This is a genomic window from Saccharothrix ecbatanensis (assembly GCF_014205015.1).
GTDB lineage: Bacteria > Actinomycetota > Actinomycetes > Mycobacteriales > Pseudonocardiaceae > Actinosynnema > Actinosynnema ecbatanense.
The window spans coordinates 3447777-3505447 of the sequence record NZ_JACHMO010000001.1; the positions used below are offsets into that span (position 1 = coordinate 3447777).

Annotated in this window: 26 protein-coding genes and 1 pseudogene (2 of these 27 cut by a window edge); 17 read left to right on the forward strand and 10 right to left on the reverse strand. The window is 71.8% G+C overall.

Going from position 1 to position 57671, the window contains the following annotated elements; genetic code table 11:
* Positions 1–6143, reverse strand: partial view of a type I polyketide synthase gene (locus F4560_RS44485; protein ID WP_184920433.1) — the beginning only. The gene continues 10060 nt to the left of window position 1, outside the view; only the first 6143 of its 16203 coding nucleotides appear in the window; its start codon is at positions 6141–6143; its stop codon lies off the left edge, out of view.
* A 211-nt stretch (positions 6144–6354) separates the two neighbouring features.
* Between F4560_RS44485 and F4560_RS14640 the strand changes: the two genes are divergently transcribed.
* Genes F4560_RS14640 through F4560_RS14675 form a run of 8 tightly spaced genes read left to right on the forward strand, consistent with a single transcriptional unit; the run spans position 6355 to position 13193 of the window.
* The gene (locus F4560_RS14640) at positions 6355–7542 is read left to right on the forward strand and encodes an FAD-dependent oxidoreductase (RefSeq protein WP_184920435.1); all 1188 of its coding nucleotides are present in this window, start codon (positions 6355–6357) and stop codon (positions 7540–7542) included.
* Positions 7539–8237, forward strand: coding sequence for an enoyl-CoA-hydratase DpgB (dpgB, locus tag F4560_RS14645; RefSeq protein ID WP_221483498.1), 699 nt, complete (start codon positions 7539–7541; stop codon positions 8235–8237). Before F4560_RS14640 ends, dpgB begins: the two co-directional genes overlap by 4 nt.
* A gap of 15 nt (positions 8238–8252) precedes the next feature.
* Positions 8253–9419 carry a class I SAM-dependent methyltransferase gene (locus F4560_RS14650; RefSeq protein ID WP_184920436.1) on the forward strand — a complete coding sequence of 389 codons (1167 nt, stop codon included), beginning with the start codon at positions 8253–8255 and terminating at the stop codon, positions 9417–9419.
* An 8-nt stretch (positions 9420–9427) separates the two neighbouring features.
* A complete protein-coding gene (locus F4560_RS14655) occupies positions 9428–10645 on the forward strand; it encodes a glycosyltransferase (RefSeq protein ID WP_184920438.1) in 1218 nt (405 codons plus the stop codon).
* Positions 10642–10830: a hypothetical protein gene (locus F4560_RS46155; protein WP_184920440.1), complete on the forward strand. Its 189-nt coding sequence runs from the start codon at positions 10642–10644 to the stop codon at positions 10828–10830. Before F4560_RS14655 ends, F4560_RS46155 begins: the two co-directional genes overlap by 4 nt.
* Positions 10827–11972, forward strand: coding sequence for a class I SAM-dependent methyltransferase (locus F4560_RS14665; protein ID WP_184920442.1), 1146 nt, complete (start codon positions 10827–10829; stop codon positions 11970–11972). The genes F4560_RS46155 and F4560_RS14665 overlap by 4 nt, the downstream gene beginning before the upstream one ends.
* Positions 11973–11985: 13 nt before the next feature.
* Positions 11986–12735, forward strand: coding sequence for a TylF/MycF family methyltransferase (locus tag F4560_RS14670; protein WP_184920444.1), 750 nt, complete (start codon positions 11986–11988; stop codon positions 12733–12735).
* Positions 12732–13193: a DoxX family protein gene (locus F4560_RS14675; protein ID WP_184920446.1), complete on the forward strand. Its 462-nt coding sequence runs from the start codon at positions 12732–12734 to the stop codon at positions 13191–13193. Before F4560_RS14670 ends, F4560_RS14675 begins: the two co-directional genes overlap by 4 nt.
* Before the next feature lie 39 nt (positions 13194–13232).
* On the opposite strand, the gene F4560_RS14680 is transcribed toward F4560_RS14675, so the two are convergent.
* From F4560_RS14680 to F4560_RS14690, 3 genes are all read right to left on the reverse strand, one after another.
* Positions 13233–16013, reverse strand: a complete 2781-nt coding sequence (locus tag F4560_RS14680) for a helix-turn-helix transcriptional regulator (RefSeq protein ID WP_184920448.1) — start codon at positions 16011–16013, stop codon at positions 13233–13235.
* Between the two features lie 436 nt (positions 16014–16449).
* Complete coding sequence (locus F4560_RS14685) at positions 16450–16824, reverse strand: nuclear transport factor 2 family protein (protein WP_184920449.1); 375 nt, start codon at positions 16822–16824, stop codon at positions 16450–16452.
* Between the two features lie 16 nt (positions 16825–16840).
* Positions 16841–17674, reverse strand: coding sequence for an SDR family NAD(P)-dependent oxidoreductase (locus tag F4560_RS14690; RefSeq protein WP_184920451.1), 834 nt, complete (start codon positions 17672–17674; stop codon positions 16841–16843).
* 116 nt (positions 17675–17790) lie between these two features.
* Between F4560_RS14690 and F4560_RS14695 the strand changes: the two genes are divergently transcribed.
* Positions 17791–18384 (forward strand): TetR/AcrR family transcriptional regulator, encoded by a 594-nt coding sequence (locus tag F4560_RS14695; protein WP_184920454.1) that lies wholly within the window; start codon positions 17791–17793, stop codon positions 18382–18384.
* A gap of 191 nt (positions 18385–18575) precedes the next feature.
* Here F4560_RS14695 and F4560_RS14700 read toward each other — a convergent pair whose 3' ends face one another.
* Positions 18576–19082: a hypothetical protein gene (locus tag F4560_RS14700; RefSeq protein WP_184920456.1), complete on the reverse strand. Its 507-nt coding sequence runs from the start codon at positions 19080–19082 to the stop codon at positions 18576–18578.
* Entirely contained in the window at positions 19079–20299 is a 1221-nt protein-coding gene (locus tag F4560_RS14705; RefSeq protein WP_184920458.1) for an FAD-dependent monooxygenase, read from the reverse strand. The genes F4560_RS14700 and F4560_RS14705 overlap by 4 nt, the downstream gene beginning before the upstream one ends.
* 229 nt (positions 20300–20528) lie before the next feature.
* On the opposite strand from F4560_RS14705, the gene F4560_RS14710 reads away from it, so the two are divergent.
* From F4560_RS14710 to F4560_RS14720, 3 genes and pseudogenes are all read left to right on the forward strand, one after another.
* A complete protein-coding gene (locus F4560_RS14710) occupies positions 20529–26615 on the forward strand; it encodes a type I polyketide synthase (protein ID WP_184920460.1) in 6087 nt (2028 codons plus the stop codon).
* Between the two features lie 18 nt (positions 26616–26633).
* On the forward strand, positions 26634–37673 hold the full coding sequence (locus tag F4560_RS14715; protein ID WP_184920462.1) for a type I polyketide synthase: 11040 nt from the start codon (positions 26634–26636) through the stop codon (positions 37671–37673).
* 37 nt (positions 37674–37710) lie between these two features.
* Positions 37711–46491, forward strand: a pseudogene (locus F4560_RS14720) (SDR family NAD(P)-dependent oxidoreductase); the annotation flags it as partial.
* Between the two features lie 51 nt (positions 46492–46542).
* On the opposite strand, the gene F4560_RS14725 reads toward F4560_RS14720, so the two are convergent.
* Genes F4560_RS14725 through F4560_RS14735 form a run of 3 tightly spaced genes read right to left on the reverse strand, consistent with a single transcriptional unit; the run spans position 46543 to position 50011 of the window.
* Positions 46543–48030, reverse strand: coding sequence for an FAD-dependent monooxygenase (locus F4560_RS14725; protein WP_184920468.1), 1488 nt, complete (start codon positions 48028–48030; stop codon positions 46543–46545).
* A gap of 11 nt (positions 48031–48041) precedes the next feature.
* A complete protein-coding gene (locus F4560_RS14730) occupies positions 48042–49469 on the reverse strand; it encodes an FAD-binding oxidoreductase (RefSeq protein WP_184920470.1) in 1428 nt (475 codons plus the stop codon).
* 5 nt (positions 49470–49474) lie between these two features.
* On the reverse strand, positions 49475–50011 hold the full coding sequence (locus F4560_RS14735; RefSeq protein WP_184920472.1) for a hypothetical protein: 537 nt from the start codon (positions 50009–50011) through the stop codon (positions 49475–49477).
* Between the two features lie 192 nt (positions 50012–50203).
* Here F4560_RS14735 and dpgA point away from each other — a divergent pair, with 192 nt between their 5' ends.
* The 4 genes from dpgA to F4560_RS14755 are packed head-to-tail and all read left to right on the forward strand — an operon-like array spanning position 50204 to position 55646.
* Complete coding sequence (gene dpgA, locus F4560_RS14740; RefSeq protein WP_246477800.1) at positions 50204–51325, forward strand: 3,5-dihydroxyphenylacetyl-CoA synthase DpgA; 1122 nt, start codon at positions 50204–50206, stop codon at positions 51323–51325.
* Between the two features lie 15 nt (positions 51326–51340).
* The gene (gene dpgC, locus F4560_RS14745) at positions 51341–52648 is read left to right on the forward strand and encodes a (3,5-dihydroxyphenyl)acetyl-CoA 1,2-dioxygenase DpgC (RefSeq protein WP_184920474.1); all 1308 of its coding nucleotides are present in this window, start codon (positions 51341–51343) and stop codon (positions 52646–52648) included.
* Positions 52645–54234, forward strand: a complete 1590-nt coding sequence (locus F4560_RS14750; RefSeq protein WP_184920476.1) for a thiamine pyrophosphate-binding protein — start codon at positions 52645–52647, stop codon at positions 54232–54234. Before dpgC ends, F4560_RS14750 begins: the two co-directional genes overlap by 4 nt.
* The gene (locus F4560_RS14755; RefSeq protein WP_184920478.1) at positions 54231–55646 is read left to right on the forward strand and encodes an aldehyde dehydrogenase family protein; all 1416 of its coding nucleotides are present in this window, start codon (positions 54231–54233) and stop codon (positions 55644–55646) included. Before F4560_RS14750 ends, F4560_RS14755 begins: the two co-directional genes overlap by 4 nt.
* 1 nt (position 55647) lies before the next feature.
* On the opposite strand, the gene dpgD is transcribed toward F4560_RS14755, so the two are convergent.
* Positions 55648–56439 (reverse strand): enoyl-CoA-hydratase DpgD, encoded by a 792-nt coding sequence (gene dpgD / locus F4560_RS14760; RefSeq protein WP_184920480.1) that lies wholly within the window; start codon positions 56437–56439, stop codon positions 55648–55650.
* Positions 56440–56678: 239 nt separating this feature from the next.
* On the opposite strand from dpgD, the gene ccrA reads away from it, so the two are divergent.
* On the forward strand, positions 56679–57671 hold the 5' portion of the coding sequence (ccrA, locus tag F4560_RS14765) for a crotonyl-CoA carboxylase/reductase (protein WP_184920482.1). Its footprint extends 366 nt past the window's final position; the window shows 993 of its 1359 coding nt (coding positions 1–993); the start codon lies at positions 56679–56681; its stop codon lies off the right edge, out of view.

Below are 57671 nucleotides of genomic sequence, written 5' to 3' on the forward strand. Positions count from 1 at the left end.
GCCAGTCGGGGCCGGTCGGCGGCAATGACCGCGTCCAGAGCCGTGGGGTGGTCCACGTCGATCAGGGTGAACCTGTTCGGGTGTTCCGCCTGGGCAGCGCGCACCAGTCCCCACAGGGCGCTGGTGGCCGGGTCGTCGGTGCTGTTCTCGGTGAGGAACACCAGGCGCGCGTTGCGGTCCTCGGCCACCCACCGCTGCACCAGCTCCAAGGCGCGGGTCAGGACCGGGCGGACGTCGTGGCCCGCGCGCGGGAAGTAGACGAGGTAGGCGTCGGGATCGGCGGCGGCGGGTGTGTCCGGCAGGAAGCGGTCCGGGACGTCCCCGAGAACGGCCCAGGCGACCGGCGGCGCCTCCGGCAGCTCGACCGGCTCCCAGGCGACGGTGAACAGGTTCTCCCGTTGGCGGTTCCGGTGCGCCGTGCGGACTTCGCCGAACCGGACGGTGGCGCTGAGGACCGGGGTGTCGGTGGCGTCGTGCGCGGTCAAGGCGACCACGTGCGGAGCGGTGGTCGTCCACCGGGTCCGCAGGGTGGACGCGCCTGCGGCGTGGACCACGAGACCGGTCCACTCGACCGGGTGCAGATCGCCGTCGACGCCCGCCGTCGCGGCGGCGAGGAGATCCGGGTGCAGGACGTGGCCCGTGGTGTCGTCGTCGATCGACGTCTCCGTGTGCGGGCCGGTGACCGGCAGTGGTTCGACCGTGGTGGTGCTCAAGGTGCCGTGGGCACAGGTGATCCAGGTTTCTTCCGCCCTGAGGTGGGCGGTGAACCGGCGCCTGCCTTCGGGGCCCGGGGCCTCCACCACCACCTGGATGCGCGCGTCGGTGTCGCTGATCGCGTCGACGACCAAGTGGTCGACGGTGGTCAGACCGACGGCGTCACCGGCGGCCAGGGCCGCGTCCACGAGGAACGCCGGGGTCACCTCGGAGGTGTGTCCGATGAGGACGGTCGTGCCCGGCCGTGCGAGGTCCAGTGCTGCCTTCAGCACGGCGTGCTCGGTGTGACGCAAGCCCAGGGCGGTGGGGACGTCGACGGGTGCCGGTTTCGGCCAGTGGTGTTGGTGTTGGAAGGGGTAGGGGGGTAGGGGGGTGGTGTGTGTGGTGGTGGGTGTGGGGAGGGTGATGGGGAGGCCGGTGGTGTGGGCGTGGGCGAGGTTGTGGTGGAGGCGGTTGGTGTTGCGGTGGAGGGTGGGGATGGTGGTGGCGTGGGGGAGGGTGTCGTGGGTGGGTGTGGTGAGGATGGGGTGTGGGCTGGTTTCGATGTAGTGGGTGTGGTGGGGGGTGAGGTTGGTGAGGGTTTGGTGGTAGTGGACGGGGTTGCGGAGGTTGTCGTACCAGTAGTGGGGGGTGAGGGTGGTGGTGTCGGTGGGGTGGGTGGTGAGGGTGGAGTGGAAGGGGGTGTGGGAGGGGTGGGGGGTGATGTGGATGTCGAGGAGGGTGTCGCGGAGGGTGTCGACGTGGGGGGTGTGGGAGGCGTAGTCGACGGGGATGAGGCGGTGGTGGATGTTGTGTTGTCGGCAGTGGTTGGTGAGTTGGTGGATGGCGTGGGTGTCGCCGGCGGCGACGGTGGTGGTGGGTGAGTTGTGGGCGGCGATGTGGGTGCCGGGTGGGAGTAGTGGGAGTAGTTGGTGGGCGGGTAGGGAGATGGAGGCCATGGCGCCGCGGCCGGTGATGGAGAGGAGGGCTTGGGCGCGGAGGGCGGAGAGTTTGGCGGCGTCGTCGAGGGTGAGTGCGCCGGCGATGTGGGCGGCGGCGATTTCGCCTTGGGAGTGTCCGATGACGGCGTCGGGGTGGATGTCGTGGGCCTGCCAGACGCGGGCGAGGGCGATCATCATGGTGAACAGGGCGGGTTGGATGCGGTCGACGCGGTCGAGGGGTCCGTTGCGGAGCAGGTCGATGACGGACCAGCCGGTGTGGGGGTGCAGGGCCGCGTCGCAGGCTTCGGCGGTGCGGGCGAAGACGGGGTTGGTGTCGTAGAGGTGGGCTCCCATGCCGTGCCATTGGGAGCCTTGTCCGGGGAACACGAACACGGTTCCGCCGCGGTGGGCGGGAACGGTGCCGGTGACGAGGTCGGGGTGCGGCCGGCCTTCGGCGAGGGCGGTGAGGGCGGTGTCGAATCCGGTGCGGTCGTCGTGGTGGCCGAGGATGACGGCGCGGTGGGTGAGCCGGGCGCGGGTGCGGGTCAGGGAGTGGGCGATGGCGGCGGGATCGCCGGGGGTGTCGCGCAGCAGTGCCGCGACCCGCGCCAGCGCGGGCTCCGAAGCGGCGTCCAACGGCCACGCCACCACACCCGACCCCCACCCCAACCCCGACCCAGACCCCAACCCCGACGCTGGCCCGGTCGCGGTGTCGACGGCGGTGCCGGTCGCGGTGCCGGTCGCGGTGGCGGTCGCGGTGCCGATGGCGGGGGCGGTGGCGGTCGCGGTGTCGATGCCGGTCGCGATGCCGGCCGCGGTGCCGGCCGCGGTCGCGGTGGCGGTGTCGGCCGTGCTGTCGGTCGCGGTCGCGGTGCCGATGGCGGGGGCGGGGGCGGTGTCGGGGGCCTGTTCGAGGATGAGGTGGGCGTTGGTGCCGCTGATGCCGAAGGAGGAGACGGCGGCGCGTCGGGGTCGGTCTGCTTGCGGCCAGGGTCGGGTCCGGGTGGCGAGTTGCACCGCGCCGCTGGTCCAGTCGACTTCCGGGGTGGGGTTCTCGGCGTGCAGGGTGGGGGGCACGGTGCCGTGTCGTAATGCCATCACCGTTTTGATCACGCCCGCGACGCCGGCGGCGGCTTGGGTGTGACCGATGTTGGATTTGAGCGATCCCAACAACAACGGAGTGGCGCGATCACGGCCGTAGGTCGCCAACAGCGCCTCGGCCTCGATCGGGTCCCCCAGCCGGGTGCCGGTGCCGTGCGCCTCCACCGCGTCCACATCGGACGGACCCAACCCCGCGTCCGCCAACGCGTCGCGGATCACCCGCTGCTGGGCCGAGCCGCTCGGTGCGGTGAGCCCGTTCGACGCGCCGTCCTGGTTGACCGCGCTCCCCCGCACCACCGCGAGCACCCGGTGACCGTTGCGTTGAGCGTCTGAAAGCCGTTCCAGCGCGACCAGGGCCACGCCCTCTCCCCACGCGGTGCCGTCCGCGCCGGCGCCGAACGACTTGCAGCGGCCGTCCGGCGCGAGGCCGCGCTGCCTGCTGAACTCCACGAACACCGATGGCGTCGCCAGCACCGCCACACCGCCCGCGAGCGCGAGCGAGCACTCGCCGCGTCGCAGGGATTCTGCCGCGAGGTGGAGCGCGACCAGCGACGACGAGCACGCCGTGTCCACCGTCAGCGCCGGGCCCTCCAAGCCCAGGGTGTAGGCGACGCGGCCGGACGCGACACTGCCCGCGGTGCCGACGCTCACGAGGGCTTCCAGGTCGTCTGCGGAACGTTCCAGCAGGCTCGCGTAGTCGTGGAACATCAGGCCCGTGAACACGCCGGTGCGTGTTCCGCGCAGCGAATCGGGGGCGATTCCGGCGCGTTCCAGGAGTTCCCAGGAGGTTTCCAGCAGCAGCCGGTGTTGGGGGTCCATCGCCACCGCCTCACGCGGGGAAATGCCGAAGAAATTCGCGTCGAACCCGGCCACGTCGTCCAGGAATCCGCCGTGACGCACATAGCTGGAACCGGCCCGCTCCCCCGAGGCGTCGAACAAGTCCGGATCCCAGCCGCGGTCGGTGGGGAACGGGCCTACGCCGTCGCGGCCGGACATCACCAGGTCCCACAGGTCTTCGGGCGAGGTCACCCCGCCGGGCAGCCGGCACGCCATGCCCACGATGACCACCGGGTCGTCGTGGGCATGGCGTGCCGCGGCACGCTCCTCGACCGCATGCACCCCGGTCTCGACGCCGTCCAACAACTCTTCCAGGTGACGGGCGAGCGCACGGGGCGTCGGGTGGTCGTAAACGGCCGTCACGGACACGTTCACGCCCGTCGCGGCGGTCAGGCGGGCACGCAGCGCCACGGACGTCACCGACGTGAGGCCCTGGGAGCGGAACTCGCCGTCGGCCGCCACCGACCGGCCCACGACCGCCGCGATCTCACGGCGCACGAGGTCGAGCACCAGGCCGGGCTCCCACGCCTTGCGGCGACGCAGGTCTTCGGCGCGCCCGACCGGAGCGGCCGACGGCACCAGGTCGCGCAGCGCCGGGTGCGGGTCGTGCAGCGCCGCGAACTCCACGTCCACCGCCACCAGCGAGGACTCCCCCGACGACCGCGCCGCGTCCAGCAGCGCCAGCCCGTCCTCCACGGACAACGCGTGCGCGGGCAGCCAAGATGGCGCGGCGAAGCGAGGTTCGGCAGCCCAAGGGCCGTAGGCGATGACGACGCGTCCCGGCCGCCCGCGCGGCACGTCGTCGTCGAGGGAGACCAGAACCACCTGCGGGCAGTCCACGTCCGCGGGCGGCGTGTCCAGCGTGTGCACGACCAGTGACACCGGCCCTTCGGGCAGCACGCCGTCGGACGTCACCTCGACGTTGCGCACGCCGTGCCGGGAGGCGAAGTGTCGCGCCACCGCCCCGGCCAGGCCGTCGGGGTCGCCGGTCACCACGACGGTCCGGTCCACGGCGACCGTCAGGGCGGCGGAACCCGCGGCGGCGCGAACGACCCGGTCGCCCTCCCACCGGTACAGGAAGTCGAACGCGGTGCCCTCCACCGACAGCAGCCGTGACGGCAGCGCCGCGAGGGCGTGACGGGTGATCTTGCCGGAGCGAGTGCGCGGGATGGCGTCCACCAGCAGCAGTTCCACCGGCACCTTGTAAGCCGACAGGGCCTCTCGACACGCCGCCATCGCGGACGCCGGGTCGATGTCCGCTCCGACCAGGTAGGCCACGGGCACCTCCCCCAGCACCGGGTGCGGCCTGCCCGCCACACCCACGTCCGCCACGTTCGGCACCCGCGCCAGCACCGCCTCCACCTCGGCGGGGTGCAGGTTCTCGCCGCCGCGGATCACCACGTCTTTCACCCGTCCGCGGATGAAGAGGTTGCCGTCGGCGTCGCGGGCGGCGATGTCCCCGGTGCGGTACCAGCCGTCGGTCAGCGGCGACTCGATGTCACCGTGGTAGCCGAGCATCAGGTTCGGGCCGCGGACCCACACCTCGCCCTCGTCGGCGTCCGCACCCGCGGAGTCGACCAACCGCACCTCCAAGCCGTCCACCGGCTTGCCGCACGATCCCGGCGGCACCTCGTCGGCCGGGCTGGTCATGGTGATCGCGCCACACGTCTCGGTGCTGCCGTAGCTGTCCACCAGCCGCACTCCGGTGAAGCGCTCGAAGGCCGTGCGCAGCTCGGCGGAGGCCACCGCGCCGGTGCACAGGGCGGCGCGCAGCGCGGGCGCGGCGGTGGCGCGGCCGATCAGCCGGTGGTAAACCGCCGGGACCCCTGCCAGCAGGGTCACCCGCTCGGCGGTCAGCGCTTCGACGACGCGGTCGGGTTCGGCGTCGGCCAGCACCCGGGCCGAGGCGCCCACAGTCGTCACGCCCACCACGCACAGCACGTGCGACAGGCTGTGGAACAGCGGCAGCGGCCACAGCACGTGGTCTTCCTCGGACAGTCCGAGGATCGGCGCGTAGGCGGCGGCGATCGACCACAGCACCGCCCGCTGGGTGGACAGAACGCCTTTGGGCACGCCGGTGGTGCCGGAGGTGTAGAGCAGCCACGCGGGCTCGTCCAAGCCCAGGTCGTCACGCGGCACGGTGGGCGACTCGGTGGTGGCCAGGCGCTCGAACCCGCCGTCCTCCACGCCCACGAGAAACCCGGCTGCCATGCGGCGGGCGCGATCGAGTGCGCCACGACCCGCGAGGACGGCGACGGCTCCGCTGTCGGCGAGGACATGCGCCAGCTCGGCGTCGGAGGAAAGCGGGTTCACCGGCACGGCCACGACCCCGGCGCGTACCGCAGCCAGGTACGCCTCGACGGTCTCGACCTCGTTGCCCATCAGCAGCACCACCCGCTCGCCCCGCCCGACGCGCGACGCGAGGTGTCCCGCCACACGGGCAGTGCGGGCGGCCAGCTCGGCGAACCCCACAGAACGGCGTTCGTCGCTGAACGCGGTCCGGTCACCGAATTTCCGCGCGTTGGCTTGGACAGAATCGGCAAGAGCACGGACCAGATGGGCGTGGAACACCGCTTCGCCTCCTCGGGAAAACCTCGTCCGGTCACGATAAATGCGAATTCAGGGAAGACGAAACCCGTAGCGACTGGGGCACCCCGAACTCCGTTAGGGGGTTTCGTTAGGGGCTGTCACCGCTGATCAGTGTGGATAGTTTCACCGGTATCGACACTGTGCAACAGCCGGCGGATTCACCGGAAAACAGACGCGGCAGCAAGGGAGTCCCATGAAAGTCCTCATTGTCGGAGCGGGGGTCGGCGGCGTCGCCGCAGCGGCGGCCCTGACCGCGGCCGGGCACGAGGTGGCGGTCTTCGAGCGGGCGGACCGGCTGCGTGCCACCGGCAACGGGGTACTGGTCTGGCCCAACGGCACAGCGATCCTGCGGGACTTGGGCGTGTCACTGCCGGAACTGGGCAGCCGCATCGACGAAGCCGATGTCCTGGCCTACGACGGGACGCCGCTGATGCGAATGGACCTCGAGGGCGCGCAGGCCAAGTACGGCGCGCCGACCATCGGTGTGCTGCGCGGGCACATCATCGAGCGGCTCGCGCAGGCGCTCCCCGCGGGCACGATCCGGTTCGGCAGGCGGTGCACCACGATCCGCCCGTCGCGGCAGGGCGTCGAGATCACCTTCGACGACGGCACGTCCGAGGACGGCGACGTGCTGATCGGCGCGGACGGCTACCGGTCGATCGTGCGGCACCGGCTGTTCGGCGATGTCGCGCGACACACCGGGCTCGCGTCCTGGTACGGCTTGGCGGAGGTGCCGTCAGGGCTGCGCTCCGAGCACGTCGTGCCGACCTACTACGACAGGTTGCGGCTGTGCACGATGCACCCGGTCGGCAAGGGACTGGTGCACTGGGCGGTCGAGGTGCCGTGGCCGGATGAGGACCTGGACCGCGCGGGCAGGCGCACCGCGTGGCCGGACCTCCCGCAGACCCCGGACCGCCGGGCGCGGTTGCGCGAGTGGTTCGGCCACTGGGCGCCGCCGGTCGCCGAACTCATGGCGAACCTGCCCGACCAGGACGTGGAGGTGTACCCGCACGTGGTGCACCGCGTGCCGCGCTGGTGGGGTCGGGGTCCGGTGACGCTGGCCGGCGATGCCGCGCACGCCGTGCCGCCCCGCGTCGGGTGGGGTGTGAACCAAGCGCTGGAAGACGGCTGGATGCTCGGCCGAGTGCTCTCCGAGCGGGGTGAGCCCACCGCGCTGCTGCGTCGCTACGAGCGGGAGCGCCGCGGCAGGGCGCGGCACGTGCGGCGGCTCGAGAGCGTGGCGCGGCGCAGCAACCGGGCGCTGATGCTGCTGCACCGCTTGCCCAGTCGCGTGCGCGGCGAGGGGATCGTGTCGCGAACGTTGATCTCCAACATCGACAGTTGCAGCAACTACGTGCACGACCGGGCGGTCGCGCGATGAGCGGACGCGAGGCGATGACCGTGCCCGAGGTGCTGGTGGCCGGTGGCGAGCCGCCCGGCAGTCGGTTGCTCGCGGCGATCGACGCCGCGTGCGCCGCGGCCGAGGACGCGGCCGGCAGGACACCGCTGGTGGTGCGACTCGGTGGAGAGGAGGCGCAGCCGTCCCGTTTCGCCGGCGTGGACGTGCATCTGGTCAACAAGTGGGAGCGGGCGCTGCGGCGGGTGGAACGGCTCGGCGCGGTGACCATCGCGGTCGCCGAGGGCGCGTGCACCGGAGCGGCACTGGAACTACTGCTGTGCTGCGACTACCGCATCACTTCGCGCTCTGCGGTGTTCGGACTGCCGCTGATCGGCTCCACGCCGTGGCCCGGCATGGCGCTGCACCGACTCGTGGACCAGATCGGGTTGGCGGGAGCGCGCCGCCTGGCGCTGTTCGGGAGTCGGATCGACGCGGCACAGGCCGCGGCGCTGGGTCTGGTGGACGAGACCGCCGACGACGTGGCCGCGGCGCTGGTCGAGGTGCTGGTGCGCTGCGACGGCGTGGCCGGCGCGGAGGCGGCGGTGCGCAGGCGGCTGCTGCTGGACGCGGCGTCCACCCCGTTCGAGGAGGCGTTGGGCGTCCACCTGGCCGCGTGTGACCGAACCCTGCGGCACGAACGGGGCGAGACCCCGGCCGAGCCATTCCCCCAGTGGTGACGAACAGGAGCAGAGATGACGGCGACGACACCCGTGCTCGTGGCGCGGGAACTGACGCGCGCGGCGGGCGGCCCCGCTCGCGAGCTACCCGCGGCCCTCGACGGCATCGGACTGGAGGACGCGGCCACCGTCGCGGTGGCCGAGTTGGTGGCGCGCTGCGGCGTGCCGATCAACACCGACGAGGCGTCCATCGGCGTGTCGGTGGCGCACCGGGGTGAGCGCGTGGACCACGTGCTGCGACTGGTGCGCGGTGGTTCGGTGCGTGCGGAGAGGTCGGCGGAGCAAGCGCCGTGCAGGCTGGTGTTCGAGCTGGCGGACCTGGTGGTGGCGCTGTACGGATCACAGCCCTCACCGCCCGTGGGCACCCACCGGTTCGAGCGGCTGGACGACTGGTTCATGACCAACGGCGACCCGGCCGACCCGTTCCGGATCATCGAGTCGTACATGAAGGCGATGACGACCGTACTGGCGGCGGTGTCGACGGCGGGACGCGAGCTCAACGCGTTGGCGGCCAAGCACGTGGCCGACAAGTGGGGGTTGTGGCACTGGTTCACCCCGCACTACGACCGGCACTTCGAGCGGCTGCGCGCGGAACCGGTGCGGGTGCTGGAGATCGGCATCGGTGGCTACGGCGACCCCGACGTGGGAGGTGGCTCACTGCGGGTATGGCGTGACTACTTCCCGCGCGGCCACGTGTTCGGCATCGACTACTTCGCCAAGAACGGTCTGGACGAGGAGCGGATCACGACCATCCAGGGCAGCCAGGACGACTCGGAGTTCCTGCGGGCGCTGGCCGCCGAGCACGGGCCGTTCGACATCGTCATCGACGACGGCAGCCACATCAACGGCCACATCCTCACCACCTTCCGCGAACTGTTCCCGCACGTGCGCAACGGCGGGTTGTACGTCGTAGAGGACCTGTGGACGGCCTACGCACCCGGCTACGGCGGGCAGGCGACGTCATCGGCCGGCGAAGGCACGTCGATCGGCCTGCTCAAGTCCGTGGTGGACGCCCTGCACTACGAGGAGTGGACTTCTCCCGACGAGGGCGCCGACGCACCGTCCTACGCGGCATCCACCGTGGGGCTGCACGTGTACCGCAACATCGCGTTCCTCGAAAAGGGCGTCAACGCCGAGGGCCGCATCCCGTCGTTCGCACCGCGCACTGTCGACTACTACTAGGGGGACCGGTGCGGATCACCCTGATGTCGCTGGGGTCGCGAGGTGACGTGCAGCCGTTCGTCGCACTCGGTGAAGGCCTGGCGAAACGCGGGCACGACGTGCTCATCGCGTCGGCGGAGTCGGCGCGGTCGTTCATCGCGGGCGCGGGGTTCGCGTTCGCGCCCCTTTCCGACTCCATCGGCGGAGAACTGTTCGAGAACTCCGCCGTGGCGGAGGCCATCCGGCTTGGCGGGTCCGTGGTGGACGTCGCGCGGGCGCTGCCGCCGGAAACCGAGGACGCTGCGGTGCGCAAGCACGCGTCGATGGCCGCGGCGTGCGATGACGCGGACGTCGTGGTGACCTCTCCGACGACCTACACCGCGGCGCTGACCGGCACGAAGGCGCGGTGGGTGGCGGCCGCGTGGACCCCGAACACACCGACGCGCGCGTTCCCCGCATGGGGCGCGTCCGAGGGTGTGGACAACCTGACGAGCTATGACGTGGCGCACCAGGCGGAGTGGACGATCTTCCGGGGTGCGCTCGACCGCTACCGCGCCTCACGGGGCCTGCCGCCGGTCGGTGAGCGATCGCCCCTCGCAAGGCTGGGACACGACGTGCCTGTGCTCTACCCGGTCAGCCCCGCGGTCATCCCACCGCCGGATGACTGGCCATCTCGTTGCCACGTCACGGGGTACTGGTTCTGGGACCGTCCGTCGTGGACACCCGATCCGGAGCTCGATGCGTTTGTGGACCGGCACGGCGCGCCGGTCGTGGCGACGTTCGGCAGCCTCTGGCCGGTGCACGACCAGCGACGGGTGCTGGAGGTGCTGGCCGGGGCCGCCGCGCGCGTCGGGCGCGGCCTCGTGCTGGTCGGAGGGCCGTCGCACGACCTGCCCGACCACGTGCACCAGGCCGGGGAGTCCGACTACCGGGCGTTGTTCCCGCGTGCGGCGGCGATCGTGCACCACGCGGGCTGCGGCACGACGGCCGCGACGCTGCGCGCGGGTGTGCCGCAGGTGACGGTGCCGATGTTCGCGGACAACGGGTTCTGGGCGCGCCGCGCCGCTGAACTCGGTGTCGCCGGAGCGCCGCTGCCGCTGACCGCCCTGTCCACGGATTCCCTCGCCGGAGCGCTGGACTCGGTGCTCCACGACGACGTGTCCCGACGCGCCGAAACCGTCGCCGCCGCCATGGCCGATGACGACGGCGTGGCCGCGGCGTGCGATGTCATCGAGGAGGAACGGTGAACGACAGCCAGGTGCGACGCCTGGCCGTGTCCGCGCTGACCGGGCTCTCACAGGTCGAGGTGCGCGGTGTGACGACCCGCGCGGCCCGGTTGGACGAGGCAATCACGGAACTGGTCGACCAGGCGCCCGAGCAGCAGTCGGCCTCGGCACACGACACGATCGGACCGCCCGAGGAGGAACGGTGAGCTCTACCGAGGAACAACTGCTCGACATCGCCGAGCGGTCGCCCGGCGCGGTGAGCGACTGGCTGGACGACCTCGGCGAGGCCGGCGCCGTCGACGTCGCCGCCGCGACGCTGGCCGAGATCGCCGCCCGCGCGACGTTGCTCGAGCCGCCGGACCGCGAGGTGCCGGTGCAACTCGACCTCGGCTTGGGCGCGCGACGCATACCGTTCGTGCTCGTCCTGGGTCCGGAGCCCAAGGTCGTGCCGGGCTCTGACCCGACGTCGGAACTGCTGGTGCGCCAAGACCTCGCCGAGCTGATCGGCCTGGTGTTCGGGCCCGCCCCGGCCACGGCGACGCGGGAGGTGCTGCCCGCCGAGCAACCCGACCCGCGCGTGGTCGGGCACGTGGACCGGTCGTACCTGGCGCGTGCGGCGCGGCAGTTCACCGCGGCGTGCGACGCGCCGCTGCGCGACCTGACGGAGCTGGCTGTGCGCTTCGGGTCGGACAAGTGGGGCGAGCACTGGTACGCGACCCACTACGACCGGCACTTCGCTCCGCTGAAGGACAAGCGGGTCACCGTGCTGGAGCTGGGCATCGGCGGCTACGACGACCCGGCTGCGGGTGGGGCGTCATTGCAGATGTGGCGGCACTACTTCCGGCGCGGCGTCGTCCACGGCCTCGACCACTTCCCCAAGACCGGTCTGCGGGCGCCCCGGCTGCACACGCACTGCGGTGACCAGAGCGACGCGGCGTTCCTGGAACGGCTGGAGACCGGACCGCTGGACATCGTGATCGACGACGGCAGCCACCTCAGCCACGACGTCATCAGCTCGTTCCGCGCGCTGTTCCCCAAGCTGAGGCCCGGCGGGCTCTACGTCGTGGAGGACCTCCAGACGTCCTACTGGCCAGGCTGGGGCGGCGATCGCCACGACCTGGACAACCCCGGCACCTCCGTGGGCATGCTCAAGTCGCTTGTGGACGGACTCAACCACCGCGAGTTCGGCCGTGATCCGTCCTACTCGGACGCGCACACCACCGCACTCCACTTCTACCACAACATGGCCTTCATCGAGAAGGGCGTGAACTCCGAGAGGCCGGCCCCCTCCTGGGTGCCGCGGGACGAGAACCCGTTCGCGGCCGGCCTGGCCACTCCGGACGAATGAAACGAGGAGCGAGATGGGCGACACCCGCGAGCTGTACCTGGACCTGATGAAGCGCGTGCTGATCAACACGATCTACCGCGACGCGGCGATCCAGGAGTTCGACTACGGCGACGGAGAGGAGGTCGAGCACCGACTCGTCGGCCGCGACTGGCCCAGCGTCGCGCACACCATGATCGGCCTCAAACGGCTGGACAACCTCCAGCAGTGCGTGGAGACCGCGCTGCGCGAAGGCGTTCCCGGCGACCTGATCGAGACCGGGGTGTGGCGCGGCGGCGCATCGATATTCATGCGCGCCGTCGTCCGCGCGCACGGGGACACCGACCGCACCGTGTGGGTCGCCGACTCCTTCCAGGGGATGCCGGAGGTCGCCGAGGACGGCTACCCCGCGGACCGGGCGATGGAACTGCACAAGTACAACGACGTGCTGGCCGTGTCGCTGGACACCGTGAAGCACAACTTCGAGCGCTACGGCCTGCTGGACGACCAGGTGCGCTTCCTGCCCGGGTGGTTCGCCGACACGCTGCCCGACGCACCCGTGGAACGGCTGGCGGTGATGCGCCTGGACGGCGACCTGTTCGAGTCCACGACGGTGGCGTTGGAAAGCCTCTACCCCAAGCTGTCCCCCGGCGGTTTCGCGATCATCGACGACTACGTGATCCCCGCGTGCGCGGAGGCGGTCCACAGCTACCGCGACGCACACGGTGTCTCCGAGCCGATCGTGGACATCGACGGCACCGCCGCCTACTGGAGGAAGACCGCATGATCACCGAATCCGTCCGGGACCTGATGATGCTCTTGGCACGGCTCGTCATCGGCGTCACGTTCATCGCACACGGCCTGCTCAAGGTGGAGGACGTGCCCGGAGCCATCGCCGGGTTCCGGGCGGGTGGCATCCCGCTGCCCACCCTGTCCTACTGGTTCACCGTCATCGTGGAGTTCGGCGGCGGAGCGGCCATGATCGTCGGGCTGGCGCTTCCGCTGGTAGGCGTGCTGTTCGCCGTCGTCACCGGCGGCGCGATGGTGTTCGTCCACGGGCCGCAGGGGTTCTACGTCCACGAGCAGGGTTACGAGTACGTGCTCGTGCTCGCCGTGGTGAGCCTTGCCCTCGGCGCCAGCGGTGGCCGCATCGCGCTGGACGAACTGCTGGCGCGCCGGTGGTCGACGTGGGCGTGGCTGACCGGGCGCAGCGCTCACGCCAGACGAGAGTCCGTCCCGGCGTGAGCACCGGGCGGGGTGGGCCCCCCACCCACCCCGCCCGGACTACAGCGCCTGCACCACCTGGAGCCGCAGCACCGTCGTGATGTCGGAGCGGCGGCTGATGCCGAGCTTGCGGTAGGTGCGGGTCAGGTGCTGCTCCACGGTGCTGATCGTGACGTAGAGCTTGTCCGCGATCTGCCGGTTGGTGTGGCCGAGACCCGCGAGGGTCGCCACTCTGCGCTCGGCGTCGCTCAGCTCCCCTGCTGGTTGCTCCCACCGCCGCATGGTTGTCTCTTCCTCGGCAACGCGCTGGAGGGGCACTTCGCGCTCCAGCCGCCGCGCCCGACACTCCTTCGCGACGCGCTGCGCCTGCCGGATGGTCATCCGCGCCTTCTCGTCGTCGCCGAGGTCGTGGTGGGTGTTCCCCAGGTCCAGCAGCGCCCGCGCCAGGTGGAACCTGGCGCCGCAGCGGACGAACGCGTCCACCGCGGCCTCCAGCAGCGGCACGCGCTGCGCCGGTGGCGCGGTCGTCGCCAGCACCCGCAGCGCGAGTCCCGCTGAGCGGGACATGCGCGGCGAGCGGGCCAGTTGCGCCTCGGCCAGCGCGCGGCTCTGGTCGGGCTCGCCCAGCGCCAGGTGGCACTGGGCCGCGGCGGAGCGCCACGCGACGATGCCCGACACGTCCATGCCCCACTTGGTCAGCAGGTCACCGCACGCCCGGAAGTCGGTCAGCGCCGCGTAGGGCCGGTCCACCGCCTGGTAGTACTGGCCGCGGGCGAACAGGTAGTGCAGCCCGAAGCGCGACTCGAACATGCCGTCGGGCAGCGGCTGCCGCAACTGCTCGGCCGCCTCCTCGTACTCGTCCATGCGGGTGTGGGCGACGATAAGCGGCGCCCGCACCAGACCGATGTTGGTGCCCCAGTTGTGCGCCGGCATCGTCTCCAGCGCCTCGCGACCGAACCGGACCGCACCCGCCAGGTCGCCCGCGCGCAGCGCGATGTCCGCGCGGACCGCGCCCAGCACGGCCGCCCACGTGGGGGCGCGCCGCTCGTGGGCGCGCTCCACCAGCTCGTCGCACCACGGTTGCGCAAGGTCGAGGCGGTCCACGTAAGTCAGCGAGATCAGCGCGGTCGCCAAGCTCTCGATGGTGTCCTCTCCCAGCGCGCAGCTCTGGAGCACCTGCTGCGCGATGATGGCCACCTCCTCGGGGTCGTCTCCAGCGAGCAGTCCCCTGATCAACTGCGCCGCCATCGCGCGACCGGCGCCCGCGGTGCCCGGCGTGGCGGGCGCGGCCTCGTCGACGTTGTCCGGGCGGGGCGGCATGCGCTCGGCCAACGGCGGGTAGCAGTGCCGGAGCCACCACTGGAGTGAATCGACCTCCTCGGCGGTGGAGCCACCGCCATACAGGCAGCTCATGGCCTCGACCGCCTCGTCGACACGTCCGTGCCACAGGAGGTAGCGCAGCACGGCGGGCACCTGGGAGTCCGGCAAGATGCCGTCGCACATTGCCTCGATCAGCACCTTCAGGTGGTTCTGTGCCACGGCGGTGGTGCTACTGCGCCACACCACCGAGGCCAGCCTGCCGACGATGGCGGCGCGCTGCCGCTCGTCGGCGCAGTGCGCGGCGGCCAACCGCAGGCACCGCGTGGCGCGCTCGACGTCGTCGGCGATCAACGCCTGCTCGGCAACGCACTGAAGCAGGCTGACCGACGCTTGGTCGCGGACCTCGCCCGCCGCGAGGAAGTGGTCGACCACCTCGTCCACCAAGCCCTCGTTGCGCTGCACGTGGGCAGCCGCACGCAGGTGCACCTCGGCGCGGTCTGCGGTCGTGAGTCGGGCCAGCACGGTGCTGCGGGCGATCGGGTGGCGGAACGCGCGGCCGTTGAGCAGCCCGACCTCCTCCAGCGACTCCAGCGCGTCGAACAGGCCCCGCTTGTCCACGCCCGCCAAGTCGGCGAGCATCGCAGCCGACTTGTCACCTCCGAGGACGGCCAGCACCTCGGCGACGCGGCGGGCGTCGGCTCCACCGCGGTCAAGGCATGCGAGCACGGCACGGCCGTAGGCTTCGCCGACCGCGAGCCGCGTGCCGCGCTGGAGTGGCAAGCCGCCCGTTCGCGCGACGTGGTCCTCTATGACCGCGTTGACCAGCAGGCAGTTACCCGCGGTGACGGCGAAGAAGTCGGCGGCTCCGCGGTCCGCGGCAGACCGGCCGAGCCGGTCGGCGACCAGGGTGGTGACACCGCGCTCGCTCAGCGGCGCGAGCCGCAGCCCGCGACCGATGCCTTCATGGAGCAGTGCGGCGTGCACCGGACCGCGGTGGCCGATGCCCGTGCGCACGGCTACCGCGAGCAGCATGCGGGCGGCGACCAGCCTGCGGGCCATGTACGCCAGGCACTCCAGGGACAGTTCGTCGCCGTCTTGCGCGTCGTCCACCGCGAGCACCACAGGCCGTTCGACGGCCAGTGCCAGCACCGCCTCGGCGACGCGGTGGGCCAGGCTCACGGCCTCGGGCTTGAGCACGCCGTCCGCGAGTGGCGCGTCCACGCAGGACTCGATCTCGTAGAGCAGGTCGGGCTGCAGTCTCAGCGCGGTGAGCACTGGCGTGAGCAGCCCGAACGGTAACAGCCCGGTGGCGGGCGAACCGGTGGCGGTGAGCACGAGCGTGCCCGCTAGGTCGCGTCCGGGCGCACTGCGCTCGGCGACGTCGGACAAGAACGACCGGAAGAGGCGCGTTCTACCGCTGGCAACCGGGCCGCTGACCACGACTGTGCCACCCGCGCCTTCCGCGAGTCGGTCCAGGCGTTCGGCGAACTGGTTCAGGTGTTCCTCTCGCTCGACAAGCAACGGCTACTACCCCCATGTCCACGCAGTGACCTGCCGCTGATTCGCTGGGTGCGCACGCGAATACGACGGGAATGCCGTATTCATGCAGGGGCACGACCCCTTTGTCGTGCGCCGCGCGCGTGAGTGACCGGTTTGGCTGGTCCGCTCGCGGTATTGATCCACGCGAGCATTGCCCAGCATTCGGTCACGTCCCCACCTCAGAGCCCACCATACGCGTGTTCGAGGCCCGGACAACCAGGTTCACCAGGTTGGAGCACTCCTTCACGGAGCGTGCCCACCTCTGGCCTCGAAAGCTGTTGCGGGTCGCAAGAATGACTTGACGAGCCAACAACGCGGCAACGTGACGCTAATCACTCCACAGTCGGGGGAATTGCGAAACCAGGCAAAAATGAAAGCCGAAGGGCGTCGAAACGCCCTTCGGACTCGACTTGACGGGTCAACCCGGCGTGGGCTGGTGGGTGTTGAGATAGGCGTGGTCGGACACGATCACGCCGTCGCGGATGGTGAGCACCACGCACCACCGCACCTCCGGACCGGGCTCGCCGTCCGAAAGCGTCGCCGTAGAGCCTTCCACCACCACAACCTCCCCCGATGCGATGGTCCGCAGCACCCGCGTCCGACGCGGCGGACCCGACTCCTCCAGCGCCCGCAGCCTCTCGACGCCGAACCGCTCGACGCCGGGCACCTCGATCACCGCGTCGCGGGCGTAGCACTCCTCCACCATGCGCAGCGGGTCGGTGTTGTGCAGTTCGACCCACCGCTCGACGAACGCGAGGTTCGCCGCCTCCTGTGCCGGAGCCGTCCGCCCCATGACGCGCCCCTTTCCCTTACCCGGTGCGGACTGCGAGCAGTCCGATGGTCAACTCGTGCAGCTTGCGGGCGTCCTCGGCGTCGAACGCGGAGCCGTCCAGTGGCAGCGGGTCGCCCATCATCGAGGCCGTCAGCGGTGCGGTGGGCGGGGTGTCCAGCACGGCGAGGATCGGGAGGATGCCTTCCTCGACCGGCTTGGCGACCTTGCGCATGGCCTCGATCTGCTCGGCCATGACCTGGTCGTACTCGCCGGAGAAGCTGGTCCTGACGCCTCCGGGGTTGAGCAGGACGTAGCGGACGGCCGAGCTGGGGTTGACCTGGGTGAAGCCGACGCCGAGCAGGTCGTTGAGCCTGCTGCCCTGCATCAGGGCGTCGAGTCCGGCGTACTCGCGCTCGCGTCCAAGGTCGTTCCAGCGGACCTCGCCCATCGGGATGCCCGGTCCGCAGACGTTGACCACGACCGGCGACGGCGCGGCCTCCAGCAGGTCGACCATCTCGTGGCTGAGCAGGAAGCGGCTCAGGTAGTACACGGCGAAGGTGTTCTCGAAGCCCTCGGCGGTCACCAGGCGCTCGGAGCGGAAGTGCTGCGCGCACAGGACGAGGCCGTCGACCGCGCCGAAGCGGGACCGGATCTCGGCGATGGCGGCACGGGTGGCCGCGACGCCGGTGAGGTCGACCTGGATGAAGTGGCCGCGTTCGGCGGCGCCCAGCCGTTCGGCCTCGGCCAGGATCGCCGCGCCCTTCTCGGCGTTGCGGCCCAGGACGACCACCTGGTCGCCCTGCTCCAGGCGCGCGAGCGCCACAGCCTTGCCGATGCCGTCCGTGCCGCCCGAGATGACGAACGTCTTCACGCTGGGAACCCTCCGGGGATGATCATGAACGTAGTCATCAAGCGATGACTTGGCCGAAGTTACCGAGGACCGGATACCATGTCAACACACGATGACTTGATTCCCCGGAGGTGGAGTTGCCCTCGGCACCGAGCGGTCCGCCACCGCGCAGGCGCAACCGCGAGGCGACCCGCGCGGCGTTGCTGGCCTCGGCGCGGGCCCGGTTCGCGCGCGACGGCTACGCCCCGACCAACGTCCGCGACATCGCCGCCGACGCCGGCGTGGACGCGACCCTGGTGTTCCGCTACTTCGGCAGCAAACGCAAGCTGTTCGACGAGTGCTCCGCGCAGGACACCCGTGCGGCCGAGGCGGTGCTGCACGGCCCGCCCGAGCAGTTGCCGACACGGCTGCTGGAGGCGATCCTGGCCCACGACTGGCCGGAATCCGCGGGCGAGCACCCGTTCATCGCGATGCTGCGCTCCGCGGGCGACGAGGCGATCCGCAGCCGGCTGCACGAGCACGTGTGCAGCACCTACGTGGCCAACCTCCGCACGCTGTGCGACGGCCCCGACGCGGACCTGCGGGCCGAGCTGTTCAGCGCGTGGCTGCTCGGGATCAGCGTGCTCCGCTCCGTCGTGCGCAGCGACGCCCTGTCCTCGACCACCATGCGCGAGGTGTCGCCCCACTTCGAGCACGTGGCCGAAGTGCTGCTGGGCCACCGGGAAAGCTGACCGGCGTCACGGCGTGGCACGGGGAGCCTCCGGCCCGGTGCGGACATCGCGTTCCACATCGGACCTGGAGGCTCCTCGCTCGACATCACCGCCCGCGGGATCGACCGTCCACTGCCCGGAGCCCTCGCGAACGTGCGCGAAAGGTCCCGGCTCGCAACCGATCCCACCGGCGGGCGGTCACGTCATCCCGTTCAGTACACGACAGTCGAGGCCAGGACCGGGCCGCCGGAAGGCAGCGAGCACTCCAGGACGGCGCCGATCCAGATGTCCATCACGAAGTCGCCGGGCGAGTAGGTGATCACGCCGGCGGTGCCGGCGAACAGCGACGCCGTGCCCGGCCCGAGCACCATCGGTTGACCGATCGGGACGGCGGTGGCGTTGGCCAGGCCGGTGGCCGTGATCGAGCCACTCGCGGTGCCGCCCAGGACGATCTCCATGTCGCCGTCGATGCCGCCGGCCGGCACGTCGGCGGGTGCGGGCTTGGTCGCCGACACGGTCAGCTTGATCATCGTCCCTCTCCGCACCTTCGTCGGCGCGGTGAACGACACGCTGTAGGTCAGCGGCACGACCGCCGATCCCGACTCGGTGCAGGAGAAGACGACGTCGGCGGTGCTCGCGGACGCCGACGACGGGGCCACCAGGGCGCCCAGAACGGTCAGGGCCAGCGTCGTCGACAGCAGGGTTGTGAAGCGCTTCATCGTGCAGTTCCTCCGATCGGGTTCTTTGACGCGCCCGCTGCCCGCGTCGCACGTGACGCGGGCAGCAGCGCTTGGAAAAGCTTCCCGCCCGCGCGGCTGGCCGCGGTGCGAACCACGGCCCTGCGCAGGAGACGGGCAGGACTGCTGGGCGGCAGCAGGAAGTTCTTGGCGAAGTGGGCGCTCTTCTGGTGCTTGGTGACCACCGGCCGCAGCCGGTGCTCCCACGTGCCCAGCGCCGCCGCCACGTCGTCGCCGTGTTCGGCGAGCAGGGTGCCGAGCAGCTCACCACCCGCGATGCCCAGCGAAGAACCGAACCCCGAGTACAGGGTCAGGGACCACGCCGAGTCCCCCACCAGCACCACCCGACCGCGGCTCCAACTGCTCAGGTGGATCTGGCTGATCTGGTCGAACAGCGTGGACTCGGCGCGTTCGAGGGCGTCGAGCAGGTCGGGCACCACCGGTCCGGCGAAGTCGCCGTAGACCTCGCGCAATGCCGCCGCCGGTCGCTTGCGGATCTCGGCGGCGGGCCACGGGTGGCAGTACATGAACATCGCGACCGGGTCGTGGTCGCGGAACACCTGCACCGCCACGGACCGCCGCGTGTCGACCACCAGCAGGTTGTCGCCCGCGCGCAGCCACGGCAGCGGCCGGTCCAGCAGGCAGGCCGCGACGACGTGGTTGAAGTCGCGGCGGTAGAGGTCCTCGGGGCCGAAGACCTGCTCGCGGATCGTGGAGTGCATGCCGTCGGCTCCCACGACCAGGTCGAAGCGCTCCGTGACGCCGTCGGTCAGGTCCACCTCGACGTGGTCGCGCCCCAGCCTGAGAGCCAGGGGTTCGACGCCGAAGCGGATCTCCGCCCGTGGGCGCAGCGCGTCGTAGAGCGCCTTCTCCACGTCGCCGCGCAGCACGGTGTAGGACGGGTCCATCGGCATCATCGCGGCGGGGTTCATCCCCGGCACGAGCCTGCCGCGGCGGTCCATCTCCAGGAACCGACCTTGGGGGTCGGCCCGGTCGCGGATGCCGTCGATCACTCCCAGCCGTCTGGAGGGCTCGAACCCGTCGGCCATGAAGACGGTGAAGTAACCGCCGGTGCGTCGGGTCGGGGACCGCTCCACCACCAGCGGCTCCCAGCCGACCTGGGACAGGCGCAGCGCAGTCGCCATGCCGGAAATGCCGGCGCCGACCACGAGGGCGCGTTTTGGCCGCAGTGCTGTCATGTGTACGAACCTCCGGACCGGCCGAACACGGCGGGTCGATTCCCGATTTCAGGTCGCCAACCAACCTTAGCGCACTTTCAGCCGGGAATTACCCTGATGATTGAAGATAACGACCGGAGGACGCTAGGGGCTGCGGCCGGGAATTAGGGGCAACGCATAGGGGTGTACCTGCCGGTTTTACTGCCAGTACGTTAGAGCGACTCCGATGTGCTTGACAACAGGGTGGGACATGACCGGGGAACAAAAGGTCGTCGAATACCTCAAGAAATTGACTGTCGACCTGTACGAGACCCGCGAGAAATTAAACGGGCTCGAACGCGAGCGCGCCCAGCCCATCGCCGTGACGGCGATGGCGTGCAGGCTGCCGGGAGGGGTCGCCGATCCGGAGGGGTTCTGGCGGCTGCTGGCCGACGGTGCCGACGGGTACGGCCCGTTCCCCACCGATCGGGGTTGGCCGCCGGTGCACGACCCCGATCCCGACCGGCGCGGCGCGAGTTACGTGCGTGACGGCGCGTTCCTGCGCGACGCCACCGATTTCGACGCCGCTTTCTTCGGCATCTCCCCCCGCGAAGCCGCGGCGATGGACCCTCAGCAGCGGATCGCCCTCGAGACGGTGTGGGAGTGCTTCGAGCGAGCCGGGGTGTCGCCGTCCGCGGCGCGCGGCAGCGCCACGGGTGTGTTCCTGGGCCTCAGCGGGCAGGACTACGCCGGGTTGGCGGCGGGGTCGGCTCAGGACGTCGAAGGGCTGATCGGCACGGGCACGGCGGGAAGCGTGCTCTCCGGCCGGGTCGCCTATACGTTCGGTCTGGAGGGTCCGGCGCTCACGGTCGACACCGCGTGCTCGTCGTCACTGGTCGCGCTGCACCTGGCGGTGGAGTCGCTGCGCCGGGGCGAGTGCGCGATGGCGTTGGCGGGCGGCGTCACGGTGCTGTCCACTCCGGGGTTGTTCGTGGAGTTCTCCCGGCAGCGCGGCCTGGCTCCCGACGGCCGGTGCAAGCCGTTCGCGGCGGCGGCTGACGGCACCGGGTGGGGCGAGGGCGCGGGACTGCTGCTGCTGGAGCGGCTGTCGGACGCCCGCCGCGCCGGGCGTGCGGTCCTGGCGCTGATCCGGTCCAGCGCGGTGAACCAGGACGGTGCGAGCAGCAGGCTCAGCGCCCCCAATGGCCCGGCGCAGCAACGGGTGATCCGTGCCGCGCTCAAAAGCGCGGACCTGCGGCCCGAAGACGTCGACGTGGTCGAGGCGCACGGCACCGGCACCCGGCTGGGCGACCCGATCGAGGCGCAGGCGCTGCTCGCGACCTACGGGCAGCGGCGGGACTCCCCGCTGGAACTCGGGGCGGTGAAGTCGAACATCGGGCACACCCAGGCCGCCGCCGGGGTCGCGGGCGTGATCAAGCTCGTGCTGGCGTTGCACCACGAATCGCTGCCGCCGACGCTGCACGTGGACAGCCCTACCCCGCACGTGGACTGGTCGGCGGGGTCGATCCGGCTCACCACCCGGATGACGCCGTGGCCCAAGGGTGAGCGGGTCCGCCGGGCGGGCGTGTCCTCGTTCGGGATCAGCGGCACCAATGCGCACGTGATCGTGGAGGAGGCCCCCTCCGACGAGGAGACCTCGGCTCCCCAGAAGCACCGCGGTGTGGTGCCCTGGTGCCTGTCCGCGAAGACACCCGGCGCACTGCGGGAGCAGGCACGTCGTCTGCGCGAGGTGGTGGACGGGCTGCCGCCGGCGGAGGTGGGGCACACGCTGCTGACCCGCTCCCCCGGTTTCGCCCACCGCGCGGTGGTGACCGGCTCGACCACCGAGGAGCTGGTCGCCGGACTGCGCGCGGTCGAGGACGGCGCGGGCCTGGTCGGCTCGGGCGGCGTGGCGTTCGTGTTCAGCGGCCAAGGTAGCCAGCACGAAGGCATGGCGCGGTCGTTGCGCTCGGCGTTCCCGGTGTTCGCCTCGGCGTTGGAAGAGGTGTGCGCGGAGCTGGACCGGTTCGTGGACACCCCGGTCGAGCGGTTGCTGTCCCGCGGCGGACCTCTGCTGGACACCGGCCTGGCCCAGCCCGCCCTGTTTGCCGTGCAGGTGGCGCTCGCACGGCTGCTGGCGTCTTTCGGCGTGATGCCGGACCTCGTCGCGGGGCACTCGATCGGCGAGATCGCCGCCGCGCACGTGGCCGGGGTGATGTCACTCGCCGACGCGAGTGCCTTGGTGGGCGCGCGAGCGCGGTTGATGGCGGCGCTGCCGGCCGGCGGGGCGATGGTGTCCGTGCGCGCCACCGAGGGCGAGGTGCGGCCCTACTTGGGTGACGAGGTGGCGATCGCGGCGGTCAACGGGCAGTCGGTGGTGCTCTCGGGCGTGGAGGAAGCGGTCTTGGCGGCTGTTGAGTCGCTTGGGCGGAAGTCCCGGCGACTGCGGGTGAGCCACGCGTTCCACTCGGCGCTGATGGACCCGATGCTGGCCGACTTCCGCGCCGTGGCGGCGACCCTGGCTTACGCGACGCCGACCGTGCCGTTCGGGTCGGGGCTGACCGGCCGACTCGCCGACGACCTGGACGCGGAGTACTGGGTACGGCACGTGCGCGAGCCGGTGCGATTCGCCGACGCGGTCGCGGCTCTGGGCGACGTGGCGTTCATCGAGGTCGGGCCGGACTCGACCCTCGTGCCGCTGCTGGGCGACCGCCCTGCGGAAGCGGTGCTGCGCAAGGGAATCGATGACACCGCGCAGTTGGCGAAGGCCCTCGGGCTGGCGCACGCCCGGGGCGTCGCGGTGGACTGGTCGCCGCTGGTGCCGCGCACGGCACTGCGCCCACTGCCGACGTATCCGTTCGAACGTCGACGGCACTGGCTCGACCCGGTGACGGGCGCGGGCGATCCGCAGAGCTCCGGTCAGGACGCGACCGGTCATCCTCTGCTGACCGCTGTGGTGGACATGCCCGACGGCGGCGAGGTCCGCACGGGTCGGCTCGCGCTCGACGCGCAGCCGTGGCTTGGTGAGCACCGGGTGCACGGCACAGTGGTGCTGCCGGGCGCGGCGCTGGTGGAGATGCTGTGGTCCACGGGCGCCGACGCGGTGTCCGAGCTGACCCTGCACGCGCCGCTGGTGGTGCCTGAGCACGGTCATGCGGTCATGCGGTTCACCTCCGGTCCCCCGGACGCCGACGGAGTGCGGGAGGTCGAGGTGCACACGCGCGTCGGCGACGGCGAGTGGGTGCTGCACGCGACGGCGACCACCGGCGGCGAGGGTGAGGCGTTGTCGCTGGAGCAGTGGCCGGCGGGCGAACCCGTCGCGGTGGACGGGATGTACGAGGACCTGTCCGCGCGCGGGCTGACCTACGGTCCGGTGTTCCGGGGTGTGAGGGCGGCGTGGCGCGATGACCGGCACACTTACGCGGAAGTCGAACTGCCCGATGGCGTCACCGTCGCGGGGTACGGGCTGCACCCGGCGCTGTTGGACGCGGCGTTGCACGTGATGGCGCTGTCGGGGGTCGAGCGGTCCGGCGCGGCGTTGCCGTTCTCGTTCTCCGGTGCGGTGTTGCACGCGGTGGGTGCGACGAAGGTCCGGGTGCGCGTGACGCCGCAGGGCGCCGACGGCATGTCGATCGTCATCTCCGACACCACGGGCGCGCCGGTCGCCTCGATCCGCTCGCTGCGGCTGCGACCTGTCACGGCCGACCGACTGCGCGTCGCGGGACCACCCGCGGTCCACCGGGTCATGTGGAAACCCGTGCGGGACGTCGCCGCACCGGTCGCGGTCGAGGAGTGGCCCGGACGCGCTCCGGTGGTCGTGTTCCGGCCGACCGGCGTGGAGCGGCACCTGGAGGTGCTGCGGGAGTGGTTGGCCGACCCCTCCCGCGAGGACTCGCACCTGGCGGTGGTGACCACGCGCGGTGTGGTCACCGACGACGGGCAGGACGTGGACCTGGCGGTCGCGCCGGTGTGGGGCCTGACCAGGGTCGCGCAGGCCGAGCACCCCGGCCGAGTGACCCTGGTGGACCTCGACGGGGACGACACCCTGCTGGACGCGGCGGTGTCGACGGCGCGAGCTTCCGCCGAGACGCAGATCGCCGTGCGGGGCGGGGTGCTGCGGGTGCCGCGACTGGTCCCGGTGGACACGCTGCTGCCACCCGAGGGCACGGGTTCTTGGCGGCTGGAGCAGGATCCCGGCGGCACGCTCGACGGGCTGCGCCTCGTTCCGGTCGAACCCACCGCTCTCGCGCCGGAGGAGGTGAGGGTGGCGGTGCGCGCGGCGGGGCTCAACTTCCGCGACGTGCTGATCGCCCTGGGCACCTACCCCGGTCGGGCGGTGATGGGTGGCGAGGCCGCCGGCGTCGTCGTGGAGGTCGGGTCGGCGGTGACCGGGCTCGCCGTCGGTGATCGCGTCACGGGCGTGTTCAGCGGCGCGTTCGGCCCGCTCGCGACCACCGATCACCGGATGGTGGCGCGGGTACCCGACGGGTGGACGTTCACGCAGGCCGCGGCCGTGCCCATCGCGTTCCTCACCGCGTACTACGGATTGCGGGACCTCGGCGGTTTGAAGGAGGGCCAGTCGGTCCTCGTGCACGCGGCGGCGGGTGGCGTCGGCATGGCCGCCGTGCAGCTTGCCCGGCACTGGGGAGCGGAGGTTTTCGCCACCGCGAGCGAGGCCAAGTGGGGCGTTGTGCGGGACAGCGGGGTGCGCGACGAGCGCATCGCGTCCTCCCGCACCGTGGACTTCGCCGACCGCTTCCTGGACGTCACCGGCGGGGATGGTGTGGACCTGGTGCTCGACGCGCTGGCCGGCGACTTCGTCGACGCCTCGCTCCGCTTGTTGCCGCGCGGCGGGTCCTTCGTCGAGATGGGCAAGGCCGACGTCCGCGATCCCGCGCGTGTCGCCTCGGACCACCCGGGGGTGCGCTACACCGCGTTCGACCTCGTCGAGGCCGGTCCGCAGCGCATCGGCGAGATGCTGGCGCACGTGCTGGAGCTGTTCGCCCGCGGCGCGCTGCGGCACCTGCCGCGCACCGAATGGCCGCTGCGCCGGGCGCCGGAAGCGTTCCGGCACGTCGGCCAGGCACGGCACGTCGGCAAGAACGTCCTGACCCTGCCACCGGGTCCCGGTGGCACGGTGGTGATCACCGGCGCGAGTGGCGCGCTGGCCAGGCATGTCTCCCACCACCTCGTCACCGCGCGCGGTGTGCGGAACCTGTTGCTGCTCAGCCGCACCGCTCCCGTGGAGCTGGCGGAGGAGCTGTCCGCGCTGGGCGCACGGGCGGTGGCGGTGGCGTGCGACGTCGCCTCTCCCGAGCAGGTGGCGCACGCGTTGTCCCTCGCGGAGCAGCCGGTGGGCGAGGTGGTCCACGCGGCGGGAGTTCTCGGTGACGGCGTGGTGACAGCCCTGGACGCGGCGCGGCTTCGGGAGGTGTTGCGCCCCAAGGTCGACGGGGCGATGGTGCTGCTGGACGCCCTGCGCGGCTCGGACATCGCGGCGGTCACGTTCTACTCCAGCGCCTCGGCGGTGCTGGGCGGTGCGGGGCAGGCCGCTTACGCCGCCGCGAACTCCTTCCTCGACGCCTTGGCACATCGGGCGCGCTCCGAAGGGCTGCCGGTGACGTCCGTGGCGTGGGGCCTGTGGGAGGGCGCGGGCATGGGCGCGGGCATCGGGGCGGCGGACCTGCGCCGGGTGCGCGGCGGTGGCGTGCTGCCGCTGGAACCCACGCGGGCGCTGGCGTTGCACGACGTCGTCCGAGACTCGGTCGACCCGCACGTCGTGGTCGCACCGATCGACATCTCCGGTCTGGACGCCGACAACGCGCACCCGCTGTTGCGCGACCTCATGACGCCGTCGCGCAGGCGCGCGTCGGCGGAGCGCGACGCGACGGCTCGGGAACGGCTCGCGGCGATGCCCGCCGACCAGCGGCGACGGACCGTCATCGACCTGGTGCGCACCCACGTGCGCGGCGTCCTCGGTCACGTCGGCGAGGAGTTCGACCCGCACATGGCGTTCTCAGAACTGGGATTCGACTCGTTGACCTCGGTGGACCTGCGCAACCGGCTCACGGCGGCCACCGGGCTGCGGCTGCCCGCCGCGCTGGTGTTCGACCACCCCACGCCGGCGGACCTGGTGTCGCGGCTGACCGCTGATCTGGCGCCACCCGAAGGCGATTCGCTGGACGACGAAGAACGCCGCTTCCGCGCGGTGCTGGCGGCGATCCCGCCGGCGAGGCTGAGGGCCAGCGGGATCTACGACCGGCTGGTGCGCCTGAGCGAGGAGCCCGAGGGCGCCGAGGCAACCGACATCGACTCCCTGGACGTCGCCGATCTCGTCCGGCGCGTCATGGGCGACTGACGACCACGGAGGTCCGGCATGACCATGGAGACCGAGCGGATCGTCACCGCTCTGCGCACCTCCTTGAAGGAGAACGAACTGCTGCGGCAGGAGGTCGCCCGCGGCAGCGAACCGATAGCCGTGGTGGGTGTCGGTTGTCGCTTCCCCGGGGCGGAGTCCCCCGACGCGCTGTGGCGACTGCTGGTGGAGGGCCGCGACGCCGTCGGGGAGTTCCCCACCGACCGCGGCTGGGACCTCGACGCGCTGTTCCACGACGACCCCGACCACCCCGGCACGAGCTACGTCCGCCGCGGCGGGTTCGTCGAGGACGCGGCGGGGTTCGACGCGGAGTTCTTCGGCATCTCGCCGCGCGAGGCGCTCGCGATGGACCCGCAGCAGCGGCTGTTGATGGAGACAGCGTGGCACGCGGTCGAGGACGCCGGGATCGACCCCACGTCGCTGCGCGGCACCAGGACAGGCGTGTTCATGGGCATGAGCGGGCAGGACTACGCCGCGGCGTCGGACTTCGCGGTGCCCGAGGGCCTGGAGGGGCACCTGGCGACCGGCACCGCGCCGAGCGTGCTGTCGGGCCGGGTCGCCTACGCGCTGGGGCTGGAAGGTCCCGCGCTGACGGTGGACACGGCGTGCTCGTCGTCGTTGGTGACGCTGCACCTGGCGGCACGTGCCTTGCGCACCGGTGAGGCGGCGCTGGCGCTGGCGGGCGGCGTCACGATCATGACGACACCGAAAGCGTTCACCAGCTTCAGCAGGCAGCGCGGCTTGGCGCCGGACGGGCGCTGCAAGGCGTTCGGCGCCGGGGCGGACGGCACCGCGTGGGGCGAGGGTGTTGGCGTTCTCGTGCTGGAGCGCCTTTCCGAAGCGCGGCGCAACGGCCACCGGGTGCTCGCGGTGCTGCGGGGAAGCGCGGTCAACCAGGACGGCGCGTCGAACGGGCTCACCGCACCGAGCGGCTCGGCCCAGCAGCGGGTGATCCGCGACGCGCTGGCGGACGCGGGGTTGGGTCCGTCCGATGTGGACGCGGTGGAGGCGCACGGCACCGGCACCCGGCTGGGCGACCCGATCGAGGCCGAGGCGCTGTTGGCGACCTACGGCCGAGACCGGGATCGGCCGCTGTGGCTCGGCTCGGTGAAGTCGAACATCGGTCACACCCAGGCGGCGGCGGGTGTGGCGGGCGTCATCAAGAGCATCCTGGCGCTGCGACACGGGATCCTGCCGCCGACCCTGCACGCCGAGACGCCGACGCCGCACGTCGACTGGTCGTCCGGCGCGGTGGCGCTGACGATGTCGGTGACACCATGGCCGGAGACCGGCCGTCCCCGTCGGGCCGGGGTGTCGGCGTTCAGCATGAGCGGCACCAACGCCCACGTGATCCTCGAACAGGCGCCCGCGGACGAACCGGTCGAAGCGAAGGACGTGCCGGGTCCCACTTTCGTGCCGGGTACCACTTTCGTGCCGGGTACCACTTTCGTGCCGTTGTCAGCTCAGTCGGAGCCCGCTCTGCGTGCCCTGGCGCGGGCGGTGGCGGACCTGCCGGATCTGTCGCCGACCAGGGTGGCGGGGTCGCTGGCGAGCAGTCGGGCGTCACTGCGCCGCCGCGCGGTGGTCATCGCCCAGGACGCGAACCACCTCCGGGAGACGCTGACCGCTCTGGCCGAAGGCCGGCCGCACCCCGACCTCGTCACCGGCACCGTCCCCGCCCACCACGGCGGAACCGTGTTCGTGTTCCCCGGACAAGGCTCCCAATGGCACGGCATGGGAGCCCACCTCTACGACACCAACCCCGTCTTCGCCCACACCGCCGAAGCCTGCGACGCAGCCCTGCACCCCCACACCGGCTGGTCCGTCATCGACCTGCTCCGCAACGGACCCCTCGACCGCGTCGACCGCATCCAACCCGCCCTGTTCACCATGATGATCGCCCTCGCCCGCGTCTGGCAGGCCCACGACATCCACCCCGACGCCGTCATCGGACACTCCCAAGGCGAAATCGCCGCCGCCCACATCGCCGGCGCACTCACCCTCGACGACGCCGCCAAACTCTCCGCCCTCCGCGCCCAAGCCCTCCTCTCCATCACCGGCCGCGGCGCCATGGCCTCCATCTCCCTACCCGCCCACCAACTACTCCCACTACTCCCACCCGGCACCCACATCGCCGCCCACAACTCACCCACCACCACCGTCGCCGCCGGCGACACCCACGCCATCCACCAACTCACCAACCACTGCCGACAACACAACATCCACCACCGCCTCATCCCCGTCGACTACGCCTCCCACACCCCCCACGTCGACACCCTCCGCGACACCCTCCTCGACATCCACATCACCCCCCACCCCTCCCACACCCCCTTCCACTCCACCCTCACCACCCACCACACCGACACCACCACCCTCACCCCCCACTACTGGTACGACAACCTCCGCAACCCCGTCCACTACCACCAAACCCTCACCAACCTCACCCCCCACCACACCCACTACATCGAAACCAGCCCACACCCCATCCTCACCACACCCACCCACGACACCCTCCCCCACGCCACCACCATCCCCACCCTCCACCGCAACACCAACCGCCTCCACCACAACCTCGCCCACGCCCACACCACCGGCCTCCCCATCACCCTCCCCACACCCACCACCACACACACCACCCCCCTACCCCCCTACCCCTTCCAACACCAACACCACTGGCTGGAACGAGCCGGTGACGTGCGCGCCGGGCAGCATGCGACCGGGCACCCCCTGCTCACCGCGGAAGTCGATCTGCCCGACGGTTCTTCCGTCCACACCGGACTGATCAACCCGGCGGCGCAGCCGTGGCTCACCGAGCACACCGTGGACGGGGCGGTCGTGCTGCCGGGCACCGCGCTCGCGGATCTGGTGTGGGCAGCGGGCGGCGAACTGGCGCTGGCGGAGCTGACCCTGCACGCGCCCGCCGTGCTCACCGGCAAGCGCAAGGTGCGCATCACGGTGGCCGCGCCCGCGGCAGACGAATCGCGCGAAGTCGAGGTGCACACCGCCGGCGAAGGCGAGGAGTGGACGCACCACGCGACCGGCAGCCTCGTCCCGAGCGAGGCACCGGGCGTCGCGCTCACCGAGTGGCCGCCGCATGCGGAGCAGGTCCCCGTGGACGGTCTCTACGAACAGCTTCTCGAACACGGACTGGAGTACGGACCCACCTTCCGGGGAGTTCGGGCGGCATGGCGGGACGACCGGCACGTCTACGCGGAAGTGGTGCTGCCCGAGGGCGTCACCGCGACGGGGTACGGGCTGCACCCGGCGCTGCTCGACGCGGCGCTGCACCCGCTGGCCCTGGACCGCGACGAGGGTGGTCCGGTGCTGATGCCGTTCTCCTTCACCGACGCGCACCTGCACGCCACGGGCGCGAACGCGCTGCGGGTGCGGTTGACCGTCGACGGCAACTCGGTCGCCGTCGACGTCTCGGACCCGACCGGCGCGCCGGTCGCGACGATCGGGGGATTGCGCCTGCGCCCGGTCTCGGACTCGACCCCGGACTCGACGACCGTCGGGCGCGGCGCGCTGTTCGAGCCGCGCTGGCTGCCCGTCGACGCGTCCGAGCCGGTCGGCGTTCGGTACGACGTGATCGGCGACCGGGCGATGGCCGATGCCCTCGAACGGTCCGGGGTCACCTCACGGGTGTGGCGTGACCTCGCGGAGTTCGCGGCATCGGGCGAGTCTCCCGATGCCGTGCTGCTCTCCCATTCCGCGCCCGCGCTCGACACGGAAGTGCTCGGCAGGCACCTGCGGGCGTTGAAGTCATGGCTGGACATGGATGTCCCGCTCGTGGTGGTGGCCCCGGAAGGCGCGGTGTGGGGCATGACCCGCAGCGCCCAGGCCGAGCATCCCGGCCGGTTCTTCCTGGTGGACGCCGAGGACGGCGTCGCAGCGGCGGTGCGGCACGCGCTCTCCACCGGCGAGCCCCAGGTAGCGGTGCGCGGTGGTCGCGTGCACGTGGCGCGGCTGGCCCGCGTCCCGCTGCCCGAACCCGCCAACCACGACCCGGACGGCGCCGTGCTCATCACGGGGGCGCGCGGCGTGCTGGCTCGGCACGTGGCGCGACACCTCGTGACACGCCACGGCGTGCGGAACCTGCTGTTGCTCAGCCGCACCCGTCCCGAAGCCCTCGCACGGGAGCTGTCGGAGCTGGGGGCGACCGCGATCGCGGTGGCGTGCGACATCGCCGACGCCGACCAGCTCGCCGCCGCGCTGCGCGAATCCCCCGCGCCGCTGCGCTCGGTCGTGCACGCGGCCGGTGTCCTGGACGACGCGACGATCGCCGCGCTCACCGACCGCCAACTGGAAGCCGTGCTGAGGCCGAAGGCACTGGGCGCGCTGAACCTGCACGAGCAAACCTCGGATCTGACGTCGTTCACGCTGTTCTCCAGCGCCTCAGGGACGTTCGGCGGCCCCGGCCAGGCCAACTACGCCGCCGCCAACGCCTTCCTCGACGCCCTCGCCCGCCAACGCCACGCGCTGGGACTCCCGGCGACGTCGCTGGCGTGGGGGCTGTGGGAGGAGGCGACCGGGACCACCGGCCATTTGTCAGAGTCCGACCGGAAGCGGTTGGTGGACAGCGGGCTGCTTCCGCTGGGCACCGAGGAGGGGTTGGCGCTGTTCGACGCGGGGAGCGCCGCGGCGCAACCGGTGCTGCTGCCGCTGCACGTGGACGTCCGCCGGGGTGGCGACGTGCCACCGCTTCTGCGGAGCCTCGCGCCGACGCGCCGACGCGCCGCCGCGGACCGGCCCGCGCAGGTGAGCCGGGACAGCCTGGCGGCGCTGGTCCACGAGCACGCCAACGCCGCGCTCGGTCACCCGGCCGGGCACCCGCTCGACCCCGCGCAGCCGTTCCGGGACCTGGGTTTCGACTCCCTGACCTCCGTGGCGCTGCGCAACCGACTGGCCGAGGCGACCGGGCTGAAGCTGCCCGCGACGCTGGTGTTCGACCACCCCACGCCCGACACGCTCACCGATCACCTGGTAGCCGAGTTGCTGGGACGGCCGGGGAAGACGTCCGCTCGCACCGTCGAGCGGGTCGACGGCGAACCCGTCGCGATCATCGGCATCGGGTGTCGCTACCCCGGCGGCGTGCGTGGGCCGGACGACCTATGGCGGCTGTTGCACGACGGCCGTGACGGGGTGGGCCCGTTCCCCGACGACCGCGGCTGGGACCTCGATGACGCACCCGCGTTCGCGCGGCAGGGCGGGTTCCTCGACGGCGTCGCCGACTTCGACGCCGCGTTCTTCGGCATCTCCCCGCGCGAGGCGCTGGCCATGGACCCCCAGCAGCGGCTCCTGCTCGAGACGACGTGGCACGCGGTCGAGCACGCGGGCATCGACCCGACGTCGTTGCGCGGCACGCAAACGGGGGTGTTCACGGGCGTGATGTACCAGGACTACCTCCAGGGCGCGGGCGAGCTGCCCGAGGAGATCGCCGGGTACCGCAGCACCGGCAACGCCGGCAGCGTGGTGTCCGGGCGTGTCGCGTACTCGCTCGGGTTGGAAGGGCCGGCGCTCACGGTCGACACGGCCTGCTCGTCGTCGCTGGTCACGCTGCACCTGGCCGCGCGGGCGCTGCGTGACGGCGAGTGCTCGCTCGCGCTCGCGGGCGGCGTCACGGTGATGGCGACGCCGACGCTGTTCGTCGACTACAGCAGGCAGGGCGCGCTGTCGTCGGACGGCCGCTGCCACGCCTTCTCCGGCGACGCCGACGGCACAGGGTTCGCCGAGGGCGTCGGCGTCGTCGTGCTGGAGAAGCTGTCCGACGCGCTGCGCCGCGGTCGCCGCATCCTCGCCGTCGTACGCGGGAGCGCGGTGAACCAGGACGGCGCGTCCAACGGCCTGAGCGCTCCCAACGGTCCGGCGCAGCAGCGCGTGATCCGCGCCGCGCTTGCCGACGCCGGTCTGCGACCGTCCGACGTGGACGCCGTCGAGGCGCACGGCACCGGAACCCGCCTGGGCGACCCGATCGAGGCGCAGGCGGTCATCGCGACCTACGGACAGCACCGGGACGCACCGCTGCACCTGGGTTCGATCAAGTCGAACCTGGGCCACGCGCAGGCCGCAGCCGGGGTCGCGGGCGTGATCAAGATGGCGTTGGCGCTGCACCACGAGGCGCTGCCGCCGACGCTGCACGTCGAGGAACCGAACCCCCACGTGGACTGGTCGGCCGGCGAGGTGGTGCTGCCGACCGAGTCGGTGCCGTGGCCGCGTGGGCGGCGGACCCGACGGGCAGGCATCTCGTCGTTCGGGATCAGCGGCACCAACGCGCACGTGATCCTGGAGCAGGCCCCCGACCCCGCGCAGTTCCCAGCCGGGGAAGTCGCGCCGCGCACGGCTCCCGTGCTGCTTTCGGCGAAGTCCTCGCGGGCGCTGGCCGACCAGGCCCGCGCGTTGCGGGAGGTGGACGCGCCAGTGGTGGACATCGCGCGCGCGAGCCTGGCCCGCGCGGCGCTGCCGGTGCGCGCGGCGATCGTGGCCGACGACCTTCCCGGGCTGCGGGAGGCGCTGGCGGCGTTCGCCGACGGCAGTGCGCACCCCGACGTGGTGACCGGCACCGCGGATCGCCGTGCGAAAGTGGCGTTCGTGTTCCCCGGCCAGGGCACGCAGTGGCCAGGGATGATGTCGGCGCTGCTCGCGGAATCGCCCGTGGTGCGCGACACCGTGGCCTCGTGTGACGCGGAGTTCTCCCGTCACCTCGACTGGTCGGTGGCCGACGCGCTCGCGGAGGGACGGCCGTTGGAGGCCATCGACGTCGTGCAACCGGTGTTGTTCACGACGATGGTGGCGCTGGCGGCTCTGTGGCGGGCGCACGGCGTGGAGCCGGACGCGGTGGTCGGGCACTCACAGGGCGAACTGGCCGCCGCCCACGTCGCCGGGGTGCTGTCGCTGGCCGACGCGGTGCGGATCGTCGCGCGGCGCAGCGCGGCGCTGGTGGAGCTGACCGGACGCGGCGCGATGCTCGGCGTGGCACTGGGCTCGGAGCAGGTGGCAGAGGCGTTGGAACCGTGGCGTGACCGGCTGTCGGTCGCCGCGGTCAACGCGCCGGGGTCGGTGACCGTGTCCGGCGCGGTCGAGGCGCTCGGCGAACTGGAGGCGGCGCTGACCGCGCGTGGTGTGCGGACGCGTCGCATCGCCGGCGTCCAGACGGCCGGCCACTCGCCGCTGATGGACGCCCTGCGCGACCGGCTCGCCGACGAGCTGAGCGGTCTCGCCCCGACGACGGGCGCGGTGCCGTTCTGCTCGACCGTCACCGGGGCCTTCGTGGACGGCGCTGTCATGGACGAGGCCTACTGGTTCGACAACCTGCGTGAACCGGTGCTGTTCGAGCAGGCCTCCAAGTCGCTGGCCGAGGCCGGGCACACGGTGTTCCTGGAGATCAGTCCGCACCCGGTGCTGGCCAACGCGCTCAGCGAGACGCTGGAGGACGCCCACGTGCTGGCGACGTTGCGCCGCGAACAGGGCGGCCGGGAGCAGTTCGCGCGTGCGCTGGCCGCCGCCCACACCACCGGGTTGTCGGTGGGATGGCAGACGTGGCTCGACGACGGCCCGACCGCGGAGCTGCCGGTGTACCCGTTTGACCGGGAGCGCTACTGGGCCGCGGTCGGCAGCGGCGCCGGGGACCTGCGGTCGGTGGGCCTGGCGGCGGCGGAGCACCCGTTGTTGGGCGCGGCCACCGCGTTGGCCGAAGGCGGTTCGCTGTTCAGCGGACGGGTGTCGCTGCGCACGCACCCGTGGCTGGCCGACCACGCGGTGCGCGGCACCGCGATCCTGCCGGGCACCGCGTTCCTCGACCTGGCATGGCACGTGGGCTCGCCGTCCGTGGCGGAGCTGACGCTGGAGGCGCCCTTGATGCTGCCCGCCGACCGGGCTGTGCAGGTGCAGGTCGCGGTGGAACCGCCCGACGCATCGGGGTCACGTGCCCTGGTGTGCCACTCGCGGCTCGATGACGCGCCTGACGACGCGCCTTGGACAAGGCACGCCCGTGCACTTATCGGACCCGTAGACACCACGGCACTTCCAGGGCTGCGCGTGTGGCCACCCGAGGGCGCTTCGGAGATCCCGGTGGGCGATCTGTACGACCGCTACGCCGAGCTTGACGTGTCCTACGGTCCGGCCTTCCGGGGTGTGCGGGCAGCGTGGCGACGCGGTGACGAGGTGTTCGCCGACGTCCGGTTGGACGACGTCCCGGTGGCGGGCTTCGGCCTCCACCCGGCGTTGCTGGACGCGGCGCTGCACGCGATGGCGCTGGGTGACCTGGTGCCCGAGGAACTGCGCGGCACGACCAGTCTGCCTTTCTCGTGGACCTCGGCGACGCTGCACGCGGTGGACGCCACGGAACTGCGGGTCCGCCTCTCCCCGGCCGCCGACGGCGGGATCGCGGTGGAGGTCGCCGACAGCACGGGGGAACCCGTCGCCGACATCGCCTCGCTGCGGCTGCGACCGCTGGCGGAGAAGCCGACCGCGTCGGCCGCGCCTCTGTTGGCGGTGCGCTGGACGCCGGTCCAGCCCCCGCTGCCGTCCGACGAGCCCTTCGAGGTGCTGGCGTTGCCCGAGCCCGGCGGGCGGTCCGCCGTTGACGCCGAGGCCGCCGTTCTGGGGGCTCTGGCAGCGGTGAAGGCCAGGCTCGCCGGCGACGGGCCCCGGCTGGTGGTCACCACCCGCGACGCCTCCCACCCCGCGACCGCGGCGACGTGGGGTCTGCTGCGCTCGGCCCAGGCCGAACACCCCGACCGGATCACGCTCGTGGAGACGGCCGGCGCCGTGCCGCCCGTCGGCGACGAGCCGCAGGTCGCCGTGCGCGACGCCGTGGTTCTGGCCCCGCGCCTGCACAGGGTCGGCGCCATACCGCTGCCCGCGCACGACTGGCGGCTCGCCAAGCCAAGCGGCGGCACGTTCGACGACGTCGCTACCGTCGACCAGCGGCGTGAACCACTGGCGCCCCACGAGGTCCGCGTCGCGGTGCGCGCGGCGGGCTTGAACTTCCGCGACACGCTCATCGTCCTGGGCCTCTACCCCGATCCGGACGCCACGATCGGCAGCGAGGCGGCGGGGGTCGTCATCGAGGTCGGCGCCGAGGTCGGCGATCTCGTGCCGGGCGACCGCGTGTTCGGCATGTTCCCCGACGCCATCGCCTCCACCGCGGTCACCGATCGCCGGTTGATCTCATCGATGCCGCGCGACTGGGACTTCGCCACTGCCGCGGCGATCCCGGTGGTGTACCTGACCGCCTACTACGGCTTGGTGGACCTCGCGGACCTCAGGGCGGGGCAGTCGATCCTGGTCCACGCCGCCGCCGGTGGCGTGGGAACCGCGGCTCGCCAACTCGCGCGGCACCTGGGCGCGGAGGTGTTCGCCACCGCGTCACCGGCGAAGCAGGCCGGGCTCGGTCTGCCCGACGACCACGTCGCGTCCTCCCGCGACCTGGGGTTCGCCGAGAAGTTCCGTCCCGTCGACGTCGTGCTCAACTCGCTGACCGGCGACTTCGTCGACGCCTCGCTGCGACTCACCGCGCCCGGTGGCACGTTCCTGGAGATGGGTCGCATCGACCTGCGCGATGACGTGCGTGCCGACATCCGCTACCGGCCCTACGACCTGGTGTCGGCCGCCGGCCCCGACCGCATCGGGGAGATGCTGCGCGAACTCGTGGCGCTGTTCGAAAAGGGCGCGCTGCAACCACCGCCGGTAACGGCGTGGGACGTGCGGCACGCGTCGGAGGCGCTGCGGCACCTGAGCCAGGCCAAGCACGTCGGCAAGGTCGTGCTCACCGTGCCACGTGGGCTCGACCCGTCGGGCACCGTCCTCGTCACCGGCGCGAGCGGCACCCTCGGTGCGCTCGTCGCCCGACACCTGGTGGCCGAACACGGCGTGACGCGGCTGCTGCTGCTCAGCCGCAGCGGGACCGGACCCGACGTGGACGCGCACGTGGTGACCGCGGCGTGCGACGTGTCCGACCGTGACCAGTTGCGAGCGGTGCTCGACGCGATCCCGGCCGCACACCCGCTGACCGCTGTCGTACACGCCGCGGCCGTTGTGGACGACGGCCTGGTGGAGGAGCTGACTGATGGCCAAGTGGCACGGGCGTTCGCCGCGAAGTCGCACGGCGCGTGGCACCTGCACGAGCTGACCCGTCACCTGGACCTGTCGGCGTTCGTGCTGTTCTCCTCCGCCGCGGGTGTGTTCGGCGGGCCGGGCCAGGGCAACTACGCCGCGGCGAACGCCTACCTCGACGCACTCGCCGAGCACCGTCGATCGCTGGGGCTGGCCGCGACGTCGGTGGCGTGGGGGCTGTGGGAGGAGCGCAGCGCCACCACAGCCCGCCTCACCGACGCCGACCTGGCGCGGATGGCGCGGGGCGGCATGACCGCCCTGTCCACTTCGGACGCGATGGCGATGTTCGACGCCGCGCTCACCTCCGCCGAGCCCGCCGTGGTCGCCGCACGCCTCGACTCCTCCGCGCACACCGGAGCCGCCGCGCCGCTGTTGCGCGACCTCGTCCGGCCCGCGCTGCGCACCGCGTCCGCGACGACCAGGAGCGACGGTCTGGTGGACCGGCTGGCCGGGATGGACCCGGCGGAGCGGCCGGCGCTGCTGGTGTCCCTGGTGCGTGAACAGGCGTCGGCGGTGCTCGGTCATTCCTCCGGGAGCGCGGTGCCGGCCACTCGGGCGTTCCGCGAACTGGGGTTCGACTCGCTGAGCGCGGTGGAGCTGCGCAACCGGTTGGCGACGGCGACCGGGGTCCGACTGCCCGCGACAGCGGCTTTCGACCACCCCAACGCCGAGGCGCTCGCGGCGTTCCTGCTCGACCGGCTCGCCCCGCCTCCCGCCGATCCGGCAGAGCCGCTGCTGGCGAACCTGGACCGGCTGCTGGCCGCGCTCGACTCGGCCGTCGCCGTGGACGAACGGGTGGACAACAGGCTGCGCGTCCTGCGCAACCGCCTGGACGAACTGGCGGGCGCCCCGGCGGCGGACGACTTGGACGACGCGAGTGACGAAGAGCTGTTCCGGCTGGTGGACGAGACGGGACTGAGGAGCTGACGTGGCCGACGAACGGCAACTGCGGGAATACCTGAAGAAGGCGATCGCCGAGACCAGGGATGTGCGGAGCCGCCTGCGCGAGGCGCAGGACCGCTTCACCGAGCCGATCGCGATCATCGGCATCGGCTGCCGGTTCCCCGGTGGTGTCGCTTCCCCCGACGACCTGTGGCGGCTGGTGCTGGACGGCGGTGACGCGATCACCGGGTTCCCCACCGACCGGGGCTGGGATCTGGAAGCCCTGTACGACCCCGATCCGGACCGACCCGGCACCAGCTACGCCCGCGAAGGCGGATTCCTGGACGACGTGGCCGGGTTCGACGCGAACTTCTTCGGCATCTCCCCGCGTGAAGCGGTGGCGATGGACCCCCAACAACGGCTGCTGCTGGAGACCGCCTGGCACGCCATCGAGAACGCGGGCATCGACCCGACATCGCTGCGCGGCACCCGCACCGGCGTGTTCGCGGGGGTAGCCGGGCAGGACTACGCGGCGCTGGCGATGTCCGCCGGTGACACCGCAGGTCACGTGATCACCGGCAACGCGGGCAGCGTCCTGTCCGGCCGCGTCGCCTACACCCTCGGCCTCGAAGGACCCGCACTCACCATCGACACCGCCTGCTCATCCTCCCTCGTCGCCATCCACCTCGCCGCACAATCACTCCGAACCGGCGAATCAACACTCGCACTCGCCGGCGGCATCACCATCATGGCAACACCCTCCGTCTTCATCGAATTCAGCAAACAACGCGGCCTCGCCACCGACGGACGCTGCAAACCCTTCTCCACCAACGCCGACGGCATGAGCCCCGCCGAAGGCACCGGCCTCCTACTCCTCGAAAAACTCACCGACGCCCAACACAACAACCACCACATCCTCGCCATCCTCAAAGGCTCCGCCATCAACCAGGACGGCGCATCCAACGGCCTCAGCGCACCCAACGGCCCCGCACAACAACGAGTCATCCAAGCCGCACTCCACAACGCAGCCCTACCACCCACCGAAATCGACCTACTCGAAGCCCACGGCACCGGAACCCGCCTCGGCGACCCCATCGAAGCCCAAGCACTACTCACCACCTACGGCCAAAACCGAAACCCCAACCAACCCCTATGGCTCGGCTCCGTCAAATCCAACATCGGACACACCCAAGCCGCCGCCGGCGTCGCGGGCGTGATCAAAACGGTGATGGCATTACGACACGGCACCGTGCCCCCCACCCTGCACGCCGAGAACCCCACCCCGGAAGTCGACTGGACCAGCGGCGCGGTGCAACTCGCCACCCGGACCCGACCCTGGCCACAAGCAGACCGACCCCGACGCGCCGCCGTCTCCTCCTTCGGCATCAGCGGCACCAACGCCCACCTCATCCTCGAACAGGCCCCCGACACCGCCACCGCGACCGGCACCGACGCCGCGTCCGCCGTCGGCACCGGCACCGGCACCGGCACTGCGACAAGCACCGCGACAAGCACCGCGACCGGGCCAGCGTCTGGGTCGGGGTCTGGGTCGGGGTTGGGGTTGGGGTGGGGGTCGGGTGTGGTGGCGTGGCCGTTGGACGCCGCCTCGGAGCCCGCGCTGGCGCGGGTCGCGGCACTGCTGCGCGACACCCCCGGCGACCCCGCCGCCATCGCCCACTCCCTGACCCGCACCCGCGCCCGGCTCACCCACCGCGCCGTCATCCTCGGCCACCACGACGACCGCACCGGATTCGACACCGCCCTCACCGCCCTCGCCGAAGGCCGGCCGCACCCCGACCTCGTCACCGGCACCGTCCCCGCCCACCGCGGCGGAACCGTGTTCGTGTTCCCCGGACAAGGCTCCCAATGGCACGGCATGGGAGCCCACCTCTACGACACCAACCCCGTCTTCGCCCGCACCGCCGAAGCCTGCGACGCGGCCCTGCACCCCCACACCGGCTGGTCCGTCATCGACCTGCTCCGCAACGGCCCCCTCGACCGCGTCGACCGCATCCAACCCGCCCTGTTCACCATGATGATCGCCCTCGCCCGCGTCTGGCAGGCCCACGACATCCACCCCGACGCCGTCATCGGACACTCCCAAGGCGAAATCGCCGCCGCCCACATCGCCGGCGCACTCACCCTCGACGACGCCGCCAAACTCTCCGCCCTCCGCGCCCAAGCCCTCCTCTCCATCACCGGCCGCGGCGCCATGGCCTCCATCTCCCTACCCGCCCACCAACTACTCCCACTACTCCCACCCGGCACCCACATCGCCGCCCACAACTCACCCACCACCACCGTCGCCGCCGGCGACACCCACGCCATCCACCAACTCACCAACCACTGCCGACAACACAACATCCACCACCGCCTCATCCCCGTCGACTACGCCTCCCACACCCCCCACGTCGACACCCTCCGCGACACCCTCCTCGACATCCACATCACCCCCCACCCCTCCCACACCCCCTTCCACTCCACCCTCACCACCCACCCCACCGACACCACCACCCTCACCCCCCACTACTGGTACGACAACCTCCGCAACCCCGTCCACTACCACCAAACCCTCACCAAACTCACCCCCCACCACACCCACTACATCGAAACCAGCCCACACCCCATCCTCACCACACCCACCCACGACACCCTCCCCCACGCCACCACCATCCCCACCCTCCACCGCAACACCAACCGCCTCCACCACAACCTCGCCCACGCCCACACCACCGGCCTCCCCATCACCCTCCCCACACCCACCACCACACACACCACCCCCCTACCCCCCTACCCCTTCCAACACCAACACCACTGGCTGGAAGTGAAGAAGAAGACCGCACACTCGCCCGCGCAGGCGGGACAGCAGGCATCCGATCACCCACTGCTCACCGCGCGGGTCGACCTGGCCGACGGCGGAACCGTCTACACAGGACTGATCGATCGCGCGGCGCAGCCGTGGCTCGCCGAGCACACCGTCAGCGGTGTTCCACTGCTGCCCGGCGCGGCACTGCTGGACCTCGTGTGGCACGTAGCGGAGGACACGGGCATGGGCTCGGTGCGCGAACTCGCGCTGCACGCGCCCGTGCCGGTGCCGGAGGAACCAGCGCGGCTGCGCGTGACGGTCGCCGAGGACGTCCTGATCCACACGCAGGGTCCGGACGACGAGTGGGTGCACCACGCGACGGCCACCCTGGACGTGTCGACGTCCGAGCCGGAATGCCTGGCCGAGTGGCCTCCGCCGGGCGCCGAGGCCGTGCCGGTGGGCGACCTCTACGAAACCCTGGCCGGGGGCGGCTTGGAGTACGGTCCCGCGTTCCGCGCGGTGCGCGCGGCGTGGCGGCAGGGCGATCGGACCTGGGCGGAGGTGGTGCTGCCCGGCGAGCCCGAGCGGTTCGGGTTGCACCCGGCGCTGCTCGACGCCGCGCTGCACCCATTGGCGCTGCACACGACCGGGGATCCGGTGATGCCGTTCGCTTTCACCGGGGCGACCCTGCACGCCAGGGACGCGACGGTGCTGCGAGTGCGGCTCACCGCACGCGGACCGGAAGCGCTGACCGTGGAGGTGTTCGACACGGCAGGCGCGCCGGTCGCGTCGATCGACGAGTTGCGCCTGCGGGCGGTCCCGCCGATCCGCACCGCTCGGACGGAGCTGTTCCGGCTGGACTGGCGTCCGGTGGAGGCCGAGCCCGCCTCGGACGTCGGTGAGGTCGCGGACGCCGTGGTGTGGCGCCGTCCCGCATCCGTCCCCGTGGACGATCTCGGGGACGATCTCGGGGACGCCGTGGTCACAGCCGCGGTGGAGCACGTCGCCGCCCTCCAGCGGTGGATGGCCGACGACAGCGGTGTGCCGCTGGTGATCGTCACCACCGGAGCGGTCGCTGTCGACAACGAGTCGGTAGACCTCGTCCACGCTCCGCTGTGGGGTATGACGCGGACCGCCCAGGCAGAGCACACCGGGCGGATCGTCCTGCTCGACCTCGATCCCGCCGCACCGTCGCACGACGTGGCCGCACTCGTCCCGCGAGTGCTCCGGCTCGATGAACCGCAGCTCGCGGTGCGAGGCGGAATCCTGCTCGCGCCTCGTCTCGCACCGGTTCCCGTGCCCGACCCCGTCCGGCTCGACCCCGACCGGACCGTGGTGGTCACCGGCGCGAACGGCGGTGTGGCGCACCACGTCGTCGAGCACCTCATCGCGCAGCACGGAGTGCGGCACGTGCTGCTGCTCAGCCGCACCGAGCCCATCGCGCTCGCGGAGCACGTCACCACGCTGGGAGGCACGGCCACCGCCCGCGCCTGCGACGTCACCGACGCACGGCAGGTCGCCGAAGCGCTGGCGGCGGTCCCGACCGACCAGCCGGTGCAGGCAGTGGTGCACACGGCCGCGGTGCTGGACGACGCGACGCTGAGCGCCACCACACCGGAGCAGCTCGCACGCGTGCTGAAGCCGAAGGTGCACGGCACCCTCGTCCTGGAATCCCTGGTGGGTGACGCGGCGTTGCTGCTGTACTCCAGTGCCTCCGCGACGTTCGGCGGTGCGGGCCAGGCGGGGTACACGACGGCGAACACGTTCCTCGACGCGTTCGCGCACGACCGGCGGGCAGGCGGTGCGGCGGTGACGTCCGTGGGCTGGGGTTTGTGGGACACCGGCACCGGCATGGCGGCGACGCTCGGTGAAGCCGACCTCAACCGGGTGCGGCGCGGCGGGTTCCTGCCGATGAGCCCCGCTCAGGCACTCGCGCTGCACGACGCCGCGCCCGCCGCGGGCCACGCGCACCTCGTGGCGACCCCGCTCTCGGCGAGAGTCGACACCGTCCACCCGCTTCTGCGCGATCTCGCCGCTCCCCGCCGCACGTCGCGGCTGCGCAGCGCCGCCACCACCGAGGACGTCTCCGAGCTGGTGGTGCGGCTGCGTGCTCTGGCCGAGACCGAGCGGCAGGAGACCTTGTTGGCGTTGGTGCGCGACCAGGCCAACACGGTGCTCGGCCACCCGGGAACTCACGCCATCGACCCGGCGCAATCGTTCCGGGAGCTGGGTTTCGACTCGCTGACCGCGGTGGAGCTGCGCAACCGGCTGCACGCCGTCACCGGGCTGCGCCTGCCCGCCACGCTCGTGTTCGACCACCCTCGGCCCGACGTGCTGGCACGGTTCCTCGGTGGGGAACTGCTGGGCGACGCGGCTCCGGTCGCGCCCGCCGCAGCAGTTGCGGTGTCGTCGGTGGAGCCGATCGCGATCATCGGCATCGGTTGCCGGTTCCCCGGTGGTGTCGCTTCCCCCGACGACCTGTGGCGGCTGGTGCTGGACGGCGGTGACGCGATCACCGGCTTCCCCACCGACCGGGGCTGGGATCTCGAAGCCCTGTACGACCCCGATCCGGACCGACCCGGCACCAGCTACGCCCGCGAAGGCGGGTTCCTGGACGACGTGGCCGGGTTCGACGCCAGCTTCTTCGGCATCTCCCCGCGTGAGGCGCTGGCGATGGACCCCCAACAGCGGCTGCTGCTGGAGACCGCCTGGCACGCCATCGAGGACGCGGGCATCGACCCGACATCGCTGCGCGGCACCCGCACCGGTGTGTTCGCGGGTATCAGCAACCAGGACTACCCGCAGCTCGCGCGGGACCTGCCACCCGAGGTGGTGGGCTACCTGGGCACCGGCAACGCGGGCAGCGTCCTGTCCGGCCGCGTCGCCTACACCCTCGGCCTCGAAGGACCCGCACTCACCATCGACACCGCCTGCTCATCCTCCCTCGTCGCCATCCACCTCGCCGCACAATCACTCCGAACCGGCGAATCAACACTCGCACTCGCCGGCGGCATCACCATCATGGCAACACCCTCCGTCTTCATCGAATTCAGCAAACAACGCGGCCTCGCCACCGACGGACGCTGCAAACCCTTCTCCACCAACGCCGACGGCATGAGCCCCGCCGAAGGCACCGGCCTCCTACTCCTCGAAAAACTCACCGACGCCCAACACAACAACCACCACATCCTCGCCATCCTCAAAGGCTCCGCCATCAACCAGGACGGCGCATCCAACGGCCTCAGCGCACCCAACGGCCCCGCACAACAACGAGTCATCCAAGCCGCACTCCACAACGCAGCCCTACCACCCACCGAAATCGACCTACTCGAAGCCCACGGCACCGGAACCCGCCTCGGCGACCCCATCGAAGCCCAAGCACTACTCACCACCTACGGCCAAAACCGAAACCCCAACCAACCCCTATGGCTCGGCTCCGTCAAATCCAACATCGGACACACCCAAGCCGCCGCCGGCGTCGCAGGCGTGATCAAAACCGTCATGGCACTACGACACCGCACCGTGCCCCCCACCCTCCACGCCGACAACCCCACCCCCGAAGTCGACTGGACCAGCGGCACCGTGCAACTCGCCACCCGGACCCGACCCTGGCCACAAACAGACCGACCCCGACGCGCCGCCGTCTCCTCCTTCGGCATCAGCGGCACCAACGCCCACCTCATCCTCGAACAGGGACCGGACGTTCCCAAGCCCGCGGAGAGCGACCTGCCCGTCCCGCTACTGCTGTCGGCTCGCACCTCAGGCGGGCTGCGCAACCAGGTGCGGCGCCTGCGCGAGCGCTTGGAGCACGTCTCCCCCGCCGCGCTCGCCCACACCCTGGCAACCGGTCGCGCGCACCTGCCGCACCGGATCGGCGTGGTCGCCGTGCCCGGTCGGGACATCCGCGACGACCTCACCGCCGCGGCGGAGTCGGTGACGCGAGACGGTGTGACAGCGTTCCTGTTCACCGGGCAGGGATCACAGCGGGCGGCGGGCGCCCAGCTCTACGACCGCGTGCCGACGTTCGCCAAAGCGCTGGACGAGGTGTGCGCGGAACTCGACCGGCACCTCGACGTGCCCACGCGGGACTTGGTGCTGCGGCCGACCGACGACCAGTTGACCCGTACCGACCTCGTGCAGCCCGCGCTGTTCGCGCTCCAGGTGGCGCTGGCGGCGTTCCTCGACAGCGAGCACGGTGTGCGGCCGAAGGCGTTGCTGGGACACTCGATCGGGGAACTGTCCGCCGCGCACGTAGCGGGGGTGCTGGACCTCGCCGACGCCGCCGCCCTGGTGGCAGCGCGCGGGAAGTTGATGGCGAGACTTCCCGAGGACGGCACCATGGTCGCCGTCACCGCCTCGGAGCAGGAGGTGCTGGCAGCTCTCGCGGGCCTGGAGCACGAGGTGTCGGTGGCGGCGGTCAACGGGCCGCTCTCGACCGTGGTGTCCGGACCCGCGGCACTGGTCTCCGAGGTGGCGTCACGGTTCGCCCGGACCCGGCGGCTGCGTGTCGGTCGCGCTTTCCACTCGCCACAGCTCGACGGCTTCCTCGACGAGTTCCGGGCCGTGGCGGCGGATCTCGGGTTCCGGACGCCACACCTGCCGCTGGTGTCGAACGTGACCGGCGAAGTCGTGGGCGACGAGGTGCTCACCCCGGAGTACTGGGTGCGCCAGGCGCGGCAGCCGGTGCGGTTCGCCGACGGCGTGGCGCGGCTGCTGGAGCTGGGCACGACCCGGTTCGTGGAACTGGGGCCGGACGCGGTGCTCACCACTCTCACACGGGACATCGTGCCCGCCGAGCACGTGGTGCGGCCGGTCCTGCGGCGCGACCGCGGTGACGCCGAGGCGCTGGTCGAGGCGCTGGCCGCACTGTGGGCCGACGGCGCGGACGTGCGGTGGTCCACGCTGTTGCCCGACTCCGGAGCCCTCGCCCCCGGCTACGGTTTCGACCGCACCCGTTACTGGCTCGACGGCGGGTTCACCGCGGCTCCCGCACCGGTCGTCACCGAACAGGTCGAGGACGTCGGCATCCCGGAGTTGGTGCGCCGCACCGTCGCGGCGGTGCTCGGCCACGCGGCCGAGGCGTTCGACCCGGACGCCGCGTTCACCGACCTGGGCATCGACTCGCTGACCTCCCTGGAGATCCGCACCCGTTTGGAGGCGGCGACGCGAGTGCGGCTGAGCGCCACGGCGGTGTTCGACCACCCGACGGCGAATGCTCTGGCCGCACACGTCGCCGGGCTGGTCGACGCGCCGCAGCCGACCGGTATCGGATCGCTCTACTGGGCGGCGTGCTCGCAGGGCCGCACCGACGAGGCCGGTGACTTGCTGCGCGCCGCGGCGAGGCTGCGACCGTCGTTCACCGCGGCGGCGCCACCCGCTCCCGCGACACCGGTGCGGTTGGCGCGCGGCGGCGGCGTGCCGCTGGTGTGCTTGCCGTCGTTCAACGCGGTCGCCGGGCCCCACGAGTTCGTCCGGTTCGCCACCGCGTCGGACCGCGACGTGTGGGCGCTGCACGAACCCGGTTTCCTGCCAGGGCAGGACATCCCGGCCGATCTCGCGGCGCTGGTCGCCGCCCAGACGGCGGCCGTGCGGGCGGTCACCGGTGGCGGACCGTGCGTGTTGGTGGGACGGTCGGCGTCCGGGCTGCTGGCCAACACCCTGGCCGCCGCGCTGGAGGCTGAAGGCGACCCGGTGGTCGCGGTGGTGGTGCTCGACGTCTACCCGCCCGCGCTGACCAGAGCGCATTCGTGGGTCGAACGCGACCTCAACCGCGCCGTCGCCGCCCGGGAGAAGGACACGGTGCTGCACGACGACGCGCGGCTCATCGCGATGGGCCGCTACTTCGAGGCGTTCGCCGGCTGGGAACCGGCCCTCACCTCGGCGCCGACGCTGCACCTGAGGGCCGTGGAGCCGTTCGCGCCCGACCTTCCGGAGGACTGGCGGTCGGCGTGGGAGCTGCCGCATGACGAGGCGGACGTCCCCGGCGACCACTTCACGATCCTGGAGGACCACGCGGGCACTACCGCCGCCGCGGTGGAACGCTGGTTGAGTCGTTGAGAGCAGGAAGCCCCCGGCCGCGTGGCCGGGGGCTTCCTCGTCGCGATCGGGTCAGGCAGGCGGTCCGAACCAGGCCCGCAGCGCCGCATCGAGATGTTCTCCGTGGGCGGGGTCGTCGTCGGGCGCGACCCAGCACACGTGACCGTCGGGGCGCACCAGCACACCGGAGACCGCCCAGCGCGACAGGTCGCCCTCGGTGGTCTCGACGCGGTCGGCCCAACCTCGCGACCGCGCGGCGTGCTCCGCACCCGCCACCAGGACGCCTCGACCGGAGCGCAGCCGCTCGAACAACCGCCCGGCGCACGTCGGCAGGTCGGGCATCCGCGCACCGAGCAACTCGTGCGCCACAGGGTTGTCCACGGCGTAGCGCACGTCCAGTCCTGACAGCAGCCCGGCGAACCGGTCGTTGACCTCCCGCAGCCTCAGCAGGTCGACGAAGGTGCGGCGCAGCGCGTCGTACTCGGCGGCCGGGTTGGTCAGCAACGCCTGCACACGCGTGTTCTCCAGCACCCGCGCGCCCACGGGGTGACGTTCGTCGTGGTAGGTGTCCAGCAGCGAATCGGGAGCCCGACCGGTGACGACCAGGCCCAGCTTCCAGCCCAGGTTCACCGCGTCCTGGATGCCGACGCTCAGCCCCTGCCCGCCCGCCGGGATGTGGATGCGCGCGGCATCCGCGACCACGAACAGCCGGCCGATCCGGTAGTCGGTGGCCTGATGGGCGGCATCGGACAGCCGGGACGCCCACTCGACGTCGGCGATCCGCACCTGCGTGCCGTAGCGCTGAGCCACGGCGTCCTTGACCTCCTGCGCGGTCACCGCGTCCTCGGCCCGGCGCCCGTGCTCCGCCCACACCACGCGGTAGCGGCCGTTGGGCAGCGGCACCAGCGGGTAGGAGACGTCGCGCCGCTCCTGCCGCTCGTCGCCGAGCAGGTCCGCGGTGCGGCGTGGCCGGCTCAGCACCTCCGGTGGCGCGGACTCCAGCACGACGTCCGCGACGACGCCGGAGAAGTCCGTGGACGTACCGGGAAAGGCGAAGCGACCAAGCCTGCGCACGGCGCTGCTGTGGCCGTCGCAGCCGACGACGTACCTCGCGGTGTAGCGGACCTCGCCGTCCGGTGTCGCCACGACGGCGGTCGCGGACTCGTCGGACTGCGTGAGACCGACGAGTTCATGCGACCGCAGCACCCGCACACCACGTCGGCACGCCTCGGCTTCCAGCACGCCTTCCAAGAGGTTCTGCGGATAGATCAGGTGGTAGGGATGCGCGCTGTCCCAGCGGTCGTAGGTGAGCGGCACCGGCAGGCCGGCGAAGTGGCCATCGGGTATTCGGGCCACCGCCTCGGTGAGCACCGCGTCGAGCAGGCCGCGCGAGTCCAGCAGCTCCACGGTCCGCGGTTGCAGGCCCAACGCCTTGGAGTGCCGGTTCGGCTCCGGCTGCGCGTCGATCACGGTGGCCGTGACGCCCGCGAGGGCGAGCTCGCACGCCATCGTCAGACCCGACGGTCCCGCGCCCACCACCAACACGTCCACAGCGGTCATCAGGGACTCCTTCACACGCCTTGGGGCAGCCGGAACAGCCTGGTCGGGTCGTAGCGCCGTTTCACCTCCGCGAGCCGCGCGTGGTTGTCACCCCAGTACGCGCGCCTCCAGTCCGCGAGTCGCGGGTCGGGGAAGTTCACGTAGGAACCGCTGGAGAGCGGTTCGAGCAGTGCGAACCCTTTGTCCAGGTACGACAGCGCCCGCTGTTCGCGGTCCGGTGCGGGGACGGCGTCGGGGAGCAGGACCACGTGCCCGATGAGGAACAGCGCGTCGCGGTGCGGGTACGCGGTGGCGTCGCGGGCCACGCGGTTGATCTGTCCGCCCATGGCGGTGAAGTTGACGAACCGCGTCTCCCCGGCCTCGCGGTCCGCGCCGAACCCGTCCACCAGAGCGCCTGTCGTCGAGGCGTCCAGTGGCTGGTCGAACAGCCGGTTGCGCTCGCGTTGGAACTGCTGGCGCGGCAACAGCGCGCCGGGCCGCGTGCCGACACGATGGCACTCCCGCGCGGTCCGCTGCTGCCCGCCGCCGTAGATCCACAGCATGGTGTCGCGATAGGACTGGTCGAGCACGAGCCTCGCCACCGGATCGGTTCCGACACTCGACGTCAGGTTCGCCAGCAGCGCCTCCGCCTGCGCCGCGGAACCCATGAGGGTGCCGATGAGCACGACCGTCACCGGCTCCCCGGGTGCGGCGTCGGCCAGCACGAGGCTGATCGAGGACGACAGCTCGTCCGGCGCGGTGACCACCCAGTCCTGCCAGGCGCACAACACGTCCACCGCGGCGTCGCCGGTCCACACCAGGTGGAACAGCACCATCCACGGGATGACCTCGGGCACCACCTCGTAGTCCACGACCGCGCCGAAGTTCCCTCCCCCGCCGCCGCGCAGCGCCCAGAACAGGTCCGGGTGCTCCTCCTCCGAGCAGCGCACCGCGGTGCCGTCGGCGAGCAGAACCCTGGCCGAGACGAGGCGGTCGCACGCCAGGCCGTGCCTGCGGCTCTGCGGCCCGTGTCCGCCGCCGGTGACGAAGCCACCCGCCGCCACCGTGGGGCACATGCCGTTGGCCACGGCCAGCCCGTCCGACCACAGGGCCTCCAGCGCGTCCACGGCCTGCACACCCGGTCCCAAGTGGACTGTCGCACCGTCCCGACGCACGTGGTCCAGGCGCGAGAGGTCCAGCACGAGTCCCGGTGTCGTGGACCAGCCCGCGAAGCTGTGCCCCCCACTGCGCAGCCGTACGGGCACGTCGTGCTCTGCGGCGAACCGCAGGCCCATGCGCACGTCGTCCTCATCGGCGCAGTAGGCGACGCATGCGGGTGCAACCGAGTCGTACTCGGCGATCTGGAGCTGCACGGCCAGGTCGTAGGCCGGGTCACCGGGTCGCACGACCTCACCGTGCAACGCCGAGGCCAACGAGGTGAAGTCCGTCGTCCGAGCCACCACTGTCAGACGACCAGCGTCTGCGTGGCGGGCACGGGCCGCCCTTCCAGGTCGCAGATCGTGCGCGGGCCGTCCGTGCCGCCGTTGACGACCACGACCCGGTGGCCGGGTGCGAACGTGTAGAGGCCGGGTTCCTCGGCGAGAAAACGGGTGTGAGCGCCGCTGAGGAGCACACCGTGCCCGATCCGCGCCGGTTCGACGTTCGTCAACCCGTACGCGGTCGGCTCGGCGTCCACCGGCCCGGCGACCACGACGCCCATGTGGCCGGTGACGTCGTTCGCCGGGCGCTCGAACTTGGTGCCGTGCAGCGTCCGCAGCGTCAGCCACAGGTCGATGTAGGCGCCGCGGCGGATCACGACGGGTGCGGTGATGCCGAACTCGATCTCGTCGCTGATCGGTTCGTCCCGCTCCGGCAGCGTGCACGAGTAGGTCACCCGGACGGTGCCGGTGTGCACTACGCGCACCGCGCTGCCGTTGTCCGCGGCGGCTGCGATCAGGTCGGCCTGGAGTACTGCGGCGGGGTCGATGGTGCTCACGGCCACGGTCGGACACCTCGTCATCCTTGTGGGACAGGAACTTCCACGGCTCACGATCACGTCAGCGCGGAGGAGGGGTCAACCCCTAGCAGTTCCCCCTAGGAGGAGCACCCCAGAACACCGTGCACGACGGTCTCGACGGGCCGCGGCGCCACTAACCTGCGATCAAGCGTCCGCCTCCCGCACAGGAGAGAGTCGATGAGCCAAGCCGTGATGCCGGAGGTCGACGACCGGCGCGCTCCCGCCGCGGGCGGCCGAACCGGAAGCAAGCCGAAGATCGTGGGATCGGGCACCGCGGTGCCCGAGAACTCTTACACGCAGCTCGACCTCCTGGACCGCTTCGACATCACCGACCAGCGCGTGCGGTCGGTGTTCCTCAACAGCGCCATCGAACGCCGTCACCTCGTGCTGCCACCCGACGAACCGTCGGGCAGGCCGCGCACCGAGACGCAGGGCCAGCTTCTGGCCAAGCACCGTGAACAGGGCGTGGAGCTGGCCGCGCAGGCGGTGCTGCGGAGCGTCGAGGACGCGAACGCCGATCCCGCCGACATCGGTTACCTGTGCTGCGTCACGTCCACGGGTTTCCTCACGCCCGGGTTCAGCGCCTACCTGATCCGCCGGCTCGGTCTGCGCCACCACACCGGACGGCTGGACGTGGTGGGCATGGGCTGCAACGCGGGGCTGAACGGACTCACCGCCACTGCCGGGTGGGCCTCGACGCACCCCGGCTCGCTCGCGGTCACCGTGTGCGTCGAGGTGTGCTCGGCCGCGTACGTGTTCGACGGTTCGATGCGCTCGTCGGTGGTCAACTCGCTGTTCGGCGACGGCGCCGCGGCGGTGGTGCTCACCACGGAAGGCGGTGACGGTGGTGATGGCGGCGGCCCGGAGATCCTGAAGTTCGCCAGTTGCGTCATCCCCGACGCCGTCGACGCGATGCGCTTCGACTGGGACGACGACCACGGCAAGTTCAGCTTCTTCCTCGACCGCGACATCCCGTACGTGGTGGGCGCCCACGCCGAGACGGTGGTGAACCGGCTGTTGGCGGGCACCGGGCTGCGGCGTTCCGACATCGCCCACTGGGTGGTGCACTCCGGTGGGAAGAAGGTGGTGGACTCCGTGCGGGTCAATCTGGGTCTCACCCGCCACGACGTGCGGCACACCACTGGGGTCCTGCGCGACTACGGCAACGTGTCCAGCGCCTCGTTCTTGTTCTCCTACAACCGGTTGACCGATGAAGACCTGGCCCGACCCGGCGACCACGCGGTGCTGATGACGATGGGACCCGGCTCGACCATCGAGACGGCCCTGCTGCGCTACTAGACCAAGGCGGTGCCCATGCCCCTGACACCCACCCGCCTCGCCGACGACGCCGCGAACCTCGCCGAACGGGCACGCGCGTGCGACGTGGCGATCGCCGCGCTGCCGGCGAAACCCGCGCGCACCGACGAGGAACAGCGCGCCGCCGACGACGCGCAACGGCCTGTACGCGATCTGCGCGACCGGTTCATGCGCCTGCACGGCCGGGAGGTCTACGACACGGTCACCGACCGCCGCACCCGCGGGCCTCGCCTGGCGCAGTTGGTCGCCGCGACCGCCGAACTCGTCCCCGGTCTGCTGCCGGACGCCGCCCGCCTGGCCGCCGAAGAGCGACTCCCGCAGGCGGTGAAGGAAGGCCTGGTCATCGACCTGGGAATCTTCTTCCGCCGCGTCTTGGCCGACCCTGTGTCCGGCGAGCACCTGCTGGACGCGATGCGCGCCCCCACCCCGCGCGCGCTGAGCCTGCTGGCGGCGTTCGAGCGGACCGGGGAGCTGGACCTCGACACCGTCCACTTGCAACGGTCCGGGAGGATCGCGCACGTGACCGTGCGCAACCTGGACTGCCTCAACGCCGAGACCACCGAGCTGAACGCGGACCTGGAGACCGCGGTGGACCTGGCCCTGCTCGACCCGGCGGTGGAGGCGGGCGTGCTGCGGGGCGCGGAGATGACCCACCCTCGCTACGCGGGCAAGAGGGTGTTCAGCGCGGGCATCAACCTCAAGCACCTGCACGCGGGCCGCATTTCGTACACCGACTTCCTGCTCGGCCGGGAACTGGGGCTGCTGAGCAAGCTGCGGCGCGGTCTGCGGGGCGGTGAAGACCCGACGTGGTGGCCGAACGCCGACGTGGCCAAGCCGTGGGTGGCCGCGGTCGACACGTTCGCCATCGGCGGTGGGATGCAGATCCTCTTGACCGTGGACCACGTGGTGGCCGCCGATGACGCCTACTTCAGCCTGCCCGCCGCCCAGGAGGGCATCGTGCCGGGCATGGCCAACCTGCGACTCACGGCGCTGTTCGGCGGCAGGCTGACCCGACGGGTGATCCTGGACGGCAAGAGCATCGGCGCCCGCGATCCCGAAGCGACGTTGCTGTGCGACGAGGTGGTGGCGCCAGAACGGGTCGGCGCGGTGGCACTGGCCGCGGCCGAGCGGTTGGCGTCCCCCGCGGTCGCGGTGAACCGGCGCATGGTGAACCTGGCCGAGGAGCCCCCGGACGCGTTCCGCGCCTACGCCTCGGAATTCGCGCTTGTGCAGGCGCTGAGGCTGCACAGCGCCGACGTGCTCGACAAGGTCCACCGGTTCAGCACGGCGGAACGCTCGGCATGAGGCCGGTCGAGGCTCTGCTCAGGGTGCTGCGCGACGAGGGCGTGACGAAGGTCTTCGGCAACCCGGGGACGACCGAGCTGCCGTTCCTCGACGCACTCGTCGACGCACCGGACATCGAGTACGTCCTCGGTGCGCATGAGGGGTCCTTGGTGGCGATGGCCGACGGGTACGCCCGCGCCACGCGCCGTCCCGCGTTCGTCAGCCTGCACGTCGCCGCCGGCCTGGCCAACGGGCTCGTGGGGCTGCTCAACGCGTCCAGGTCCCGCACGCCGATGGTGGTGACCGCGGGTCAGCAGGACCGCAGGCACCTCGTGCAGGACCCGATGCTGTCCGGAGACCTGGTGGGGCTCGCGGCGGCGGCGGTGAAGCACACCTTCGACGTGCGGCACGCGCCCGACCTGCCGCTGCTGCTGCGCCGGGCGTTCCGGCTGGCCGTGCAGCCGCCCGCGGGACCGGTGTTCCTGTCGATCCCGATGGACCTGCTCGCCGAGGACACCGACGTGGAGCTACCGGCGCGGTCGGTGGTGTGGCCGCCGGGACCGGCGTCGGGCGTCGCCGACGCCGTGGCGGCGCTGGGGGCCGCGCGCGACCCGGTGATCGTCGCCGGGGACGGGGTGGGTCGGGCGAACGCGGTCGCGGAACTGGTCGCGGTGGCCGAGGCGCTGGACGCGCCGGTCTTCCACCAACCGCTGTTCGACGGCATCGACTTCCCCACCACGCACCCGCTGTACGCCGGGATGCTGCCCGGCACGAACGCCGGCATCAGGAACGAGCTGGCCGCGCACGACGTGGTGTTCATCGTGGGCTGCCACGCGTTCATGCCGCACCACTACACACCCGGGCCGGCGATCCCGCCGGGCACGCGGGTGGTGCAGCTCGACGACGACCCGGCGGAACCCGGCCGCAACTTCGCCGTCTCACCGGGGCTGGTGGGCGACATCAGGTCGACGTTGGCGGAACTGGCCGGGCGCCTGCCACGTCGCCCCGGCGGCAGGGTCGTCAGGCAACCCGACGTCGACGTCCACTACGGGTCTGTCCCGCTGGAGCCGCTGGTCGCGGCGCACGCCGTCGCATCCGGGTTGCCGGAGGACGCCGTGGTCGTGGAAGAGGCGATCACCACGGGAGTGCTGCTGCGCCGGGTGCTGCGGCAGTCACGGCCCGGCTCCTACGTGCACACGATCGGGGGCGGCCTGGGATCCGGGATCGGCGCGGCCGTCGGCACGCGCATGGGCGAGCCGACCCGGCCGGTGGTTGCGGTGCTGGGCGACGGGTGCGCCCTGTTCGGGCTGCACGGCCTCTGGAGCGCGGCCCGCTACGACGTGGCGGTGACGTTCGTGGTCATGCGCAACGGCGAGTACCGCACGCTCAAGGAAACTCTGGACTCGTGGGACAGCCGGGCCACTCGCGCGGGCCGCTATCCCGGTCTGGACCTCGGCGAGCTGGACTTCACGAAGGCGGGCGACTTCTTCGGCATCCCCTCGCTGACCGTCGGCTCGGCGGCTGAGTTGCGCGACGTCGTCGCCAAGGCCGGCGGGCGGACCGGCCCGCTGCTGGTGGACGTTCCGATCCTGGGGCACGGGTCGTGATCGCCGTCCCGCACGCCGGTCCGGGCCTGACGCCCGTGGTGGAGCCCGCCACGGGGGCCGTTCTGGGCGGCCTGCCCGTGGACGACCCGTCCTCCGTGCGCGCCGCCGTGGACGCGGCGGCCTCGGCGCAGCGATCCTGGGCGGCCGTGCCGGCCGTCGAGCGCGCGGAGGTGATGCGGCGGGCGGCCCTCGCGCTGGAGGGGATGCGCGTGGACGTGGTGGAGTGGATCGTCCGCGAAAGCGGCTCGGTGCGCGGCAAGGCCGCCCACGAGGTGGACTCGGTGCTGGACGAGATCCGGGTGGCCTCCGCGCTGCCTACCCAGCCCTACGGCCACCTGCTGCCCGACGCGCACGGGCGTCGCAGCTCCGCCCGACGCGTCCCGTTGGGCGTGGTCGGAGTGATCAGCCCGTGGAACGTGCCGCTGCTGCTGGGCGCCAGGGCCGCGGTCCCCGCCTTGGCGCTGGGCAACGCCGTCGTCCTCAAACCCGACCCGCGCACCGGCGTGTCCGGCGGACTGGTGCTGGCCGAGGTGTTCCGCGCCGCCGGGCTGCCGCGCGACGTCCTGCGCGTGGTGCACGGCGGTCCGGACGTCGGACGGGCGCTCACGACCGCGCCGGACGTGGCGATGGTGGCGTTCACCGGGTCCACGGCGGTGGGACGGGAGATCGGCGCGGACGCGGGGCGGCTGCTCAAGCGGATGTCGCTGGAACTGGGCGGCAACAACGCCCTGCTGGTGCTGGACGACGTGGACTTGGAGGCGGCGGTGTCGGCCGCGGCGTGGGGCACCTTCTTCCACCAGGGCCAGGTGTGCATGTCGGCCGGCCGGCACGTGGTCCTGGAGTCGGTCGCCGGCAGGTACCTCGACCTGCTGGCGAAGCATGCCGACGCGCTGGTGGTGGGCGACCCCTGGCGCGCGGACGTCGCCCTGGGTCCGCTGATCGACGAGGCGCAGGCGGCGCGCGTGGACAGCATTGTCGCGGAGTCGGTGCGCGCCGGAGCCGAGGTGCGGGCGGGTGGTGTGCGGGACGGGCTGTTCTACCGGCCGACCGTGCTCTCCGGGGTCACCGCGGACATGCCCGCGTTCACGGAGGAGATCTTCGGTCCCGTCGCACCGGTCGTGGTCGTGGCCGACGAGGACGAAGCGGTCGAGGTGGCCAACCGCACGGAGTACGGGCTCGTGGCATCGGTGCTGACCGGGTCGCCCGAACGCGGCGTCGCGCTGGCCGACCGGCTGGCGACCGGGATGGTCCACGTCAACGACCACACCGTGGAGGACGACGCGTTCGTCCCGTTCGGCGGGTGGGGCGCGTCCGGCAACGGCAGCAGGCACGGCGCCGACCGCAGTTGGGAGGAGTTCACCCGCTGGCAGTGGGTGACCGTCCGCGATCGCGTGCGACCCACGCCGCTCTGATTCAGCGCCCCTCCCACCGAGGTTCGCGTTTCTCCGCAAATGCCGCCGGCCCTTCGAGCGCGTCACGACTGAGCATCCGACGCTGCTCCCACTCGTACTCGGCGGCGAACGCCTCGGGCAGCGGCATCGTCACCGACTTCGTCGCCGCCTCCTTCGCGGCCCGCACGGCCAGCGGCGCGGCCCGAAGGAGGTCGGCGACCCAGCCGTCCACACACGCGTCCAGTTCCTCGGCCGCCACGACCTCGTTGATCAGGCCCAGCTCGTAGGCGCGGACCGCGGTCATCGGGCGCCCGGTGAGCAGGTGCCCCAGAGCGACGCGGAACGGCGCCTGCCGCACGAGCCGGAACACACCACCCGCACCCGCGATGAGCCCGAGCCTGGTCTCCGGCAGGGCAAACACCGCGTCATCACTCGCGATGACGAGGTCGCAGGCCATGGCCAACTCGAACCCGCCGCCATAGGCGTAACCGCGTACCGCGGCCACGACGGGCTTCACCAGGTCGAACCGCTCGGTCAGGCGGGGCCAACCAGGCTTTCCCCTGCTGCCGAACGAGGAGCGCCCGGCCGTGCCGTCGACCTGGCGCGCCGCCAGTTCCTTGAGGTCCTGGCCCACGGAGAACGCCCGCTCACCCGCCCCCGTCAGCACGGCCACCCATAGATCGTCGTCGGCTTCGAAGTCGTCCCACACCTCGGCCAGCTCGGCGTGCATCGCGCGGTTCATCGCATTGAGAACGTGCGGTCGGTCTAGCGTCACGCGCGCAACGCGACCGTCTTTCTCGTATCGGATCCCCATGCCTTCCACAATAGCGGCACACCACCACTCATGATTCGCGTAACTTCCCGTTCCCGACAAACGACACTGCCCCTAGTCGCCCACTCCAGCGAATCGCCACCCCCTACCCTGGGGTGGCGTTCAGGGGTTCCAAAACTATAGGTGCCGCGGATAGCGTGCGAAACGCATCGCGACTTCTCGCAGTGTTCCCGCCACCGGTTTCCGGCGCGGCTGTCCGGGTGACGCACATGGGAGCGATCATGGTTTCTTTGTCCGAAGCGTTGCTCGGCGGCGCGCCTCCGGAGGAGATCGAGCGCATTCCGCTACCCGAGGAGCACCTGGCCGCGCACCTGCGCGCGGAGGACAGCGACATGTTCCGCGGTGTCGGCGACAAGGACGTCCGCAAATCACTGCGCGTCGGCCCGGTGCCGGCGCCGGAACCGGCGCCGGACGAGGTCGTCGTGGCGGTGATGGCCAGTTCGATCAACTACAACACGGTGTGGTCGGCGATGTTCGAGCCCATCCCGACGTTCCGCTTCCTCCAGCAGTTCGCCCGACAAGGCGGCTGGGCCACGCGGCACGACCTGCCCTACCACGTCGTCGGCTCAGACGGAGCGGGCGTGATCGTGCGGACCGGCTCTGGCGTGCGACGTTGGCGGGTCGGTGACCACGTGGTGATCAGCCCCGCGTACGTGGACGACCAGGAGCCCGCCTCCCACGCCGACGGAATGCTCGGCGCCGAGCAACGCGCCTGGGGCTTCGAGACCAACTTCGGCGGGCTCGCCGAGTACACCGTGGTTCGCGCCAGTCAGCTCGTCCCCAAGCCCGCCCACTTGACCTGGGAGGAGGCCGCGAGCAACACGCTGTGCGCGGGTACGGCCTACCGGATGCTCGTCAGCGACCGGGGCGCTCGCATGAAGCAGGGCGATGTGGTGCTGGTGTGGGGCGCGGCAGGCGGTTTGGGCGGCTACGCGGTGCAGTTCGTCCGCAACGGCGGTGGCATCCCGATCGGTGTCGTCAGCTCCGAGAGCAAAGCGGAAGTGCTGCGCGCGCTGGGTTGTGACATCGTGATCAACCGCGAGGAGTTCGGGCTGACCGGCGACCTGTCGGCCGACCCCGACCAGGTGATCGAGGTCGGTCGCAGGCTCGGCCGGATCATTCGCGAGCGGGTCGGGCGCGATCCGGACATCGTGTTCGAGCACGTCGGTCGCGCGACGTTCGGCATCTCGGTGTTCGTCGTGCGTCGCGGCGGC

What these genes read in the sequence shown, in the direction of transcription:
- F4560_RS14715 (WP_184920462.1), top strand. Translation starts at nt 26,634, where the DNA reads ATGACCATGGAGACCGAGCGGATCGTCACCGCTCTGCGCACCTCCTTG.
- F4560_RS14640 (WP_184920435.1), top strand. Translation starts at nt 6,355, where the DNA reads ATGAAAGTCCTCATTGTCGGAGCGGGGGTCGGCGGCGTCGCCGCAGCG.
- dpgA (WP_246477800.1), top strand. Translation starts at nt 50,204, where the DNA reads ATGAGCCAAGCCGTGATGCCGGAGGTCGACGACCGGCGCGCTCCCGCC.
- F4560_RS14675 (WP_184920446.1), top strand. Translation starts at nt 12,732, where the DNA reads ATGATCACCGAATCCGTCCGGGACCTGATGATGCTCTTGGCACGGCTC.
- F4560_RS14685 (WP_184920449.1), bottom strand. Translation starts at nt 16,824, where the DNA reads ATGGGGCGGACGGCTCCGGCACAGGAGGCGGCGAACCTCGCGTTCGTC.
- F4560_RS14650 (WP_184920436.1), top strand. Translation starts at nt 8,253, where the DNA reads ATGACGGCGACGACACCCGTGCTCGTGGCGCGGGAACTGACGCGCGCG.
- F4560_RS14670 (WP_184920444.1), top strand. Translation starts at nt 11,986, where the DNA reads ATGGGCGACACCCGCGAGCTGTACCTGGACCTGATGAAGCGCGTGCTG.
- F4560_RS14700 (WP_184920456.1), bottom strand. Translation starts at nt 19,082, where the DNA reads ATGAAGCGCTTCACAACCCTGCTGTCGACGACGCTGGCCCTGACCGTT.
- dpgB (WP_221483498.1), top strand. Translation starts at nt 7,539, where the DNA reads ATGAGCGGACGCGAGGCGATGACCGTGCCCGAGGTGCTGGTGGCCGGT.
- dpgC (WP_184920474.1), top strand. Translation starts at nt 51,341, where the DNA reads ATGCCCCTGACACCCACCCGCCTCGCCGACGACGCCGCGAACCTCGCC.
- F4560_RS14750 (WP_184920476.1), top strand. Translation starts at nt 52,645, where the DNA reads ATGAGGCCGGTCGAGGCTCTGCTCAGGGTGCTGCGCGACGAGGGCGTG.
- F4560_RS14710 (WP_184920460.1), top strand. Translation starts at nt 20,529, where the DNA reads ATGACCGGGGAACAAAAGGTCGTCGAATACCTCAAGAAATTGACTGTC.
- dpgD (WP_184920480.1), bottom strand. Translation starts at nt 56,439, where the DNA reads ATGGGGATCCGATACGAGAAAGACGGTCGCGTTGCGCGCGTGACGCTA.
- F4560_RS14725 (WP_184920468.1), bottom strand. Translation starts at nt 48,030, where the DNA reads ATGACCGCTGTGGACGTGTTGGTGGTGGGCGCGGGACCGTCGGGTCTG.
- F4560_RS14705 (WP_184920458.1), bottom strand. Translation starts at nt 20,299, where the DNA reads ATGACAGCACTGCGGCCAAAACGCGCCCTCGTGGTCGGCGCCGGCATT.